We start from the raw sequence: 42,411 nt of genomic DNA, 5'->3' as shown, positions 1-42,411 counted from the left end.
GCTCCAAAGGCCCGCTTTCCGGCAAATCCAGTCACGGCAAAACACCGCTTCTGGATTCCAAATCAACGGCTTGGGAGTTCTTCACGGACGACTGATCAGTGCGCGTATTGCAGCTCGCGACGCCGCGGACGACGAGGATCTCGCCTGATGTGGTGCGTCGATCGACCAACTTTCGCTGCTGACGATTCGTTCGCCGCATGCATCAGTCGGGTCCACAACCGACCCTTAAAGCGTCGTCTAATGGCGATCGCGGATCAAGTTAAAACTGAATCTGATCTCTACGCCAGACGCGCTAGTAGCGCCGCGCTTCATCTCATCGCTCAAACTGATGGGGTCTCCGGTTTGGTAACAACAGACGAGATGGTCAAGGTCTACGATCAGCGTATGGCAGGTAAAAAGGGACCGGGCCGTCATATCTACGACGCGATCAAGCTTCTGCCGAAGCATGGGATCTGCCCGTTCTGCGATCATCGACCGGTGTCGACGCTTGACCACGTTTTACCTAAGCGGCTCTTCCCCACGTTGGCGGTTACCCCTGATAACCTCGTCGGTGCCTGCGCCGATTGCAACAAGACCAAGCTGTCATTCGCTCCATCTGCGCCAGAGGAAGTTTTTCTTCATCCTTACTTCGATGACGTCGAGGATCAGCAGTGGCTCGCGGCAAAAGTCGTTCAAGGCCCCGTAGCAGCGATCGTCTTCCGGACACAAGCAAACGCCTCCTGGTCCAATGATCTTAACGAACGAGTTCGGCGGCAATTTCGAACGCTGGGATTGGCCCAGCTATATGGAGCCCAGGCTGCACGCGAGATCAGCGATCAAGCGCATCTCCTCGGCGTCATTTACGACAGCCGCGGGTCGGATGGTGTCCGTGAGGAACTAACAAGGCAAGCCGAAACGCGCGAAGCGGTCCGGAGCAACAGCTGGCAGGCCGTCACTTACCGCACGCTGAGCGAGAACGATTGGTTTTGTGATGGGGGCTTCCGGGGCGTTTAAAGTGATTGCGGATGCGACACAATCCAGAATGAAAAGGAACGAATGCAAACAAACGGGCGCGATTCGCATTTTTGCCGCAAAATGCAAATCTGCAAGCCATTGATTTAATTACTATTTTTTGACTTATGTCTCAGACCGCTCATAACGGTCTGGTTGCAGGTTCGAGTCCTGCCGGGCCCACCACGCAGACACCACCAAGTTCTATTTTTTCGGATCTGCGACTGAGACTTATCAATAGCCGCCCGAGTTCCGTCCCGGCGATAAAACGTTCCCTCCCGACCCTCGCTTCGGCTCACCCATCCGGTGGGAACGTCGACAGCTGCGCGTTGTTGACCCGTGTTGAAACTGGAGGACCGAAATGAAATTTGTTCCAAGCATTGGCATGATTGCGGCGTCGCTTGTCGTAGCTGGGCTGGCGTCTCCGAGCTTTGCGCAAGGGTGGGGTCCCGGCCCCTGCACGGGCTCGAGCAGCAGCGCAGTTGGCGTGGAAGGCCCCGCGATGAATGGCGGTCAATTGATGGCGGGCGTCGGAAATTGTCGTCATCGCCACGCCAGGTGGCGCGACAGCTACGGCTATTACCGGGCGCCGGCCCGCGCCTATTATGATCGCGACTACTACGATCGAGGATATGGCGGCCCCGGTGTCACCATCGGCGTCGGCCCCGATCGCTGGTGAAGGTCGAACAGAGGCCGCCCGGAAGGCGGCCTCTTTCGTTGCACCGAACGGATTCTTCCCTCACCGCCGAAGGGCGCGCTGGCGCGTGCCGGCCGACATGCCCCCATATCCCCGATCACTTCCACAGGCCGACAAGCGGCCAGTAGGTGAACATGAACACCATGATGAGGCCGTACATGATCACCGCGAGCGGCAGGCCGAGCCGCATCATGTCCCGCGTCGTGAAGCCGCCGGCGCCGTAGGCGATCATCGCCGGGGCTGACGTCACCGGGATGATCGAAAGACATTGGGCGATGAGAGCCACCCCGAGCACGATCCCGACGATCGGCAGGTCCGGATTGTGCAGCGAGACCAGAAAGCCGATGATCGCCGGCGTGATCGCGGTCAGGCACGAGGTGATGCTGGTGAAGCAGAAGCGGACGAAGAACACGACGACGAAGATCATGATCGCCAGCGCCGTGATCGACAGGCCTCCCATCCCGGATTCGACGAACGCCACCTTCGACAGCCACGCCGCCCCGCCGGTCCTGGTCAGCATCTCAGCCATCGAAATTCCCGCGCCGAACAGCAGGATCGAGTTCCAGTCAATTCGCTTGTAGAGGTCGTTGCAGGTGATGACGCCGACACCCGGCAGAACGAGCAGCAGCACGCAAAGCACCGAAATGGCGGATGCCTCGACATGGTGGATCTTGTCGGTCGCCCAGAGCAAGATCGTCAGCGCCATGATGAGCGAGGCCCGCTTCTCCGCGGTCGACATCGGCCCTATCTCGGCGATCCGCGCGGCGATGTAGTCAGTGCCTCCGGGCAATTCGGCAAATTCAAACTTGAAGAGCCTTGTCGTCAGGAAGTACAGGCCGATTGAAAACACGACCGTGTAGGGAAAGAGGTCGATCAGCCAGTCGAGATAGCCGACCTGAGGCTGACCGGCCCCGGTCAGAAAGCTCACCATCACCGGATTGGGCGCGGCCCCGGTGAGCACGCCGACGCCGGTCACCGAGGGCAGGATGCCGGCGAGAAGGAGCATGGCCTTGCCGATCTGGCTGTTGCGAGGAAGACCAAATGCCTCGGTCAACCCGATCACGATCGGAACGAGCGTCGCCGCGCGTGCGATCACCGAGGGAATGAAGAAGGTGAGCGCAAAAGCGGTCAGGATGATCCCGAACATGATCGCATGGGTGTTTGCGCCGACCAGCTTGAGGATCAGATAGGCCACCCTTTTCTCCAGCCCGGTGCTGGTGATCGCCGCCGCCATGGCAAGACCGGCCGCGACGAACAGCCAGCCGCTGTTCGAAAAGCCGCTGAGTGCGAGCGGAATGGCCTTTGCCGTTCCGAGCATCGCACCGGTGCCGCCTGCCGGGGGAGAAAAGCCGAGTGCCAGGATCAGCAGGAATACGAGCGCGACCGCGCTGACCCCGTAGGGAATCGCCTCGGTGATCCACATCAGCACGACAAAGGCCATCACGGCGATAACGCGCTGTCCCGCTGGCGAGAGACCGGCCGGCGACGGCGTCATGATGATCGCCAGCATGATCGCGAGGCCGATCAGCACCGTCAGAAATTTCCTCGTGCCCGGTCCGGTCGTTTCGGACGCAGCATGAACCAGCGTCGACATGCGTTTCCTCCATCCCTGTTTTATTGTTTCGGCGACTTGCCGGTGACGTCAGGTTCGACCTGCAGTACCCAGCACAACGACGCCATCCGCAGCCCGCACACCCTGGCCCGCCGGCAGGACGAAGACGGGATTGATCTCGGCCTCGATCAGGCGCTCGCCGAGCTGAGCCGCCATCAGCGAAAACGCCACGATCGCAGACACCAAAGCCTCGACGTCCAGCTTTGGCCGCCCGCGAAATCCGTCGAGCAGCGGCCAGGTGATCAGCTCGTGCAGCATCGAGAGCGCTTCGTCACGGCTGAGGCCGCCCTGCGGCGGCAAGAGGCGCATGGTCGTGTCCTTGAAGAGCTCCGCGGTGACGCCGCCCATGCCGAGCAGAATCGCCGTGCCGAGCGCATCGCGGTGCATGCCCAAAATCAATTCAGCGCCGCCCGCAATCATCTCCTGAACAAGGAAGCGTTGCGGACGCTGACTGATCGCCTGCTCCACGTCGTTCGCCATCGCGATCAATCGTCCGCCGATCGTCTCCGGTGTCAGATTGATTGCGACGCCGCCGACCTCGCTCTTGTGCGTGATCTCGCTGGAGAGGATCTTCAGGACGACTTTTCCGCCAAGCTCGTGCGCCGCCGATTCCGCTTCGTTCGGCGTCTCGACGATCCGCTCATTCACCCCCGGGATGCCGAAGCGCGCGAACAGCGCCTTGGCCTCGGCCTCGTCGAGCGAGCCTTGCGAGAAATCGCTGATATCGACCCGCCGTTCGGGCGAGGCAGCAACCTCGCCTTGCGTGGACCCGGCCGCCAGCAGCAAGCCCGAGAATGCAGAGCCGCAGCTTTCGGCCGAGGTGTAAGCCGGCACGCCGCGGGCGGTGAGCACCGCGCCGACCTCGGGCGCGTGCGGGCTGACATAGGCGATGACCGGCTTGTCGGAGTCCGGCAGGCAGTCGTGGATAGCATCCGCCAGCAGCGCCGGACATCCGACGGCCGACGATCCCGCGATCACCACGAGGGCGTCATAGGACGGGCTCGCGAGCAGGGCGCGGATCGCACCCCGCAGGATATCCGGATGCAAGCCGGCCAGGGTCAGGTCGACCGGATTGCGGTCGAAATTGGCGTGGGAGCCTGATTGAAGCGAGGCGAGCCGCGCTGCGGTCTGCGCGTCAGGCGCGGGCGTTTCGAAGCCGGCGACACCGAGACTGTCGGAGACGACGGTTCCGGCGCCGCCGGTGGACGTGAGGATCGCCACGCGCTTGCCGCCGAGTTTCCGTCCCGCGGCGAGCGCCGCCGGAATATCGAGTAGTTCCTCGAACGTTTTCGCCCTGAGAACGCCGAGCTGCCTGAACAGCGCATCGTACATGCGATCCGAGCCGGCCAGCGCGCCGGTGTGCGACACCGCCGCCTTGGCTCCGGCCTCGGAGCGGCCGATCTTGAAAGCCACCACGGGCTTGCCGGCCTCGCGCGCCTTTCGCACCGCCTCGCGGAAACGGGCCGGATGCCTGATAGCCTCGACATACAGCGCGATCACTTGGGTGGCTTCATCCGCGGCAAGAAACTCGATGAAGTCCGAAAGTTCGAGATCCGCTTCGTTGCTGGTGGACACCAGCTTCGACAATCCGATGCCCCGTGCCGCCGCGCGAGAGAGCAGCGCCCCGAGAATGCCGCCGCTTTGCGACACCAGCCCGATCGGGCCGGCGGGGAAACGATCCATCGCCAGCGCACCCGAGGCGGACAGCACGACGTTGTCGGTCAGGTTGACGAGACCGATCGTGTTGGGGCCAAGGATGCGCATCGAGCCGGCGGCTTCCAGAAGCTCCTTCTGGCGCTGAGCCCCCTCCTCACCGGTCTCGGTGTAGCCGGCGGCAAGGACGATCGCTGCGGCCGCGCCTTTCCTGGCGAGCTCCCGCACGGCCATATGCGCGCGCTCTGTGCCCAACAGGACGATCCCGACGTCGGGTACAGCCGGGAGTGCCTCGACATCACGGTAGCAGGTGAGCTCCCCGATACGCTCGACCTTGGGGTTGACGGGGTAGATCGCGCCGGAAAAACCGTGCTTTTGCAGGAACGAGACCGGCCGTCCCGAGGTCTTGTTCGGATCGGCTGATGCGCCGATCACGGCCACGCTCCGCGGCCGAATGAGACGCGCGACGGCGTTCATGGCGTCACTCCTTCGAGGATGATTTTGCGAGGAACGCCAGCACCGCTTCGCGGTGCTCGGCGCTGGTGTAGCAGATGGCCTGGGCCTGGCTGCCGAGATCGAAGATCTCGTGCGCCGAACGCTCGAATGACTGGTTCAGGATCTTCTTGCTCAGCGCCAGCGCGGTCGGCGATCCCTGCGCGAGCTCGGCCGCCCATGCCTTCGCCGCGCTCAGGAGTTCGCGGGGAGCCACCTTGCGATCGAGAATGCCGAGCGCAAGGGCCTCTTCGGCCTCCACCATTCGCCCGGTGAAAATCAGCTCCTTGGCTCTGGGAAGCCCGACCCGTCGCGGCAAGAAATAGGATCCGCCGCCGTCGGGGATCAGCCCACGCTTGATGTAGGACCAGGTGAACTTCGCATGCTCCGAGCCGATCAGGAAATCGCACGCGAGCGCAGTATCGGCGCCGAGACCCGCCGCCGCGCCGTTGACAGCGGCGATGGTCGGCTTCGGCAGGTTGAGCAACATGGATTGCACCCGATGCACGCCCTGCTGCCGGCTCCAGCCGTTGAACGCGACTTCGCCCTGCGGAGCTTCCAGCCGGCGCTTCATGCCGCTGATGTCGCCGCCTGCGCAAAAGGCGGAGCCCCGCCCTGTCAAAACCAGAGCCCGGATCGCATTGTCGCTCGTGACCGCCTGGAGCGCGTCCACGAATTCCGCGCGCATGTCGTCGCTCATGGCGTTGCGGCGATCGGGCCTGTTCAGCGCGATCGTCGCGATGCCGGCATCGATCGAGAATTCGATGAGTTGATAGGTCATGTGCAGGCCTTCGATCGTTGTTGGATACCCAAACGGGGATATTCATCGTGGAGGACGCATCATTCCGGCCGTGCCGGCGGTGCCGACCAGGGTTTTGCGGCGCGCCTGCGCCGGCGATCAACGATGCATCGATTTCAAGCCGGCGTCCGTCGCGTCCAGATCGACGAACCGGGCCGGAGGTTATCCAGCAGGACGATGAGACATTGCGTTTCGTGCTCCCGAAATGCTTTGCGCTTGGTTTTATTGCTTGCGTCTATACCGAACCGCCATAGAAAGGTGCAGCCCTCGTTTCCACTAAGTGAAATTTACTCCGGAGAGGCCGGATGGCTCTGGCGCGGCAATATGCCGGCGGCGCAAATGGAAACCGGTCGCTGGAGCGCGGCATCGAGATCCTGCGCGCGTTCCGGCCCGGCGTCGATACGCTCGGCAATGGCGAGATCGCCGAGCGAACCGGCCTGCCCCGCTCCACGGTCAGCCGCCTGACCAAGACCCTGGTCGCATTCGGCATGCTCGACGAAGTCCGGACCGAGCGGACTTATCGATTGGCCGCGGCCGTTCTCAGTCTCGGCCACGCCGTTCGGATGGGATCTCCGGTGCTCAAGGTGCTGGGTCCCCTGATGCGAGCCGAATCCACGCGGCGCCGGCTCAACGTCGGCCTGGCGACGGCGGATCGTGCGATGATGGTCTATCTGGAATCCATCCGCTACAACCCGCGCCCGACGCTGCGCAGCATCGTGGCCGGTCAACAGGTGCCGATGGAATTGACCTCGCTCGGGCGCGCCTATCTCGCGGGGCTTTCGGACGGGGAGCGCGACAGGCTGCTCGTAAAGTTCAGGCGTCGCAATGCCGCCGCCACCAAAACCCTGATCGCCGAGGTGCAGAAGTCGATCCGCTCGGTCAGGCGCGACGGCTATTGTGCGGTCTCCTGGCAGCCCGGCGTACTCGCCGTCGCGACCCCGATCGTCATCCAAGGTCTGCCGGTTTACGCGCTCAACATGAGCGTGCAGGACATTGAACCGACAGAGGCCCTTGGTGCGGAGATCGGCAGCTATCTCGTGGCGTTCGCGGCGCGATGCAAGGGGGCACTTTCGGGGCCGTAACCCGATCCAACCTTCCACGCATTCCTGGCCGAGCGTTACTCGCACGGCCGACACCGCTGATTGCCGGCGGCCAAAAATGTCTGCAGTGCTGTCTTATGTTGCTCGATTGGCCCCAGCGGCGACGAACTCCAAGGCCGCCTTGGCCGTGATCCCGGCAACTCGCACCCGTGCACCTGATCCGCCGCAACCCCGCGCGCAGGTTTGAGCGAAATCAACCACCGCGTCCGGGTCGAAGACTACTCTTCGCGGCGACCGGAATGGTCGACCGCGAAGGAGAACATGATCATGGCAACCGAGACCAAATTACCTGTCAGCAAAACCTCGACCGCGCCTGCGACCGGCGAGGCGTGGCAGCCGTTCCAGGCGCTGAGAAACGAGATCGACCAGATCTTCGACGATTTCGGCAATGGCTTCTGGAAACGGCCGTTCCGCTCGCTCGCCAGGCTCGAGCGCGACCTGTCCAGGAACTTCAATGCGCCGGCCGTCGACATCGCCGAAAGCGAGAAGGCCTACGAGATCACGGCCGAGCTTCCCGGCCTCGACGAGAAGAACATCGACGTCAAGCTCGTCAACGGCGGTCTCACCATCCGCGGCGAGAAGAAGGAAGAGACCGAAGAAAAGAAGAAGGACTATTACGTGTCCGAGCGCCGCTATGGCTCCTTCGAGCGCTACTTCGCGCTGCCGGACGGTGTCAACTCCGACAAGATCGAGGCGACGTTCAAGAACGGCGTGCTGAAGGTCGTCCTGCCGAAGACCGAAGAAGCCCAAAAGCCCGCCAAGACCATCGATGTGAAGGCCGCCTGAGGCCCACCGACGCGAGGCTGCGGCGATCGCAGCCTCGCCTCATCCAAGAAACTCGCCCGCGAACTCGAGGACAGAACATGCGCGCACATCATATCATGACGAAAGACGTCGTTGCCGTAACTCCGCACACCACGATCGAGGAGGCGGCCAAGATCATGCTCCGGATGCACATCAGCGGTCTGCCGGTGATCGACGATGCGGGCAATCTCGTCGGCATGGTCTCGGAAAGCGACTTCCTCCGTCGCAGCGAGATCGGCACCGGCCGCAGGCACGCTGCATGGTTGAAATTCCTCATCGGACCGGGACGGGCGGCTGCCGAGTTCGTCCACGAGCGCGGCCGCAAGGTCGAGGATGTCATGACGAAGCAGGTGGTGTCGGTGCAGGAAAGTACCGGTCTGGCCGAACTGGTCGACCTGATGGAGAGGAACGACATCAAGCGCGTCCCCGTCCTGCGCGGCAAGACGCCGGTCGGGATCGTCACGAGAACGAACGTGCTGCAAACCGTGGCGAGCCTGGTGCATGAAATCCCCGATCCGACCGCCGATGACGAGCACGTCCGCGAACGCATCACGCGCGCCGTCAACGCCACCGACTGGCGCCCGATCGGCTTTGAAGTGAATGTCCGCGACGGCGTCGTGCATCTGCACGGCCTGATTACCACCGACGAGGCGCGTCAAGCCGCGATCGTCGCCGCCGAGAACACCTCCGGCGTCAAGAAGGTTCACGACCATCTCTGCCTCGTCGATACGTATTCCGGATTCTATGTGGAATCGCCCGAAGACCTGAAGGCCGCGAGCTGAACGCCCGCAGAACGAGGCCACAATGCTCGGCTGGATCGTTCGGATTCTCTTTGCCATAGCAGCGCCGATCACGGCGCTGTTCGTGGCGCGTGATGCGCTGAACTTCGGCTTGATCCAGACCATCGTGACCATGCTGCTGGTCACCGGCCTGGTCTGGCTGATGGCCGCCTATGCCGGACGAGACCGGCAGGCCCCCCGGTAACGGCTGGCGAGACGCGCGGCGTCGCAATCGCTGCTGCCTTTCCCGTGCAGCTAAGGACATCCCCTTAGGTGATGCTCCCAAATTTCGGCCGGAGGATTTAGGCCTTAGAAAGGATTCATCGGCACGCACCGGCAAGGGGCCTGCAATGAATCACTCGATGCACACGGCGGACAAGGCAACACATCTGAAGGTGATCGTAGCCGGGCTGATTGCCGGCATCGCGATCGTCACGACCGCGCTGGCCTTGCACCTGACCTATCCTGACTTGAACGCACAAAGGCGGACGACTGTGACGGTCCAACAGCCGCATCCCACCCACGTTATGACCAGGATCGCACAACGTTAGAAGGCCCTTTGGAGGATATCCAGATGACCAACGAAGCAATCAAGGCGCTGATGGTTCTCGCGATGTTTGGCGTCCTCGAATTCGCGCTCTATTTTTCCTCGATGGCCCGACCTGCCAAGCAGCCGGTCCGCTCGAAGAACGGCCCCGGGCGCGTAGGGCGCCGTCTCACCCCTCGCGCATCGGAAGACTAGGCGATCGCCTGCCCGCCCGGTCAAATCGGCGGGTTACAGCGGCTCATCATCCAGCGTGGACGGCTCCGCCTGCACCGAGACGAAGTCTCCGCCACCGTACTCGTCCTCCGGATCGGGACCGATCGACTGAAGGCACAGGCGGTCATCGACTTCGCGAACGCCGGACGCATTCTCGCAGGCCACGATCGCCGCCTGATGCGCATTCTCACCGCTCACGACGCCTCGCAGCGTCACCACGCCGTTCCTGACGCTGACGTTCAAGCCGACGGGCTGCCAGGACTTCCCTGCCATTGCCGCAAGGACCGTTCGGCGAATCTGGTTGTCGTCTTCCGAATAGCCAGGTGCGCCTGTCAGCGGACCGGCAACCGCGGACAGGAAGTCAGACCGGGTAATGATGCCGATGATGTGGTCGTCGCGCATCACCGGGACATGGTTGAGGTGTCGGCGCTCCATCAATTCGGCGATCTCCTCGAGGGAGGTATCCTCCCTGACCGTCGCCGGATCGCGCGTCATCACCTGCTCGACCTTGCGCCCATGCTCCTTCACGAACTCGCGCGCAATCCGGTCCGCTCCAAGCAGGACGCTAAGCAGCCGGTTGCGGCTGTGCTCCGTTTCCAGCTCCGCCCGCCTGAGGAAGTCGCTTTCGCAGATGATGCCGACCAGCTTTCCCGTCGAATCCGTCACCGGCAGACCACTGATGTGGTGGGCCAGCATGGTCTTGATCGCCTGAGCGATGGAGGCGTCAGGGCGAATAGCTATGACCCGCCGGGACATTATCTGGTGCGCGCGCATGTCTTCCACTCCGCAGAGACCTTACAGCTAGTTGCTGCCCGTGACAGGGTCTTGATTGAGATCAACTCGCGACCGGGGTCGACTGCCATGCTGTTGCGAGGTCTGGGGTTCCGGCATGCGCCTGCTCACATTGTTCATCGCTGCGACTTTAACGGTAATGGCCGCATCGAGCCCACAAGCGCCGGCTCAAACGACGTCCGTCGCCGGCTCCGCCGCGCTCTCCGACCTCATGACCCGGTTTCAGCTTCAGCATGCCAAACTGTGGTTTGCAGGCAAGCTCAGCAATTGGAGCCTGGCGAACTACGAGGTCCAGCAGCTGAACGATGGCCTTGAAAGGGCGAGCAAGCTCCTGTCCGATCCAGCACGGAGCGCTCCGGCCAAGCTTCAGCTGCAAGCCGTGCAACAAGCGATACAGCAGAAAGATGTGCCCGGGTTCACAAAAGCGTATTCGGCCCTGACGGACGAATGCAACAGCTGCCATCGGGCCAGCGGATTCGCCTCGATCACAATCCAGGTACCGCTTCGGCCGCCGGTCGCCAACCAATTGTTCGTCGATCAGGTCGCCGAGGGACGGGCCCAAGCCCATGCGTTGTGCGGAACGTGCCATGTCGTGGAGGATGCCGCCAGGGAATCGCCGGCGTACCGCCCCGCGCCGCCGAGCTTCCCCGAGATCGTCAACCGTCCCTCATTCTCCGCCGACGCCATCAGGCAATTCCTGACGTCGAGCCATCGCAGGCTCGGACCCGATCAAGCCATGCCCAACCCGCGACTTGCAGACTACCAGATCGACGCGATCGTGGCGTATCTCGAAACATTGAAAGCCCGCTTGCCGCGCTAGGCCGCGCCTTGCTCGTCGGCACTCAATTGCTCCGTTCCAAGGCCTCGACGCTCCTCCGATAGGAGGAGGCGAAACGCGAGCGATATGCTATCTTCCGTCCGGGGACGACAACGGAGAGACCCAATGGCCACCAGCGTCAAGCAAATGCTCGAAGCCGCGAATGCGGCAGTTCCCAAGATCACGTCGGAACAGGCGTCCGAGATGATCAAGAACGGCAATACGCTTGTCCTGGACGTTCGCGACGCGCCGGAAGTCGCGGCCAGCGGCAAGATCGCAGGCGCCGTGAACGTCTCGCGCGGGATGCTGGAGTTTCGCGCCGACCCCGAGTCGCCCTATCACGACAAGGCGTTCGACAAGAGCAAGACCGTGATTCTCTACTGCGCGTCCGGCGGCAGATCGGCGCTGGCCGGCAAGCTGCTCAAGGACATGGGCTACGAGAAGGTGTTCAACGTCGGCGGATTCAAGGACTGGACCGGGGCGGTCGAGAAATAGCGCAGCGCAGCGGCGCTTCCGACACCCGCGCGGGGGGCGTTGTGCGCCAGCCTCACACCAGCTTCGCACCAGAAACTACCTCAACGCCATGTCACCATCGCGCGCGGCAGCCCCGGAGCCGCGGCCGCACATGACCTGACGGACCGAGAACGCAAGTGCGACGAGCGCCTCATTTTGCGCGACCAAAAATCCCGCGACATCCTCCATTTTTCTGATCAGCCTATGAACCGTCAAGAGCGCCGGTCCGCGGCCAAGCCATCCCAGAACGTCCGGCCGCAAAATCTGGCCGTCGCGCAACAGAGTCTGGAAGCCGCGAAACAAGGCCAATCGCTATTCAATCTCGGCCGGTACGCGGAGGCGCTGGAATGCTTCAACGCATTCGATAGGCTCAATCCTGGCGTCGCGCCGCTGTATCAGACGCGCGGGCTATGCTTGCAGCGGCTGGGCCGGTTCGACGAGGCACAGGCCGACTTCGAGAGATCCATTGCGCTGAATCCCGCCGAGGCGGAGACGCACAAGAACCTCGGCACGCTTCACGCGAGATTGGAGCGGATGGAGCTGGCCTTCGCATGCTTCGACCGCGCGCTCGCGCTCCGTCCGAATTTCCCGGCGGCGCTCAACGAAAAGGCGCGGGCCTTGTGGAGCCTGCAATTGCTGGATGCGGCGTTCGCGACCTTTCACCAATCGCTGGCGATCGACCCTCGCAATGCCGACACGATCTGGAATCTGGCGCTGCTCCAGATGCTGACGGGAGATTTCGAGCGGGGCTGGCGCGGACGCGAGGCCCGCTGGACTGCATCGTCCCTCGGCCTCGTCGGCCGCGGCTTTTCCCAGCCGCTCTGGCTTGGTGACCAGTCGATCGAAGGCAAGACCATATTGCTCCATGCCGACGAGGCGCTGGGCGACTCGATCCAGTTTGCACGCTATGTGCCGATGGTAGCTGCGCTCGGCGCCCGGGTCATCCTGGAGGTCAGGCCTGCGGTCAGGTCGCTGCTGGCCGGGATGCCCGGCGTCTCAACTTGCATCGACCGGTCGTCGACGCCCTCGCTGGCGTTCGACCTGCACTGTCCTCTCGGCAGCCTGCCGCTGGCATTCGGAACGCGGCTCGATACGATCCCGTTGGCAGAGTCGTATGTCCCGGCGCCCCCGGCAGCGCGCGCGAAGGTGTGGGACGGCCGGCTCGGCCCCCACACGCGCTTGCGTGTCGGCCTGGTGTGGTCGGGGGATACGGGTCACAAGAACGACCACAACCGGTCGATGGCCCTGCGCACGCTTGCGCCTCTGCTGGATTGCGACGTCCAGTTCGTCTCCTTGCAGAAAGGCATCCGAGATCAGGACCGCGCCTTCCTCAGCGAACGACGTGACATCATCGACCTGACCGAGCAACTCACGGATTTCAGCGAGACGGCCGCGCTGGTGTCTTGCCTTGACCTCGTGATCTCGGTCGACACCAGCGTCGTCCACCTCTCGGGCGCGCTGGGCGCGCCGGTCTGGACGATGTTGCCCTTCAACCCGGACTGGCGCTGGCTGCTCAACCGCAACGACAGCCCGTGGTATCAGTCCATGCGGCTGTTCAGGCAACCCGAGCGAGGCGACTGGGCGAGCGTCGTGGACAGCATTCGCCTCGAACTCGAGGGGCTGGTGTCCGCATGGCGCTCAGGAGCACGGCAACACCTGAGCAAGTCCGCGACCAAACCCCAGGAGGCGGTCCTCTCGAATTGCCTCGGCAATCTGTTCTGGCAACGCAAGCGCATGGACGAGGCTGTGCCGCATTTCCGGCGGGCGCTGCAACTCCATCCGCACTATCCGGAAGCCGCGAACAGCTGCGGCTGCCTGCTGTTCAACCTCGGCCGCTATACGGAAGCCCTGGAATGCCTCGATGTCGCCGAAAAGCTGGGTCCGAATTCCGCAGCCCTGTATCAAATGCGCGGCGCCTGCCTGCAGGAAGCGAACCGGTTCGAGGAAGCAGAAGCCGATTACGAGACGTCCATTGCGCTGGACGCCCTTCTGCCGGAAACGCACAACAATCTCGGCCTGCTTCATTCGCGACTTGGCCGCTTCGAGCAAGCCATCGCGTGCTTCGATCGGTCGCTTGAACTTCGTCCGGACTTTTCTGCCGTGCTCAACAACAAGGCGCTGGCCTTGATGAATCTGCAATTGCTGGACGACGCTTTCGCGACCTTTCGCAGATCGCTGACGGTTGATCCGGGCAATGCGCCCGCGACTTACAATCTGGCGACGCTTCAACTCATGAGCGGAGACTTCGAGCGAGGCTGGCCTGGGCGCGAAGCGCGCTGGAAGCTTCCTGTCGGTTTGCCCGACCGTGGCTTTGCCCAACCCCTTTGGCGCGGCGACCAGCCGATCCTGGGCAAGACCCTGTTGCTCCACTCCGAAGAAGGCCTGGGCGATGCCATTCAGTTCGCGCGCTATGCGTCCATGGCCGCCGCGCTCGGGGCGCGCGTCATCCTGGAGGTTCAGGCGCCGATCCGGCAGCTCCTGGCCGGGGTGTCCGGCGTCGCCAGTTGCGTCAGTCGACCATCTGCAACGTCGCTGCCGTTCGATCTGCACTGCCCTCTCGGGAGCCTGCCATTGGTGTTCGGAACGCGGCTCGATACGATCCCATTCGCAAAGTCGTATGTCCCGGCGCCCCCGGCAGCGCAGGTGAAGGCGTGGGACAACCGGCTTGGCCCCCGCAATCGCCTCCGCGTCGGTCTCGTCTGGTCGGGAAACCCGGATCACAGGAACGATCACAACCGCTCGATCCCCCTGCGCACGCTTGCGCCTCTGCTCGATTGCGACGTCCAGTTCGTCTCCTTGCAAAAGAGCGTCCGGGATCAGGACAGGGCCGTCCTCGGCGAACGGACTGATATCATCGACCTGACCGAGCAGCTCATGGACTTCAGCGACACGGCAGCGCTGATCGGCTGCCTCGACCTGGTGATCTCGGTCGACACCAGCGTCGTGCACCTTGCCGGCGCGCTTGGCACGCCGGTCTGGACGATGTTGCCGTTCATCCCGGACTGGCGCTGGCTGCTCAACCGCAACGACAGCCCGTGGTATCAGTCCATGCGGCTGTTCAGGCAACCCGCGCGAGGCGACTGGGCCAGCGTCGTGGACAGTGTCCGGCGTAAACTCGAGGAGTTGGCGTCGGCGTGGCGCAGCCGCGAGCGAGCGAACGACGCGCGCGAGAGCCATCCAACGCTCCAAGGGCCGGCCGCCGTTGCCTCAGAAGCGGACCACGCTGCTTAGAACGAGCACCCATGCCCTTCAGCCCTCGACCCGATACAGCCGCCACCGCGTCGGCACGCCCTTGAGCTGGTGGCTGCCGTGATCCCTGAGACGAATCTGGGATTGCGCCGCGAGCAGATCCTTGACCGCGCTCGAGACCAGGACTTCGCCGGCGCGCGCCTTGGCGGCGACGCGGGTGCCGATGTGGAACGCGAGACCGACCATCTCGCCACCGCTGATCGTGTATTTGCCGGCGTGCAGGCCTACCCTGATATCGAGGCCCAGCGTGCGCACCGCCTTTTGGATCGCGGTCGCGCAATTGATCCCGGCGGCCGGCGCCTTGAAGGTCGCGAGCACGCCATCTCCGGTCGTGACGACCTCCTTGCCGCGCGACGACCTCAGCTCCTTACGGACCGCCGCGTAGTAGAGGCCCATCACCTTGGTCCAGCGCGCATCGCCGAGCTTTGCTGCTTTTGCGGTGGAGCCGACGATGTCGACGATCAGGATCGTGGCGAGCGCCTGCTTGAGATCGGCGCTGCCATTGGCGGATTTTCGCCGCGCCAGAATGGCGCCGGTGAGCGGCTCATAGTCATGGCTGCGCCGGCGCGCGATCGCGGATTTGGTGTAGTCCTGGGCGCGCTGCGCCGTGCCGCAACGGATCGTTTTCTCCTGCGGCAGACGCGTCCAATAGACCTTGCGCCCCTTGCCGGCGCCCTGGACCTCGACAGCGCCCCATTTCAGAAAAACCGCCGAGCCGACCCGCCGCACGCACCATGCCTTCGACGTGTATCCCGATACGTTCGACTGATGCAGGCCGATGCGAAGGAATTTGGGCATGAGTTTACGGCCAATCGCTGGACCATCTTGGCGGAGCTGAGACGAAACGTAGTTGGACGTTTGCGGCTTGGCAACAGCGCGCGATCAGGCACCCCGGTCGTCGAGCCCCGCGCCCGGCTGAAACGCGAACAGTTCGATCGGTTCGCTGAAACCGCGCACGGCGTGCTGACCGACCCGCTCGAGCTCGAACTCCGGCGCCACCAGTTCGGCAAAATCGCGCGACAGCAGCACCGGCTTGCCGATCTGCTTGGTGAGCGCCTCGAGGCGCGAGGCCATGTTGACGGCGGGGCCGATCACGGTGAAGTCTAGCCGGCTGCTCGAACCGATATTGCCGTACATGACGTCGCCGACATGGACGCCGATGCCATAATTCAGCGGCGCGCGGCCTGTAGCCCTGTTCCGCTCGTTCAGCGCGACCATGGCGTCGCCGGCCTCGCCGACGGCACGCAGCAGGTTGGCGCAGGCATGGGGCTGGCTCAGCGGGAAGATGGCGAGCAGCCCATCGCCGATGAATTTCAGGATCTCGCCGCCGTGCCGCGCGATCGGCTCGGACATCGCGTCGAAATAATCGTTGAGGAGATCGATGACGTCGTCGCGCGGCCAATTGTCGGAGATCTTGGTGAAATCTCTGAGGTCGCAGATCATGATCGCGGCACGCACCGTCGTTCCGGCACCGCGCCTGGTGGCGCCGGCGAGGATCAGTTCGCCGGCATGGGAGCCGACATAGGTCTCCAGCAGCGTCCGCGCCAGACGGTTCTTGACGCGGATCTCGCTGACCAGCGCCAGCACCGGCAACACCGTCTTCAGCGCCGCGATATGCGCATCGTCAAAACCGCCGCTTCGGTCAGTCGCGAAAGTGATGAGATGGCGCTTTCCGAGGGTGTGATAGAGCGGCCAGGCGACATAGTCGGTCAGGCCTTTGGCCCGCATCTCGTCATAGAGCGCGTGCTTGCGGCCAAGCGCGGGATCCCGTTCGAGGTTCTCGCGTACTTCAGTGGCACCGTCCTGCATCTCGTTGGCGGGACTGCCGATATATTCGGAGCGCCCCCTCACATCGAAGTCGACTCGCCCAATCTCGGCCTCGCGCATACCGTCGGACCACATGATGCGGGCCCCCAGCCACTGCGGATGCTGGATCTGGACGTGCAGCGTCGACCGCTTCAGCGGAATGCCGGCCTGCTGCAGGCGGATGCACATCTCGGCAAAGATGTTGTCGATGAAACGCTGGTCGCGCGTGCCGTTGGTCAGCCAATCGACGACGCCGTCGGACAACGTGGCGGTGGGAATCTTGTCTGGCGCGTTCATATCCTGGCCTTCAGCGGCGATCTTGATCTCCGCAGATATCGGGTTCCGGCAAGGCCGCGTCAACCTGACCAGTTGCCCGGATTGTGCGCATTCGCACGACCGGCCTTAGCCAACGAGCTGGATCGACCCCAGCACGGCCAGCCCCGAGACGAGCGCCAGCCTCGTCGCCCCGGTCAGCTCGATTTTCAACGTGCTGCCGCCGGGAACGACAAATGCCTCGCGATCGAGACGTATGCGGCAATCGCCGGATGCCGCATAGACCAGATGCGTACCCGCAGGCAACGGCTGTTCGCCGGGCTCCCTCAGCGCCAAAAGCGCAATCTCCGCCGTACCGCGCCGCGCCATCAAGTTGACGACCTCGACCGGCCCGGCTTCGAGCTCGGTCACGATCTCCATCTCGCCGGTGAAACGAACGGTCGTGAACGGCTCGCGCTCGTCGAATTCCTCCCCCGGCGCCTTGAGCACCAGTCCGCGGCCGCCGACCACCATCTGCAATCGATCGATACCGGGCATATGCGAGAACGGCCCCGGCGCCACGATCGGCGTTGAAGCGAAGCGCCACAGCAGGCTGTCCCAATCCTTCGTCGTCACGCCGGAACGATGAGCGTCCGCGATATCGGTAAAGATGCCGCCGCCGTTCTTCCAGGGCGCTCGGGTGTAGTCTTCGGACTTCAGCAGCGTGGTCTTCATGTGTTGGGGGTCCGGAGAAATGACCACCCATCATTAATCGCTCCGCGCTTTGGCGTCGAGCGCCGTCCAAAGGGCGTTATTTCGACGCCAATGCCGCCACGGGCTTCCAGGCAGCGTCGGGCGCGGATGCGGCGAGCCGGCGGCAGCGCTCGCACATCAGCTCGGCCGGGCGATCCTGGCCGCGCTGCTTCAACACGGCATCGAAATCGGCGAGCGCTGCGGAAAACCGGCGTGCGCGATAATTGGCGAGGCCGCGCTCGTAGTCCGCGATCCAGTCGGCCGCGACCGCGCCTTCGTCCTCGATTCCGATCAGCTCATGGACGGCGAGGCCTTCCTCGCGCCCGTAAACGGCGATGCTGTCGATCTCGCGCGTGACGATGGCGCCGCGCGCCAGGCGTTCGGTCGTCTCCCCGATCAGGATCTGCGTGCCATAGGATTTGTTGGCGCCCTCGAGCCGACTGGCGACGTTCACGGCATCGCCGATCACGGTGTAGTTGAGCCGCAGTTCCGAGCCGATGTTGCCGACCAGCATGCGTCCGGAATTGATGCCGATCCTGATCTGAAGGGGCTGGCCGAGATCGTCGGTGAGGCCGCACTCCCTGATCGCCCTGCGGCATGCAAGCGCCGCGCGGCAGCATCGCACAGCATGATCCTCTTGCGGCTGCGGCGCGCCCCAGAACGCCATGACGGCATCGCCGATGAACTTGTCGATGGTGCCGCCATTGGCAACGATGATCTCCGAGGTGAGGTCCAGATAGCGCGACAGCAGCGGCACGACACGATCGCCGAGCCGCTCGGACAGCCCGGTGAAGCCCGCAACGTCGATGAACATCACGCTGAGCTCCTGAATGCTTCCGCCGGGACTTGCCTCCACGCCCTGGCGCAGGAGCGCGCGGACGAGATCGGCGGGAATGAACTTGCGGAACGCGGAGAGGCCGGCCGCCATTTCGGCAATCGCTCCGGACAGGCTCGCGATCTCCTTCAGGCGCGACGGATGGCGGCGAACCTGCTCCAGAGCGAAGGCTTCGACATGGCGAAGCTCGCCGACGACGCGCGAGAGCGGCGCAGCAATCACGGAACGCGCAAGCACGGCCGACGCCAGTGCCGCGAGCACAGCGCCGATGGTCAGGCCAAGAATCAGGTGCCGCAGCGTCGTCTCGACCGGGCCGAGGAACTCGGCCTCCGGGATCACGGTTGCCAACGACCAGCCGGGAAACGGCAACGGCGTGAGCGCGACTTCATAGGCGGCGCCGTGCGAGGTGAGCTGGCTGCGCCAGGCCTCGTGGGTGCCGGCTTCACCCGCTTTTGCGAGCGCCGTCCGCGCAAGTGGTAACAACGTGGTGTCGCCCTTTGCCGAATGCAGCTCGTCGGCGTCCCTGTCCGGAGCGGCAACAAGTACGCCGCTGTCGTCGATGATGAAGGCCGTTCCGGTGTGCCCGACCTCGAGCTGCGACAGGAAACGCGCAAGCCTTGTGTACTCGATGATGACGGCAAGCACGCCTTGCCGCTCCTGATAGACGTCGATCGGGCCCGCAAAAGCGATCGACGGACGCTGCCCCGTCGCATGATTCATGACCCTGAACCATTGCGGCTCGTCAGCTGCGATCCCGGCCTTGAACCAGGCCTGATCGGCGACGCGAAACCCGGTCGGCTCGAAGCGGCGATTGGCGAACTCGATATCGCCGGGCACCACGTCATATTCATCGATGCGGCGCTGGCCCGGATGATCGGTCAGCGAAATCTCCATCATCTCCAGCCGACGGTCGCCGAGCTTGTGCGCGGCGAAGAACGAGCCGTCGGGCCAGCCGAAGGCAACCCATGAGATCGTGGCCTGCGACTGCAATTGCGACAGGAAGACGAATTCGCGCTTGTCGGCTTCGCGGGTGTCGAGCACGTTCTGGAGGAACAGCGTACGGATTGCGGTGTGCGCGGCGCGCGCCTCATCCACGATGGCAGAAACCTCCTTACGCACTGCCGCAACGATCTGCTCGTTGATGGTCGAAGCCAGTTGCCGGCTGGTCGCCTCCGCCGTGCGCCACCACACCAGGCTCGACAGCGCCGCCGTCAGCAGGATCGCGGCGAGCACCAGCGCGGAGACGGCGAGGCGAATGCTGACCGTCAGCCTGGCGATCTCACGAAACTGCCGTCCGGGATCAACGTTCATGACTGTCCTCGGCCTCGCAGGCTGCACCATCTCCTGACACCGCTCTACGTCGCCGGCCGTCATTCGTTACGTCTGACAGGCGCGCAGCCCTCTCGCCAATGCCCTGCGGCTAACGTCTCGATAGAGCCAAGGCATTGGATTTGCTCCGCCTGCTGCCCACCAATGCCGGCCCAAGCGCACCAGTCGTGCGCCCGATCCAATCGGTCTCACGGATTCGTGAGCATATCCGCGGTAACGCACCTGCGTACGAAACGAACGAGACCATGCGCTTGTCGCCCGCCAGGCGATGCATCTCGAAAGGAGAACTTCCGATGTCTGCCAAATACGCCGTCACCACGCTCGCGCTTGCCGGCGCCATCTCGACCGCGCTTGCGACCCTCGCTGCCGCCGGTCCGCTGACCAAGGCCGAGGCCGACGCGGCCATCGCCGCCAAGAAAGAGAAGTGCTTCGGCGTCGCGCTGAAAGGCCAGAACGATTGCGCCGCCGGACCTGGCACGACCTGCCAGGGCACCTCGACCGCCGACTTCCAGGGCAATGCGTGGAAATTCGTGCAGGGCGGCACCTGCACCAGCATCGACCTGCCGAACGGCAAGAAGGGCTCACTCAAGCCGGTCTGACGCACGGCATCGCGACCAGCACAACAGGGAACGGCGGAGAGGTATCATGACGACGGCAATCGCGCCCATCGCATCTGTGGTGCCGCTCCGCTATTCCAACCCGATCGGTGGCATCGCCGGCACCAGCTTCAAGCCTGAACATCTTCCGGCGATTCTGCGTGCCGGCCCGCAACGCGGCTTCTTCGAGGTTCACGCCGAGAACTACATGGGCGCGGGCGGACCGCCGCATCGCGCGCTGGAAACGATCCGCCACGATCACCCGCTCTCGCTGCATGGCGTGTGCATGTCGATCGGCGGACCACAGCCGCTGGACAAGGCGCATCTCGCCCGCTTCCGCGGCCTCGTCGCACGCTACCAGCCATCAATCGTCTCAGAGCATCTCGCCTGGTCGACGCATGAGACGAGCTTCTTCAATGACCTGCTGCCGCTGCCCTATACGGAGACGACGCTGCGGCACGTCTGCGATCACATCGACCAGATGCAGGAGGCGATCCGGCGCCCGATCCTCCTGGAAAACCCGTCGACTTATCTTGCTTTCGCCGAATCGACGATGAGCGAGACGGATTTCATCCGCAGCGTCGCCGCGCGGACCGGATGCGGCCTGCTGCTCGACATCAATAACGTGTTCGTTTCGGCAACCAACCATGGGTTTTCCGCGCTGGAGTATCTTGCCGAATTTCCACTCGCGCGTGTCGGGGAAATCCATCTCGCCGGTCACGCCGAGCAGGTCGACGACGAGGGCGACCTGCTCCTGATCGACAGCCATGACGGCCCTGTCGCAGACGCCGTGTGGAAGCTTTACGAGATCGTCATCGCACGCTGCGGCGGCGTGCCGACGCTGATCGAGTGGGACGGCAAGATTCCGGACTGGCCGGTGCTGCGGGCGGAGGCTGCCGCCGCGCAGGCGATCCTCGATCGCTACGGTCCGGCTGCGGAGACGGGAGAACGCCGTGCCGCGTGAGCAGAGCCTGTCCTTTGCCGCGGCCTTCGCATCGGCGCTGCTGGACCCGGCGCAGACCACACCTGCGATCGTGACCGGACCGCAGGGCAAGGCCGCCGGCAAACGCTACGATGTCTACCGCAACAACGTCACGGTGAGCCTGATCGACGCGCTCGTCGCGATCTATCCGGCGGTGCAGCGCATCACCGGCCCGGATTTTTTCCGCGCCATGGCGCGCCTTCATGCTCGCAGCACGCCGCCGACCTCGCCGCTGCTGTTCGACTATGGCCGCGGCTTTCCCGGCTTCATAGCGCAGTACGAGCATGCGCAGGTCATGCCCTGGCTCGCCGACGTCGCTCGCATCGAGCGGGCCTGGCTCGACGCCTACCACGCGCGCGACGCGGCGGCGCTGGCCCCGGCGGAGCTCGCTGCCGTCGAGCCGGAACGGTTGGCCGACCTCGTGTTCACGCCGCACCCGGCAGCGCAAATCGTGCGCTCGGACTTCTCGGCGGTGACGATCTTTGCTGCCAACCGCGATGGCGCGCCGGTGGGCCGCATCGACGCCTCAACGCCGGAAGACGCCCTGATCACGCGCCCGGAGTTCGATGTGACCGTGCGGCATTTGCCGCCCGGCGGCGCAATCTTCGCGACCTCTCTGATGCAGGGCCGGCCGCTGGTCGAGGCCGCGACGGCCGCGGTCGAGGCCTCCGCCGGGTTCGACATCGCAGCCAACATTGCCGGCCTGATCGAGGCCGGCGCATTCACTTCAGTTGATTTTGGAGACGCACGATGATCGCGGAACAACGCATGTCGGCCGATGGAATCCTGCCGCAGCTCGGGCTTCTGGTCGACAAGGCCAGTCATCTGGTGCAGATGATCGCCGTCCCCTCGCTGGTTCAGCTCGTGTTGCGCGTGGCACTGGCGATTCCGTTCTGGCGCTCCGGCATCCTGAAATGGGGCGGCTTTCTCAAGCTCAACGACACCGCCGTGACGCTGTTCACCGATGAGTTCATGCTGCATCTGCCCGGAGGCCCCTATCACTACCCCGTGCCGGCGGTGATGGCCTTCCTGTCGGGCTGCGGCGAGATCATGTTTCCGATCCTGCTCATTCTGGGCCTCGGCACGCGGTTCGCGGCGCTTGGGCTGCTGTTCATGACTGTCATCGTCGAGCTCACGGTGCCCGACGGCTGGCCGGTGCATATCACCTGGGCGGCGATGGCCCTTGGCATCATGGCCTTCGGACCGGGGCGCATCTCGCTCGACCAGCTGATCGGCAGAGCGCTCCCAAGGGTGCCCTAAGTGCGTACGGCGGGCGCACAAAGGATGCTCATCGCACGGCCGTTGGACTTGGCGGACGGACGCAGCGTTCCGGCTTGCTCTCGTTCAATCTCAGCCGCCTACTTCTTGCCGCCCTCATAGACCTTCATGCCGGCTGCGGGATCGAGATCGGTTTCCGTCGCTTCGGTGACGCGCGCCATCATCATGTAGAAGCCGAGTGCGACGATGGATTCGACGATCTCCTGGTCGCAGAAATATTTTCGCGCGGCGGCGAAAATCGCCTCGGGAACGCGAACGTTCTCGACGACCTCGCGGCCGAATTTGAGGAGCGCGCGCTCGGCTTCGTTGAAGCTGGAGGAGTCGTAATCGCTGCGCTCGACCGCATCCACCTGGGCTTGAGTGCATCCGACGCCGAGCGCGATGGGGACATGCTGGCGCCATTCATAGGCCCCGCCTTCGAGCTGAGCCGCCTGCAAGATCAATAGCTCACGGTTGACCGCGCTGAGCTTCTGCTTGTGCAGGATCGAATTGCCGAGCCGCATCGCCGGGATCATGTTGGCCTGCGCATGGGCCATCATGCGGAAGATGTTGAGCTTGACCGGCATTCGGTCGAACGAGGCGCGGATGTCACCGCTCGTCGTCTCCGGATCAATCAGGGGCAGCCTTGCCACGGTTCTCTCCCTTGGGTTTTCGCTTCTTGTTGTCGTCCGTCCTGCCATCCGCCGCGATCAGCGACAGGAAGAAGGCAAGATAACGGTCGATCGCCTCGATCACCTTCGACCGCGGCGAAGGTGCCGCGCCCATCACGTAATGTTCGAGGCGGATGTAGATGAGGCCGGCGGCGAACAGCCGCGCGGTCTCGCGCGCATCAGGCGTCGCAACAAGGCCGGCGAGCGCAAAGCCGCGAAAATAGTCCGCCATCAGGCGCTGCTCGCGCGCATAGAACTGATCGGCGAACTTGGCGCGAAGGCCGGGCACGCGATTACGCTCGGCGGTGATGACCTTCTGGAACTGGTGCTCGCGCGGATCGGACCATTGCTCGACGAGATCGAGCGCGAATTGCCGGCAGAATGCGGCGGGCTGGCGCGCGAGCTGCCTGTAGCACGGCTCCTCCAGCCGGCTCGCCGAGCTTGCAGGACCGTGCTCGCTGACGATCGCCTCCAGGATCGCCGCCTTGCCGGAAAAATGATTGTAGAGGCTGCTCTCGCGGATGCCGACGCGGCGCGCCAGCTCGCGCATCGAGGCGCCGCCATAGCCGCTTTGCGCAAACAGGTTGAGCGCTTCATCGAGAATGCGCTGGCGGGTCGTGGGCGCGGCCGCTTCCGCCGCACCTGTGGTGTGGACAGCCATGCTGCCTTGACTAACGAACGACCGTTCGTTAGTCAATTCGACGGACGACATTCGCCCTGCAGGGCAAGCGCTGGTCGCAGTAGCAATGGAGCGCGGGCATGAGCCGCATCTTCGGCGCGGTGCGCCAGAACGGATATGTGGTGCGCGACATCCAGGCCGCGATGAAGCACTGGATCGAGATGATGGGCGTCGGCCCCTGGTACTACATGGACCGCGTCACAACCGACTGGTTCCGCCATCGCGGTCAGGATTCCGCGGTGGAGATGAGCATTGCACTGGCCAATTCCGGCGACCTCCAGATCGAGCTGATCCAGCAGCGCAACGACGCCCCCTCGCTATACAAGGAATTTCTGGACGCCGGCCACGAAGGCCTCCAGCACATGTCCTACTGGAGCCACGACTACCAGGCGCTCTACGACCGGGCGATCGGGCTCGGCTACAGGATCGGCCACGAAGGCCAGATCGGGGGCGAGAAGGGGCGCTTCGCCTATTTCGACACGCAGGCGCATCCGGGCACGATTGTCGAGATCTCTGACATCAGCGGCACCAAGGGGCCCTTCTTCGAGAAGGTCAGGCTGGCGGCTTTGAGCTGGGACGGCACGCGGCCGATCCGCGAGGTCGGTCGCGCGAAGTCGTAGCCTCGTTTGCTTCGCCGGTGCCGGGACGGGTCACGCCGTTGCCGACGGGGCGATCCGTGGTAGCATAACGCCTTCCGACCCAGGGTTCAGCGAGGCAAGCATGTCTGCGACTGACAAGGTTTTCGCCGGCTCGGTCCCGAAGCTCTACGACGAATATCTGGTCCCGCTGATCTTCTCCGCCTATGCCCACGACCTTGCGAGTCGGATCGCTGCGCTGTCGCCCTCGGACCTGCTCGAGATCGCCGCCGGCACCGGTGCCGTCACCAGAGCCGTGGCGACGCTGTTGCCTGCTGACGCCCGCTATGTCGCGACCGATCTCAACGAGCCGATGCTCGCGGTCGCCAGGCAGCGTCAGGGCGAAGATCCCCGCATGACCTGGCGTCAGGCGGATGCGCTGACGCTGCCGTTCGGCGATTCCACCTTCGACGTCGTCTGCTGCCAGTTCGGCGCGATGTTCTTTCCGGATCGCAGCAAAGGCTACGCCGAGGCGAAGCGGGTGTTGAAACGCGATGGCACGTACCTGTTCAGCGTCTGGGACCGTATCGAGGACAATGTGTTCGCGGATGATGCGACGGTCACGCTCGGCAAGATGTTTCCCGACAATCCGCCGCTCTTCATGGCACGAACGCCGCACGGCTATCACGACAAAGCCGTCATCAAAGCCGACCTCGAACGCGCAGGTTTCAGGGATATCTCGATCGAGACACTGACAAGCATGAGCCGCGGGCCCTCGGCCGAGTACGTGGCGATCGCCTACTGCCAGGGAACGCCGCTACGCGGCGAGATCGAAGCCAGGGATGCGAGCAAGCTCGAGGCAGCGACCGACGCCGTCGCCGAAGCGATCCGGAAACGCCACGGCGCCGGACCAGTCGAGGCCAAGATTCAGGCCTTGGTGATCACGGCGAGGCCGTAGTTGTAGAGCCGCTATGCTCCCTACCAAAGGCTCCGCTGCATCGGCTGCACCGACTGGTAGTACTGGTACTGTCCGCCGCGCCGACGCGGATTGACCGGCTGCACATAGGGATCGCGCTGCTGGAAGAAGAAGCCGAAGCCGTTGCCGCCATTATCCCAGCCGTCGTCGCTGGCAATCGCCATCGGAGCGGTCGGCTTGCGGGTGATGAAGCCGCCCTGAGGCTGGTTGCTCAGGACCGCGACGAACTCGGTGCGGTAGTTGGTCTCGGCGCTCAAGGGCTCGTCCGACACGATGATCGACGAGCGCGGCAGGGCGGTCGGCGCGATGCGATCCCACACCTCCTGCGGGATGGTGATGCGATCGAGCGCATCCTTGGCGTCGTCGCCCTCGTCGATGCTGACCACGCTCCAGCGCAGGCCCGTGTCGGTCTTCGCCATCGCCGTGAAGACGTGTGTGCCGAGCGGCTGGTCGGGATTGCGGATGGTGACGGGAACCTCGATGCTGGTGTCGAACACCTCCCCGCCGCCGTCCGGCGCCGGCTTGTGCGTATTGCGGCGCACGTAGAGCTTTTGCGTCGCGCGGCTGATGTAGACCGAGACAGGTTCGAGCGCGAGCTTGGCATCGGTCGCAGCCTTCACCGCCTCGGCCTTCTTGGCGGCGGCGACCTTGGCCGCCTCCTTTGTGGTGGCGGCCGCATCGCGCTTGGGCTGCGCCGCGGCCTTGGCGGCGTCGAGCTGGGTTGCCGCATCAGCGGCCTTGGTCGCAGCCTTCTGCTTCAGATCGTCGGCCTTTGCCTTGGCCTGGTCGTTCTTGGCATTCGCAACCAGCTTGTCCGCATAAGCGTTCTCGGCATCGGCGCGGGCCTTCTGCTGCTCGAGCTTGCGCAGCAAGGCCGGGATCGATTGTGCCTCTTTCGCCGCCGCCGTTGCGGCCTTCTTGGCTTCATCGGCGGCCTGGGTGGCCTCCTCCGCCTCTGCCGACAGCTTGTCGGCCCGCGCGGGCGCCGCCGCAAGGGCCTCCCTGCTCGGCACGAACAGCGAGGGATGTGAGAAATCGACCGGAGCAGCGTCGTTCGGCGAGATGATCACCCGCATGCCGATGCTGGTCTTGTCGAACAGGCTCTCGGCGAAACCGAACGGCATGCGCACGCAGCCATGCGAGGCCGCATAACCCGGCAGCGGCCCGCCATGCAGCGCGATGCCGTTCCAGGTGATGCGCTGCATGTTCGGCATCCACGCATCGTCATACATCGTGGAATGGTGGTCCTTGTCCTTCTCGACGACGGCGAAGACACCGGCGGGCGTCTCGCGACCGGTCGTGCCGGTCGAGACCGGCGCCCGCAGGATCCAGCCCTCGGAATCGTAGAACGTGACCTTTTGGCTCTTGATCGAGACGATCGCCATGATCGGTTCGCCGGCCTCGCGCGGCGCCACCGCCTCGGCGGTCTGGCGCGGCTGCTTCGCCGCCATGGCGCCCGGGGTCAGTGTGGCCAGGGCAAGCGCCGCCACGAACATCACGATTCCGGGAGGCCCCCGACGCCGCATCGCTCCATTGGATTGCGCCGTCGTCATCAGGTCTTTCATGCCATTCCCCGATTGCCTGTCCGCACGTTCGTTCATCGGTCAGATTGCGACCTTTGGATTAAGAATTCGCAGCCACCATCTGTTCCGTTTCCGGCGATATTGGGTCCGTTCCGCCGAGGAAACTCTCATATACGAGGGGCCGCGCAGGCGGAAGGGCGGCCCCCGGCGAGGCTGGCCCGGAGCTGGCGGGCGAGCTGCGGCAGAATGCCCGCCCTCAAGAAGGCGGCAAGGGTGTGACCCGAATCACAGAGAGTTGGTTCAGCGACGCGCCGATGCGCTGGTCAGCGCTCAGACTTCGAGCCATTCCTGCCGCACGGCGGCATTGGCCTTGAGATCGTCCGGCGTGCCCTCGAACACGACGCGGCCATGACCCATGATGTAGACGCGCTTGGAGATGCGCATTGCGATCGACAGCTTCTGCTCGACGAGGAGAATGGCGACGCCGGCCTGCGCAATCCGGGCGATGAGATCGCCGACCTGCTGCACGATCAGCGGCGCGAGGCCTTCGGTTGGCTCGTCGATCATGATCAGATCAGGATCGCCCATCAGCGTCCGGCAGGTCGTGAGCATCTGCTTCTCGCCGCCCGACAGCACGCCGGCGGGCGTGTCGGCGCGCGCGGCGAGATTGGGGAACATGTCGAGCATGTCCTGGAGCCGCCACTTGCCGGGACGACGCGTGTCCTTGATGCCGAGCAGCAGATTCTGCCGCACCGTCAGGCTCGGGAAGATATCGCGGTGTTCAGGCACATAGCCGAGGCCGAGGCGCGCGATCTTGTAGCTGGGCAGACCCGCGATGTCCTTGCCCTTGAAGCGGATCGTGCCTTGCGGGGCGACCTCGCCCATGATCGCCTTGACCGTGGTGGACCGCCCGACACCGTTGCGGCCGAGCAGGCTCACGACCTCGCCGGCGGCAACGTCGAGATCGACGCCCTGGAGGATGTGGCTCTTGCCATAATAGGCGTGGAGATCCCTGACCTCGAGCATTAGTGCGCTTCCTCGCCGAGATAGGCTTCCTTGACCTTGGGATCGCGCCGGATCTCTTCCGGCGTGCCCGAGGCGATGATGTGGCCGTAGACCAGGACCGAGATGCGGTCGGCGAGGCCGAACACGACGCTCATGTCGTGCTCGACGATGACGAGCGTCTTGCCCTCGGTCAGCCGGCGGATCAACGCCACCGCACGGTCGGTCTCGGCATGGCTCATGCCTGCGGTCGGCTCGTCCAGCATGACGACGGTGGCGCCGCTTGCGATGGTGATGCCGATCTCGAGCTCGCGCTGTTCGGCGTAGGTCAAGAGGCCCGCCGGCACGTCGCGCCGATGCGTCAGATGAATGTCGTCGAGGATCTGCGCGGTGCGCTCGCGCACCTCGGGCAGGCTGTCGACGTTCTTCCAGAAGGCGTAGCGCTGGCCGGTGGCCCATAACACGGCGCAGCGCACGTTCTCCCAGACCGTCATGCGCGCGAATACGTTGGTGACCTGGAACGAGCGCGACAAGCCGCGACGATTGATCTCGAAGGGCCGCAGACCCGAGATCACATCGCCGTTCAGCTTCACCTCGCCCGAGGTCGGCTTGATGTGACCGCTGATCAGGTTGAATGTCGTGGACTTGCCGGCGCCGTTCGGCCCGATGATGGCGTGACGCTCACCCTTGACGACGGTGAGATTGAGATCGCGGATGATGCCGACATTGCCGAAGCGCTTTTCGACGGCGCGGACTTCGATGGCGGCGGTCATTCCAGTTACCGCTTCGCTCATGCCAGATACCCCCGGTCACGGGCGACCGTCGCGGCGCGGTCCCATGCCTCCGCAATCCGCCGCCAGCTCAGCCGCGCGACGAACGCACCACCGATCACGAGAACGACGGCAGCGACCCACGTGACCGGCGAGGTCGGCTTGAAGCCGATGCCGAACAGGTCGATGGGTTCTCCGCCCGAATAGCGCGCGACGGTCTCGATGCTGAGGATGACGCCGCAGGCGAGCGCCAGGGTCGGGACAACAGCGACGAGATAGGACGGAATCACCGTCCACAGTGTTCCCGCACGAACCAGCGGCCGATGCATCATCACCAGACCGGCGATGCCGCCCGGGGAGAACATCACGATGCCGATGAAGATAATGCCGAAATAGAGCTGCCAGGCGCTGGTGAGGTTGGCGAGCCCAAGCTGGAGGTAAGTCACCAGGATGGCGCCGAGGATCGGGCCGAAGAAATAGGCGGTGCCGCCGATAAAGGTCGAGAACAGCACGAATCCGGACTGAATCGCGCCGAGATAGGCGGAGTTCGCGATCTCGAAATTGATCGCGGCGAGACCGCCGGCGACGCCGGCGAAGAACCCGGCAAAACAGAAGGCGAGATAGCGTACGACGTGCGGATCGTAGCCGATGAACTGGACGCGCTCCGGATTGTCGCGGACCGCATTGCAGATTCGCCCGAGCGGCGTCCGGGTCAGCGCGTACATCGCGATCGCCGACAGCACCAGCCAGAAGGCAATGAGATAGTAGACCTGGAGCTGCGGCCCGAACGACCAGCCGAACATCTTCGGGAGCGCGGTGCGGTCCGTGGTGATACCGGACTCGCCGCCGAAAACCGAGCGCAGGATCAGCGAGGAGGACGCCACCAATTCGCCGATGCCGAGCGAGATCATCGCAAACACCGTTCCGGCGCGTTTCGTCATCACCCAGCCGATGATGACAGCGAAGACGAGGCCGCCGAGCCCGCCGAACAGCGGGATGAACGGCAGCGGGATCGGCCAGCCATGCGACACCACCGCATTCATCATGTGGCAGGCGGCGAAGCCGCCGAGACCGTAATGCACGGCATGGCCGAACGACAACAGGCCGGTCTGGCCGAGCAGGATGTTGTAGGACAGCGCGAACACGATCGCGATGCCGATCAGGCTGAAGGAGGTGAGCGAGCCACCGGAGGAGAAGATCATCGGCAGCACGATCAGCGCGACGATGCCGATCAGCCAGACGCCGTAGAAGCGCAGGCTTCCGCTGGACGTATCTGCCCCCGCCTTGGAGGTCGAATTCGTGGCCTTGGTCATGATTCGCGCGTCCCCATCAGGCCCATGGGGCGTACGATCAGAATGATGACCAGCAGAACATAGGGAACGATCGGCGCGACCTGCGCGATCGTGACGTTCCAGATGTCGGTGAGGACCGATGGTCCCGCCGACGGATCGAGCGGCCCGAAGGCGCTCGCCAGCGAGCCGTCCAGCGCCACGGCGAATGTCTGCACCAGGCCAATCACCAGCGAGGCGATGAAGGCCCCCGGCAAGGAGCCGAGGCCGCCGAACACGATGACCACGAACAGGATCGGCCCCAGCGAGGCGGCCATGTCGGACTGCGTCACCAGGGCGGGGCCTGCAATGACGCCGGCAAGACCGGCCAGCGCGCTGCCGACCCCGAACACGGCCATGAAGACGCGCCCGACATTATGGCCGAGATGCCCGACCATGTGGGGATGCGTCAGCGCCGCCTGCACGATCAACCCGACGCGGGTGCGCTTGAGCACGATCAGAAGCGCCACGAAAATGATGACCGAGACGGCCAGCATGAAGATCTTGTAGGCCGGATAATTGGTCGAGAAGATCGTGAAGGCCGGGAAATCCAGCAATGCCGGCACGCGGTAGTCGAGCGGGCTCTTGCCCCAGATCATCGAGACGATCTCTTCGATCGCGAACGCGAGCCCGAACGTCAGCAGCAACTCGGCGACATGACCGTGCTTGTGGGTGTTACGCAGGCCGTAGCGCTCCACAGCCATGCCGATCGCGCCGACCAGAAGCGGCGCCAGCACCAGCGCCGGCCAGAAGCCGATCCATTTGGTGAGCTGGAAGCCGAAGAATGCGCCGAGCATGTAGAAGCTGGCGTGGGCAAAATTGAGCACGCCCATCATGCTGAAGATGACGGTGAGCCCGCTCGATAGCAGGAAGAGCAGCATGCCGAACAGCACACCGTTCAGGGTCGAAATGACAACGAGTTCAAGCACGGCTCACTCATGAATGTCCGGGGCCGCATGGCCCCGGCGAACATCGTCCAGGCGATCAAATACATTCCGCCCGCCGCCCTCCCGCAACCGTTCGTGGCCGCGGGGGGCGACGCACGCGATGATTACGGGCGCACCATCTTGCAGGTCGTGGAGACCATGGCCTGCGGCGTATCGACCCTGGAAACCAGATGCCAGCCCCAGCCGGTGTTTTCCTCGTCGAATGGCTCGTTCGCGGCGAGCTTGCCGAACGAGGAGATGTAGATGGGCTGGAAGAACTGATGGTCGTCCTTGCGCATGAAGCCCTGGCCGCCGTCGAGGACATCGAACTTCATGTCCTCGAGCGCTGCCGCCACCTTCACGGGATCGATCGAGTTGGCCTTCTCGGCCGCCGCCTTGAACATGCGCATCTCGTTGACGGCACGCGGATACCACAGCGACAGGTTCACCTTGGCGCGGAACGCCTTCTCGAAATCCATTGCGACCTGGTTGCCGGAGTTGGGGAAGCCTTCGGTGATCTGGAAGACCTGGTGATCGAGACCGGTCTGCTTGATCGCGGTCGGACCGCCGGCGCCGCCGGCATAATAGGTGTACCAGTTGACCTTCAGGCCGGCATCGGCGGCAGCCTTGAGCAGCAGCGCGAAGTCCTGCCCCCAATTGCCTGTCACGACGCTGTCGGCGCCCGACGCCTTGATCTTGGCGATGTAGGGCGAGAAGTCCGTGACCTTGAGCAGCGGGTGCAGTTCGTCGCCGACGATCTGGACGTCAGGCCGCTTCGCGCCCAGCATCTTGCGCGCATCGGAGCGCACGGACTGACCGAACGAATAGTCCTGGTTGATCAGATAGACCTTTTTGATCGCCGGGACGTCCTTCATGTAGTTGGTGAGCGCCTCCATCTTGATGTCAGAGCTGGCATCCCAGCGGAAATGCCAGAAGCTGCACTTCTCGTTGGTCAGGCTCGGATCGACGGCGGCGTAGTTGAAGTACAGGACTTCCTTGCCGGGATTGCGCGTGTTGTGCTTGGTGACGAAATCTTCCAGCGCCGCGGCGACGGAGGAGCCGTTGCCTTGCGTGATGTAGTGCGCCCCGGCGTCGATCGCCTTCTGGGCCTGCACCAGGCTTTCCTGCGGATTGGTCTTGTTGTCCAGCGGCAGGATCTCGATCTTGTGGCCGAGAATACCGCCCTTGGCATTGAGCTCGTCGGCCAGATACTGGAACGTCTTGAGACCGCCCTCGCCGACGCTGGCACCGCCGCCGGAGAGCGGATCGATATAGCCGATCTTGATGGTATCCTCGGCCGACGCTGCATGACCGAGCATCGGGGCGATGACGGCAATGGCCAAAGTGAGCTTGCGCATTATTTCGTTTCCTCGCTGGCTATCGACTTTAGTCGATGGGCTTTTTGCGCATGATGCAGCGCAATTTCGAAGCCCTAATGAGCAGAACGAAACCTGCTTTTCAAGCGCAACAGAGCATGGCTCGGCGCGCCCGCCATGAAATCTGACGCGGCTGTCCTGCTCGTTCGCGACATTCCGCGACAAGGAATAGAGCGCAAGAGGAAATTCGTGCGCGGCAGGCGTCGCTTTGGACCGGGCGCATCGTCCAGCGGTCAGACGCCCAACGCCTTGCGATTGAATGTCCTGAGGAAGCGCAGCGACAACGTCCGCACGTTGGCGACATTGATCAGCCACGCAGCGGTGACGTACGCGAGACCGCCTGCAACGCTCACGATGATCAGCGCCACAATACCGCTGCCGCTGACCTGCGACCTCGCGACGCAGATCGCTCCCGTCATGGCCGCGGCCGATGCCGCAACGCCGGCGAGCCTGACGACATCGAACGGCACGGGATGGGCACGATGCATCAGCGCGACTGCGACGACGAGGCCGATCGCCTCGGTCGCGAGCGTCGCCACCGCCGCGCCGTAAATGCCGTAGCCTGCGACCAGCGCGAACATCAACGCCACGCTCACGAGCAGCGTGAGGAACGACTGCGCCGCCAGCATGAACGGCCGCTCGGCGAGCTGGAAGCTGATCTGCACGTAGAACTGATTGGCGATACCGAAGAAACGGGCGAGCACCAGGGTCGGCAGCAGCGCCGACACGCCGGCGCGGAAATCGACACCGACGAGCGTGCCGGCGACCTGGTCCGCCGCGAGCGCAAGCCACACGGCCACGGGCGCGACGACGACGAGCAGCAGTTCGAGGCTCTCGGTGAGCCGCTCCCGCGTCGCCTCATGGTTCTTCTCCGACAGCGAGCGAAACACCAGCGGCACCGTGGCGGCGGCGACGCTGGAGGCGATCATGACCATGAACTGGCGCGGCAGGTCGGCGGCGACGCCGAAAATACCGGCGGCATCCTTGCCCAGCAGATAGGCGACGATGAGCCGGTCGCTGGCCGAGTAGATCGCGACCGAAAGCCCGGCCAGCGTCAGCGGCAGACCGTAGCGCGCCAGCTGCATGAACTGGCTGCGCTGAAAGGCCGCAATCTTGGTACGATCGCCGGCGAGATTGAGAACGATGCCGGTGAGCGAGCCCAGGCCGAACGCGGCGAGCAGGCCCATGCCGCCGAAGCCGAGCCAGATCCCGAGCAGGCCGAAGCCGACGCTCGACACGCTGCGCACGATCGAGATCGCCGCAAAGCGGTAGGGGCGCAGCTTGGCGCGCTCGAACTCCTGGCCGACATCGACCGCATTGGACATGATCGCGACGAACATGCTGGCGAGCACCAACTCGACACTGACGTCGCTGCGGAACAGGAACACCAGCGGGGTCGCGGCGCACATGGCGACAACAGTCAGAGCGAAGGCGACCATCGCCGTGCCGCGAAAATCGACCTCCGCCGACATCGCCTGATAGCGCGACACCGACAGCTTGATCCAGGCAAAGAAGATCGCGCCGAGGATGCCGGCAATGCTGATGCCGACGATATAGACGCCATACTCCGCCGGCGTCAGCAGCCGCGTGTAGGCGGTGACGGCGAAGAAGCCCACCGCCGCGGGGAGGATGTAGGCGACGAGATAAATGGAGAAATGGCGATTCAGCATGCGTGCACTGGCGGCCTTGAAATCGAGCGGCCGTTAATCAGTTGGACCTTGGCTTGACGATCAGAGGCTCGCCGATCGAAGGCTTGGCGACCGGACTGCGCCGCAACATCTCCCAAGATAGTCATTTAAGTCTGCAAATCGGCCGCCGAATGGGGCGGTCGCGCGGCTTTCGCGCGTTAGCGTTAAATTTGCCCTGTCCTTGAACGGGCCGCCGCGATCACCGAAAAGAAACCATGATTTCAGGACGTCGCCCGACCTCCAGACAATGCATGGACGACTAAGATGGACGTTGCCGAGCGTATCAGGGCAAACCCGGCCGCCCTGCCCCATGGTGGGACAGATGCGTCCATGGTCCCGGCGGCTCCCGGGGGCGAGCGGATGACGCTCAATTTGTTCTTCGAGGAGCGGGACGATCGCTGGTTTCCGGGCGATCGTCATGTCCGGCCGCTGCTGCGGCGGATGCTGCTCGGCACGTCCTGGATCAGCGGCCAGCGGCGCGTATTCCTCAATCTCTGTGCGGGGCTCGACCGGGTCGGCATCCGCTATCGCGTCAACGATTACGGCTATATCCGCAAGCACCCCGATGAGCTCGCCTGCATCATCGGACGCCCCTTCGTGCTCGACTGGTTCGCCTGGCAAAACCCGTTGCTGCTCGGGGTCGCCATGTACAACCACCCGGTGGATGCACCGGAGCATCTGGAAGACCTGCACATCAACACCATCCTGGTGCCCTGCGACTGGTACGCGGAGATGTGCCGGCCGTACTGGCCGCATGTCGAGGTCTGGCCGGTGGGCATCGAGACCGATCTGTGGACCCCAGCACCAACGGAGCAGAAGAGCGTCGACGTGCTGCTCTATGACAAGGTGCGCTGGGACCACGCGCGCTATGAGAGCGAGCTGATCGATCCGATCCGCAGGCATCTCGAAGCGAGCGGCCGCTCGGTCGAGGTGATCCGCTACGGCCGCTACAAGGAAGACGACTACAAGGCGGCGCTGGCGCGCAGCCACAGCATGGTCTTCCTCTGCGAGCACGAGAGCCAGGGCATTGCCTGCCAGCAGGCGCTGTCGAGCGGCGTGCCCGTGTTCGCCTGGGACCGCGGCGGCCCGTGGCAGGACCCGGAATACTTTCCGGACAAGGTGCGATACGAAGGCGGCGTGTCCTCGGTGCCCTATTTCGACGCACGCTGCGGCAGCACATTCATCGACGCCGCCGGCTTCACCGCCAGCTGGAGCGACTTCTGGTCGCAGGTGACCGCGGGCGACTTCGCGCCTCGCGACTATGTGATGGACCATCTCACACTCGAAATGGGTGCGCTTCACTATTACGGGATCGCTGAAGCGGTGATGCAGCGTCAGACACGCTGACCGGACTATTCGCGAAAGTTAACCCAACAACGGGAAACCGCGGCGTCGGAAGGCGCCGCTTGGTACGATGGCGCGTTGGTTCCGAAAAGGAAAGCAACCACGTGACCAAGCTCGACAGACGCGAATTTCTCCTCGGCAGCGCCGCCACGATCGCGGCCGGCGCATCGGCATCGGCACTGCCGGCGTCGAAACTCGTCCAGCGACATCAGGGCTATGGGGCCGCGGCCACGCTCTGGGATTTGCAGGCCGATCCGCGGCTCGGCGAAGCCATCAGCACCTATTGCACGCAGGTGGTGCCGGTGCTCGAGCTGAAATGGCCGATGCTGCGGCCGGACGCGCACACTTTCGCCTTCGAGCGCGCCGACGCGATCTATGATTTCGCCCGGAAGAACGACCTGACCATGCGCGGCCACACGCTCGCCTGGTATCACGACATTCCTGACTGGACCAAGCAGATCAAGGATTCGAAGGCCGTCGAGCGCGCCTATGTCGATCACATCAATACCGTCGTGTCTTATTACAAGGACAAGCTGACCTCGTGGGACGTCGTCAACGAGCCCATCCCCGACAATCCCAAGGGCGTCACCGACCGGCGCGATACGTTCTGGACGCAGCATCTCGGCAATCGCTGGATTCCGCTGGCCTTCCGCACCGCGGCCGCGGCCGATCCCTACGTCAAGCTCGCGATCAACGAATACGACATCGAGTCGGCGAAGGACTCGTTCATCGCCAAGCGCGCGGCCTACCGCAACCTCATCATGGAGCTGCTGGATCAAGGCGTACCGCTGCACGCTGTCGGGCTGCAGTCGCATCTGCATGCCGAGCTCGAGATCGACACCCACGGGCTCGCGGAGTTCGTCACCGAGCTGCGGTCATGGGGCCTCGAAGTCTTCGTCACCGAGCTCGATGTCGACGATCAGAAGCTGACGGGAAGTCCGGCCGAGCGCGATGCCATCGTCGCCAAGCGCGTCGACGACCTGCTGACGGCGATCTCGACCAGCGGCCCGGTGCGCTCAATCCTGACCTGGGGCATCTCGGATCGTTACAGCTGGATCAACGGCACTTTTGCCCGCAGGGACAAGCAGCCCAACCGTCCCTTGCCGCTCGACGGCGAGTTCAAGCCGAAGCCGCTCATGGATGTGATCAGCAAGTTCACGAAAGACGCGTGAATCCCGACACCCAAGTCTAGCGCGTCTTGGGCGTCTCGAATGCGGTGATGTCGCTGATGTGATCGGGAGACAAGCTCGGACCGCGACGGTCGCGCGAATTCAGGCGGAAGACGTCGCGGATGTCGTCGATCGAGGTCGACGAATAGGATTGGATACAGAGCGCGACCTGCTCTGGCGATGCGGCGGCCATCATGGCTTCGATCGCCGCACGGTCGAGGCGGGTATCGTCCCAATGCGAGACGGCAATGCTGTCTTCCGTCACGCGGTGCGCCGCCAGATGTTCCGGCGAGTTCGCGACGAAATTTCCGTAAAGCAGATATTCGGAGAACTTCTTCTTCCGGCACAGCGCCAGGGCCCAGCCGAGACCGGTCGCCGACCTGATGGCATCTGTCATCGCACGCGCCGCGTCCTTGTCCCAGACCAGCGCATTGCCGACGTAGTCGTCGGCCGGGAACGATCGATCCTTGATGCCCAGAAGCTGATCGACGGTGCGGAGCCAAAGAACATGCAGCGGATGATCCGCATCGATGCCCTTGCGCGTGACGAACAGCGGCGTCTTCTCCGTGCCGGCATACTGGCCGACGTCGAACTCGCGGAAGAACAGATTGTCCGAATCCAGAATACAGACGCGCTGCTCGGGCGCATTCAGCACGCCGGCGATCTTGAGGATCTGCTGGATGTGCCAGCCATGGACGGGCGATGACAGCAGCGACAGCCAGACGCGGCGATTGCTGATGAACTGCAGCGCCGGCGGCAGCGCCCACAGCCATTTGGGCAGATAGCGCGAAGCCGGAACGATCACGCGCTTGTCGGACGCGAACCGCTCGAACAGCGCCACGTCCTCATCGTTAACAAGAACATAATGCCGCGTATATCCCGAGAGCCAGGTGTCGATGCTCTCGCTGAGCAGCGAGAAGCGCTCGATATCCTTGGCGTAGCTGGCGGTCAGCAGGGCAACGGAATGCATGATGCGTGTTCAAATAGCCATCGAACCGCACTCATACAAGCGACGGGAGATGTTGGAAACTTCGATTCGCAATCAAGGTAAAATGAAACGAATTATTAGCCATCCGAGGGCAGCCCCTGCGCGATGCTGCGAAAACGCAGCGGCGTCAGCGACGCTGCCCGCTGCCACCAATCCGCGACGCGATCATCGAGCGCCGTCACGCCACGGCCATGACCTGGAAAGATCCGGATCTGCTGCACCGCCTCGGCCTCGAACCCCTTTCCCTTGCGCGTGATCTTGAGGGCGGCCCCTTCGCGGTCCCGCTGCGTCAGCGGCACCAGCAGGCGACCGCGCGGGCGGAGCGCATCAAGCCAGCGCGGATGCGGATGCGAGAAGCCGGCATGCACGATGATGATGTCGGCCGCATCGCCGATGTCCCGACAGCCGTCTCCATGGACGACCTCGACATTGTGATAAGCGCGAAGGCAGGACGTGGCGCGCGAGGCGAGCCGCTCATCGCATTCAATGGCGTGCACCTTGCCCTTGGGGCCCACGATCTCCGACAGGATCGCCGAGAAATAGCCGAGCCCGCAGCCGATCTGGACCACGCGATCCCGCTCATTGACACCGAGCAGATCGATGAAATGTGCCCAAAGGCTCGGCAGGCCGGTGTCGAGCTTGCGGCGCGCATCGATGGCGACCAGCACATTGTGATAGAGGTGAATCGGGTCGGCGTCCGGCGTCAGCCGATAGCTGTGGGCAGCCTCGCTCTTGGTCCGCCAGGGCCCTTTCGCGAGAAAATCTTCGCGCGGCACCGTCGCAAGGGCTGCAAGCAGGCGCGGCGAGGCAATCCGCCCCCGCCTTGCGATCAGCGCGGCGTAGCGGGCACGCGCGGCGGACAGATCGCTCATCTCGCGGGATTTGCCTGCGGCCGAACGGGCGCGTCGCCACCGAGCTCGTGCACGAGCTGCATGGCCAGCTTCAGGTCCGGCGTCAAAAACCCCTCGTTGAACTTGCCGACGACCGGCAGGAGCAAAAGACTCGCATGTTCGCGCTTGCCGGCCTCAAGCGACAGCCGCGCCAGGCTGACGGCGGTCCTGAGCTCCCAGGACAATGCGCCCTGCCTGCGTGCCGTCTCCAGCGACAGGCCGAACAGGTCTTCGGCCTCCTGCACCGAGACCGGATTGCCGTCCGACAGCGTGATCTCGCCCTGCAGGCGATAGACCTCGGCGAGGTAGGAGTGATCGCCGGTCCGCCTTGCGGTCGCAAGCGCACCGTCCAGCGCGCGCAAGGCGGCATCGCGCATGCCGACCTTGGCATAGGCTTCCGCGAGCAGGCAGCGGAACCAGCAGCCAGCGAGCCAGGAATCCATCGCCTCGTATTCATCGAGGCCGGAGCGCATCTGGGTGATGCCTTCTTCGGCCTCGCCGAGCTGCGCCAGCGCCCAGCCGCGCAGGATCGCGGCCTGCTGCTTCCAGTGCAGGAAATTGTGCTCGGTGGCGATGATCATGGCGCGATTGGCATGGTCGCGCGTGCCCTCGATATCGCGCAGATGCTGGCAGAGATAGGCGCCGAACACCAATGCGAAGGCGAGCGAGAAAGGATGGCGGATCTTCTCGGCAAGCTGGATCGCCTGCTCGCTGTGCTGGCGCGCCGCATCAGGCTGGCCGAGGAACCACAGGAGATAGCCGAGATAAGACAGCGAGACGACGCCGGGATCGGTGCCGTGACGCTCCATCAAATCGGAGTGCAGGTCGGGGCTGTAGAGATCGATGCAGCGATGCAGATGATGCTGCGCGGCGGCGAAGCGTCCGCGATAAAGCATCGTCATCGCGATCGAGCGGTGCGCCTCGATCAGATAGCCGGTCTGCTGCGCCGGCTCCGCCCGCTCGTTCAGCCGCTCGCGCTTGGCGAATTTCAACAGCTCGACGCTGAGGTCATGCGCGCGAGTGAGATCGGCGCGGATGAAATGGCAGACCCAGAGCCCGCGCGTGGCGGCAAAGGCTTTTTCCTCGTCGTCAAGCTGCTGGCCGAGCTCGAGCGCGCGGATGTAGTTCTCCTCGACCTCCTGCACCGCATAGCCCTTGGCCGCGATCAACGCGTTGCCGAGCGCAATGCGAAGCTCGAGCTCCATCTCGTCGGCGCCCTGCATGCGCGCATTGGCCTGCACGACGCTCAGGCCCCGGCGCAGATGTCCGATCGCCTCCAGGTTGGCCCCGCTCCTTGCGGCCTGCTTGCCGGCCTTGAGCCAGAAGCTCGCCGCGCCTTCGCTCTGGCCGGACTCAGTGAGATGATGGGCGAGCAGTTCCGGCTCGCGCTCAGTCTTCTCCGGATACATTTCGACGAGCACCTGGGCGATGCTCGCATGGAGCTTGCGCCGCTCGCTGTGCAACAGGCTCGCATGCGCCGCGTTCTGGATCATCACATGCTTGAAGGAGTAGAGCGCATCGGGCGGATGACCGCGCCGCATGATCAAGCCGGCTTCCTCCAGATGCGTCAGCGCCGCCTCGATCTGCTCCGCCGGCGTGCTGGCGACCGCATGCAGCGTCTCGTAGGAGAACTCGCGGCCGATCGTGGCGCCGATCTGCGCGATCCGCTTGAACGGACCCATCCGGTCGAGACGCGCCATCAGCGAGTCCGTCAGCGTCGCCGGGATCGCGAGCTGCCGCCACGGGCCGGACAGCACATAGCGCCCGTGCCGCTCGGTCAGGAGATTGGATTCGAGCACCGTCTTGGTCAGCTCCTCCAGGAACAGCGGCACGCCGTCGGTCTTGACGATGATCTCCTCGACGACCTCCTTGGGAAGTTCGCGCCCCGCGACGCGCTCGACCAGGGTCGTGCGCAATGGCCGGCTCAGCCTGTTCAGCACCAGCGTGGTGATATGCGAATGCGCGTTCCAGCTCGGCTGGAATTCGGAGCGCGCGGTGATGATGGCGAGGATCGGCCGGTTCTGCACCCGGTCGACCAGGAGATCGACCACCTCGCGGGAGGTCGGATCGATCCAATGCAGATCTTCAAAGACCATCACCAGCGGCATCTCGCGCGCGAGGCCGAGGAAGTGGTTGACCAGGGCCGCGACGGTCGCGTCCTTCTGCTGCTGCGGCGACAGCTCTAGCGGCGGATAGCGCTCCCCGGTCGGGATCGACAGCAGCGCGGCGAACAGCGGCGCCACCTGCTCGATATCGCCATGGGCGGCAGCGATCGCCGTCTCCAGGCTCGCCAGCGACAGCGCGGACGCATCCTCGCGGTCGAGGCCGAGCGAGAATTTGAGCTGCTCGACGAATGGATAGAACGCGGTGGAGGTGTAATAGGGCGAGCACTGGAACGAGACCTGCCCGTGCCGGTCGCCCGATATCCGCTCGAAAATCTCCTGGATGATGCGCGACTTGCCGATGCCTGGCTCGCCGAACTTGACGACGACCTGGCCGTCGCCCTCCTTGACCTGCTGCCAGCGCCCCATCAGCAGCGCGATTTCCTCCTCGCGATTGACGAGCGGGGTCAGCCGCGAGCCCATTGCTGCAGCAAAGCGGGTCTCCACGCGCGTGGCGCGCACGACATGCCAGGCTTGCGTCCTTTCCGCGATGCCCTTCAGCGCATGGGTGCCGAGATTGCGGTAGTCGAATTTCCCCTTCAGCAGCGATTGCGTCGAGGCGGAGATCACCACGCCATTGGGCGGCGCCAGCGCCTGCAGGCGTGCCGCAAGATTGACGGTCTCGCCGACCGCGGAGTCGCGCTCTTCGGTGCCCTGGCCAACGAGGTCGCCGACCACGACGAGACCGGTCGCGATGCCGATGCGAACGGCGGGCGCATGGCTAAGTGCGCCACGCGGCTCGATCGCGCGCGCCGTCGAGAGCACCCGCACGATCTCGAGCCCGGCGCGCACGGCGCGCTCGGCATCGTCTTCATGCGCGGTAGGATAGCCGAAATAGACCAGAATTCCGTCGCCAACGAAACGGGCGGCAAAGCCTTCATAATGCTTGACGACGCGCACACAGGTCTCGCGGAAGCTCGCGATCATGTCGCGGACGTCTTCCGGATCGAATTGGGCGGAGAGCGCGGTGGAATCCACCATGTCACAGAACATGGTGGTGAGCTGACGCCGCTCGGCGCCGACCTCGGCACGAACCGGCGGGTGCGCTGCCACAACTGGTGCCTCCGCGGTCTCGGCCTGGAACAGCGCGGCCATCGCACGCTGCAACCGCTTGCGATCGCCGAGGGGTAGCCCGAGTTCAGCGAGGTCGGCCTCGGTCAGGTCCCCCATGACGTCGAGATCGAGGCGGTGCTGCGCGAACAGGTCGGTGTAGTGACCAAGACCGGCGCCTTCGAGCCAGCGCCTCAACCCGGCCTCCGTCTGCGGCTCTTTCTCCAGCATGGTGATTCCGCCCGACCTTCCCTCCGCCGAAGGGCTTAAGACCCCTCAACCACAGATTTTGGGGCCCAAACTTCACCTCAGACTGGACGCGTTCCCTAACTCCAGGAAAGAATAGCCCAATCAGATCAAAAGGGAATGGCATTGTCGGCAATTGCATCCGGGACAGGAGGCGGGTCGGGCGGCGCGGGCGTCGGAG

General features: G+C 64.1%; 40 protein-coding genes and 1 pseudogene (1 of these 41 cut by a window edge). 21 read left to right on the top strand and 20 right to left on the bottom strand.

Annotated elements, in window-relative coordinates; all coding sequences use genetic code 11:
* Window positions 1–240 precede the first annotated feature (240 nt).
* Together XH88_RS08495 and XH88_RS08490 are read left to right on the top strand one after the other, a co-directional pair.
* Window positions 241–993 (top strand): HNH endonuclease, encoded by a 753-nt coding sequence (locus XH88_RS08495; RefSeq protein WP_271614961.1) that lies wholly within the window; start codon window positions 241–243, stop codon window positions 991–993.
* 358 nt (window positions 994–1,351) lie between these two features.
* Window positions 1,352–1,669, top strand: a complete 318-nt coding sequence (locus XH88_RS08490; protein ID WP_271614960.1) for a hypothetical protein — start codon at window positions 1,352–1,354, stop codon at window positions 1,667–1,669.
* A gap of 115 nt (window positions 1,670–1,784) precedes the next feature.
* Here the strand turns inward: XH88_RS08490 and XH88_RS08485 are convergent, their stop codons facing one another.
* The 3 genes from XH88_RS08485 to XH88_RS08475 are packed head-to-tail and all read right to left on the bottom strand — an operon-like array spanning window position 1,785 to window position 6,225.
* Window positions 1,785–3,281 (bottom strand): SLC13 family permease, encoded by a 1,497-nt coding sequence (locus XH88_RS08485; protein ID WP_271614959.1) that lies wholly within the window; start codon window positions 3,279–3,281, stop codon window positions 1,785–1,787.
* 48 nt (window positions 3,282–3,329) lie between these two features.
* Entirely contained in the window at window positions 3,330–5,429 is a 2,100-nt protein-coding gene (locus tag XH88_RS08480; RefSeq protein WP_271614958.1) for an acetate--CoA ligase family protein, read from the bottom strand.
* A 4-nt stretch (window positions 5,430–5,433) separates the two neighbouring features.
* Window positions 5,434–6,225, bottom strand: a complete 792-nt coding sequence (locus XH88_RS08475; protein WP_271614957.1) for an enoyl-CoA hydratase/isomerase family protein — start codon at window positions 6,223–6,225, stop codon at window positions 5,434–5,436.
* Between the two features lie 323 nt (window positions 6,226–6,548).
* Here XH88_RS08475 and XH88_RS08470 point away from each other — a divergent pair, with 323 nt between their 5' ends.
* The 6 genes from XH88_RS08470 (at window position 6,549) to XH88_RS08445 (ending at window position 9,668) form a co-directional block, all read left to right on the top strand.
* Complete coding sequence (locus XH88_RS08470) at window positions 6,549–7,325, top strand: IclR family transcriptional regulator (protein WP_271614956.1); 777 nt, start codon at window positions 6,549–6,551, stop codon at window positions 7,323–7,325.
* A gap of 285 nt (window positions 7,326–7,610) precedes the next feature.
* The gene (locus tag XH88_RS08465) at window positions 7,611–8,129 is read left to right on the top strand and encodes an Hsp20/alpha crystallin family protein (protein WP_271614955.1); all 519 of its coding nucleotides are present in this window, start codon (window positions 7,611–7,613) and stop codon (window positions 8,127–8,129) included.
* Between the two features lie 77 nt (window positions 8,130–8,206).
* On the top strand, window positions 8,207–8,929 hold the full coding sequence (locus tag XH88_RS08460; protein WP_271614954.1) for a CBS domain-containing protein: 723 nt from the start codon (window positions 8,207–8,209) through the stop codon (window positions 8,927–8,929).
* Between the two features lie 22 nt (window positions 8,930–8,951).
* Window positions 8,952–9,131, top strand: a complete 180-nt coding sequence (locus tag XH88_RS08455) for a hypothetical protein (RefSeq protein ID WP_271614953.1) — start codon at window positions 8,952–8,954, stop codon at window positions 9,129–9,131.
* 145 nt (window positions 9,132–9,276) lie between these two features.
* Window positions 9,277–9,477, top strand: coding sequence for a hypothetical protein (locus XH88_RS08450; protein ID WP_271614952.1), 201 nt, complete (start codon window positions 9,277–9,279; stop codon window positions 9,475–9,477).
* A 23-nt stretch (window positions 9,478–9,500) separates the two neighbouring features.
* Entirely contained in the window at window positions 9,501–9,668 is a 168-nt protein-coding gene (locus XH88_RS08445) for a hypothetical protein (protein WP_271614951.1), read from the top strand.
* Between the two features lie 33 nt (window positions 9,669–9,701).
* Here XH88_RS08445 and XH88_RS08440 read toward each other — a convergent pair whose 3' ends face one another.
* Window positions 9,702–10,460, bottom strand: a complete 759-nt coding sequence (locus XH88_RS08440; protein WP_271614950.1) for a CBS domain-containing protein — start codon at window positions 10,458–10,460, stop codon at window positions 9,702–9,704.
* Window positions 10,461–10,575: 115 nt separating this feature from the next.
* Here XH88_RS08440 and XH88_RS08435 point away from each other — a divergent pair, with 115 nt between their 5' ends.
* From XH88_RS08435 to XH88_RS08420, 4 genes and pseudogenes are all read left to right on the top strand, one after another.
* Window positions 10,576–11,298 (top strand): c-type cytochrome, encoded by a 723-nt coding sequence (locus XH88_RS08435; protein ID WP_271614949.1) that lies wholly within the window; start codon window positions 10,576–10,578, stop codon window positions 11,296–11,298.
* 123 nt (window positions 11,299–11,421) lie between these two features.
* Window positions 11,422–11,790 (top strand): rhodanese-like domain-containing protein, encoded by a 369-nt coding sequence (locus XH88_RS08430; RefSeq protein ID WP_128968054.1) that lies wholly within the window; start codon window positions 11,422–11,424, stop codon window positions 11,788–11,790.
* A 222-nt stretch (window positions 11,791–12,012) separates the two neighbouring features.
* Window positions 12,013–12,438: pseudogene (locus XH88_RS39180) on the top strand (tetratricopeptide repeat protein); the annotation flags it as partial.
* A gap of 228 nt (window positions 12,439–12,666) precedes the next feature.
* Entirely contained in the window at window positions 12,667–15,039 is a 2,373-nt protein-coding gene (locus XH88_RS08420; RefSeq protein ID WP_271614947.1) for a tetratricopeptide repeat protein, read from the top strand.
* Between the two features lie 18 nt (window positions 15,040–15,057).
* Here XH88_RS08420 and XH88_RS08415 read toward each other — a convergent pair whose 3' ends face one another.
* From XH88_RS08415 to XH88_RS08400, 4 genes are all read right to left on the bottom strand, one after another.
* Window positions 15,058–15,855 (bottom strand): adenylate/guanylate cyclase domain-containing protein, encoded by a 798-nt coding sequence (locus XH88_RS08415; protein ID WP_271614946.1) that lies wholly within the window; start codon window positions 15,853–15,855, stop codon window positions 15,058–15,060.
* An 84-nt stretch (window positions 15,856–15,939) separates the two neighbouring features.
* Window positions 15,940–17,160 (bottom strand): adenylate/guanylate cyclase domain-containing protein, encoded by a 1,221-nt coding sequence (locus tag XH88_RS08410; RefSeq protein WP_271614945.1) that lies wholly within the window; start codon window positions 17,158–17,160, stop codon window positions 15,940–15,942.
* 105 nt (window positions 17,161–17,265) lie between these two features.
* Window positions 17,266–17,850 (bottom strand): HutD/Ves family protein, encoded by a 585-nt coding sequence (locus XH88_RS08405; protein WP_271614944.1) that lies wholly within the window; start codon window positions 17,848–17,850, stop codon window positions 17,266–17,268.
* A 76-nt stretch (window positions 17,851–17,926) separates the two neighbouring features.
* Window positions 17,927–20,014 carry an adenylate/guanylate cyclase domain-containing protein gene (locus tag XH88_RS08400; protein WP_271614943.1) on the bottom strand — a complete coding sequence of 696 codons (2,088 nt, stop codon included), beginning with the start codon at window positions 20,012–20,014 and terminating at the stop codon, window positions 17,927–17,929.
* Window positions 20,015–20,325: 311 nt separating this feature from the next.
* On the opposite strand from XH88_RS08400, the gene XH88_RS08395 reads away from it, so the two are divergent.
* Genes XH88_RS08395 through XH88_RS08380 form a run of 4 tightly spaced genes read left to right on the top strand, consistent with a single transcriptional unit; the run spans window position 20,326 to window position 22,870 of the window.
* Complete coding sequence (locus tag XH88_RS08395; protein ID WP_271614942.1) at window positions 20,326–20,631, top strand: BufA1 family periplasmic bufferin-type metallophore; 306 nt, start codon at window positions 20,326–20,328, stop codon at window positions 20,629–20,631.
* Between the two features lie 46 nt (window positions 20,632–20,677).
* A complete protein-coding gene (bufB, locus tag XH88_RS08390) occupies window positions 20,678–21,592 on the top strand; it encodes an MNIO family bufferin maturase (RefSeq protein WP_271614941.1) in 915 nt (304 codons plus the stop codon).
* A complete protein-coding gene (locus tag XH88_RS08385) occupies window positions 21,582–22,364 on the top strand; it encodes an HvfC/BufC N-terminal domain-containing protein (protein ID WP_271614940.1) in 783 nt (260 codons plus the stop codon). Before bufB ends, XH88_RS08385 begins: the two co-directional genes overlap by 11 nt.
* On the top strand, window positions 22,361–22,870 hold the full coding sequence (locus tag XH88_RS08380; RefSeq protein WP_271614939.1) for a DoxX family protein: 510 nt from the start codon (window positions 22,361–22,363) through the stop codon (window positions 22,868–22,870). Before XH88_RS08385 ends, XH88_RS08380 begins: the two co-directional genes overlap by 4 nt.
* Window positions 22,871–22,968: 98 nt before the next feature.
* On the opposite strand, the gene XH88_RS08375 is transcribed toward XH88_RS08380, so the two are convergent.
* Entirely contained in the window at window positions 22,969–23,520 is a 552-nt protein-coding gene (locus tag XH88_RS08375; RefSeq protein WP_271614938.1) for a carboxymuconolactone decarboxylase family protein, read from the bottom strand.
* Entirely contained in the window at window positions 23,498–24,199 is a 702-nt protein-coding gene (locus tag XH88_RS08370; protein ID WP_271614937.1) for a TetR/AcrR family transcriptional regulator, read from the bottom strand. Before XH88_RS08370 ends, XH88_RS08375 begins: the two co-directional genes overlap by 23 nt.
* A 98-nt stretch (window positions 24,200–24,297) precedes the next feature.
* Here XH88_RS08370 and XH88_RS08365 point away from each other — a divergent pair, with 98 nt between their 5' ends.
* Window positions 24,298–24,837 (top strand): VOC family protein, encoded by a 540-nt coding sequence (locus XH88_RS08365; protein ID WP_271614936.1) that lies wholly within the window; start codon window positions 24,298–24,300, stop codon window positions 24,835–24,837.
* A gap of 100 nt (window positions 24,838–24,937) precedes the next feature.
* The gene (locus XH88_RS08360) at window positions 24,938–25,750 is read left to right on the top strand and encodes a class I SAM-dependent methyltransferase (protein WP_271614935.1); all 813 of its coding nucleotides are present in this window, start codon (window positions 24,938–24,940) and stop codon (window positions 25,748–25,750) included.
* A gap of 20 nt (window positions 25,751–25,770) precedes the next feature.
* Here the strand turns inward: XH88_RS08360 and XH88_RS08355 are convergent, their stop codons facing one another.
* From XH88_RS08355 to XH88_RS08325, 7 genes are all read right to left on the bottom strand, one after another.
* A complete protein-coding gene (locus tag XH88_RS08355) occupies window positions 25,771–27,333 on the bottom strand; it encodes a L,D-transpeptidase (protein ID WP_271614934.1) in 1,563 nt (520 codons plus the stop codon).
* A gap of 288 nt (window positions 27,334–27,621) precedes the next feature.
* Window positions 27,622–28,317 carry an ABC transporter ATP-binding protein gene (locus XH88_RS08350; RefSeq protein WP_271614933.1) on the bottom strand — a complete coding sequence of 232 codons (696 nt, stop codon included), beginning with the start codon at window positions 28,315–28,317 and terminating at the stop codon, window positions 27,622–27,624.
* Window positions 28,317–29,066, bottom strand: a complete 750-nt coding sequence (locus tag XH88_RS08345) for an ABC transporter ATP-binding protein (protein ID WP_271614962.1) — start codon at window positions 29,064–29,066, stop codon at window positions 28,317–28,319. Before XH88_RS08345 ends, XH88_RS08350 begins: the two co-directional genes overlap by 1 nt.
* A 17-nt stretch (window positions 29,067–29,083) precedes the next feature.
* The gene (locus tag XH88_RS08340) at window positions 29,084–30,376 is read right to left on the bottom strand and encodes a branched-chain amino acid ABC transporter permease (protein WP_271614932.1); all 1,293 of its coding nucleotides are present in this window, start codon (window positions 30,374–30,376) and stop codon (window positions 29,084–29,086) included.
* Window positions 30,373–31,320 carry a branched-chain amino acid ABC transporter permease gene (locus tag XH88_RS08335; RefSeq protein ID WP_271614931.1) on the bottom strand — a complete coding sequence of 316 codons (948 nt, stop codon included), beginning with the start codon at window positions 31,318–31,320 and terminating at the stop codon, window positions 30,373–30,375. Before XH88_RS08335 ends, XH88_RS08340 begins: the two co-directional genes overlap by 4 nt.
* A gap of 122 nt (window positions 31,321–31,442) precedes the next feature.
* Window positions 31,443–32,675 carry a branched-chain amino acid ABC transporter substrate-binding protein gene (locus XH88_RS08330; RefSeq protein ID WP_271614930.1) on the bottom strand — a complete coding sequence of 411 codons (1,233 nt, stop codon included), beginning with the start codon at window positions 32,673–32,675 and terminating at the stop codon, window positions 31,443–31,445.
* Window positions 32,676–32,926: 251 nt separating this feature from the next.
* Window positions 32,927–34,363: a lipopolysaccharide biosynthesis protein gene (locus XH88_RS08325; protein WP_271614929.1), complete on the bottom strand. Its 1,437-nt coding sequence runs from the start codon at window positions 34,361–34,363 to the stop codon at window positions 32,927–32,929.
* A gap of 282 nt (window positions 34,364–34,645) precedes the next feature.
* Between XH88_RS08325 and XH88_RS08320 the strand changes: the two genes are divergently transcribed.
* Together XH88_RS08320 and XH88_RS08315 are read left to right on the top strand one after the other, a co-directional pair.
* On the top strand, window positions 34,646–35,728 hold the full coding sequence (locus XH88_RS08320) for a glycosyltransferase (RefSeq protein WP_271614928.1): 1,083 nt from the start codon (window positions 34,646–34,648) through the stop codon (window positions 35,726–35,728).
* A 101-nt stretch (window positions 35,729–35,829) separates the two neighbouring features.
* Window positions 35,830–36,897: an endo-1,4-beta-xylanase gene (locus XH88_RS08315; protein ID WP_271614927.1), complete on the top strand. Its 1,068-nt coding sequence runs from the start codon at window positions 35,830–35,832 to the stop codon at window positions 36,895–36,897.
* Window positions 36,898–36,913: 16 nt separating this feature from the next.
* Here the strand turns inward: XH88_RS08315 and XH88_RS08310 are convergent, their stop codons facing one another.
* The 3 genes from XH88_RS08310 to XH88_RS08300 all read right to left on the bottom strand — a co-directional run bounded on the left by XH88_RS08310 (window position 36,914) and on the right by XH88_RS08300 (window position 42,215).
* Entirely contained in the window at window positions 36,914–37,864 is a 951-nt protein-coding gene (locus XH88_RS08310) for a DUF6492 family protein (RefSeq protein ID WP_271614926.1), read from the bottom strand.
* 95 nt (window positions 37,865–37,959) lie between these two features.
* On the bottom strand, window positions 37,960–38,754 hold the full coding sequence (locus XH88_RS08305) for a protein-L-isoaspartate O-methyltransferase family protein (RefSeq protein ID WP_271614925.1): 795 nt from the start codon (window positions 38,752–38,754) through the stop codon (window positions 37,960–37,962).
* Window positions 38,751–42,215, bottom strand: coding sequence for an ATP-binding protein (locus tag XH88_RS08300; RefSeq protein ID WP_271614924.1), 3,465 nt, complete (start codon window positions 42,213–42,215; stop codon window positions 38,751–38,753). Before XH88_RS08300 ends, XH88_RS08305 begins: the two co-directional genes overlap by 4 nt.
* Window positions 42,216–42,350: 135 nt before the next feature.
* Here XH88_RS08300 and XH88_RS08295 point away from each other — a divergent pair, with 135 nt between their 5' ends.
* Window positions 42,351–42,411: the start of a non-ribosomal peptide synthetase gene (locus tag XH88_RS08295; protein ID WP_271614923.1), read on the top strand. The gene runs 6,368 nt beyond the window's last position; 61 of the gene's 6,429 nt are visible here — the first part of the coding sequence; the start codon lies at window positions 42,351–42,353; its stop codon lies beyond the right edge, outside the window.

The organism is Bradyrhizobium sp. CCBAU 51627, from assembly GCF_028128765.1.
In the GTDB taxonomy this organism is placed as follows: domain Bacteria; phylum Pseudomonadota; class Alphaproteobacteria; order Rhizobiales; family Xanthobacteraceae; genus Bradyrhizobium.
This window is presented reverse-complemented; position numbering and strand designations above follow the sequence as displayed.

Coding starts and splice junctions, on each gene's coding strand:
- XH88_RS08495 (WP_271614961.1), top strand. CDS start 241: ATGGCGATCGCGGATCAAGTTAAAACTGAATCTGATCTCTACGCCAGA.
- XH88_RS08490 (WP_271614960.1), top strand. CDS start 1,352: ATGAAATTTGTTCCAAGCATTGGCATGATTGCGGCGTCGCTTGTCGTA.
- XH88_RS08485 (WP_271614959.1), bottom strand. CDS start 3,281: ATGTCGACGCTGGTTCATGCTGCGTCCGAAACGACCGGACCGGGCACG.
- XH88_RS08480 (WP_271614958.1), bottom strand. CDS start 5,429: ATGAACGCCGTCGCGCGTCTCATTCGGCCGCGGAGCGTGGCCGTGATC.
- XH88_RS08475 (WP_271614957.1), bottom strand. CDS start 6,225: ATGACCTATCAACTCATCGAATTCTCGATCGATGCCGGCATCGCGACG.
- XH88_RS08470 (WP_271614956.1), top strand. CDS start 6,549: ATGGCTCTGGCGCGGCAATATGCCGGCGGCGCAAATGGAAACCGGTCG.
- XH88_RS08465 (WP_271614955.1), top strand. CDS start 7,611: ATGGCAACCGAGACCAAATTACCTGTCAGCAAAACCTCGACCGCGCCT.
- XH88_RS08460 (WP_271614954.1), top strand. CDS start 8,207: ATGCGCGCACATCATATCATGACGAAAGACGTCGTTGCCGTAACTCCG.
- XH88_RS08455 (WP_271614953.1), top strand. CDS start 8,952: ATGCTCGGCTGGATCGTTCGGATTCTCTTTGCCATAGCAGCGCCGATC.
- XH88_RS08450 (WP_271614952.1), top strand. CDS start 9,277: ATGAATCACTCGATGCACACGGCGGACAAGGCAACACATCTGAAGGTG.
- XH88_RS08445 (WP_271614951.1), top strand. CDS start 9,501: ATGACCAACGAAGCAATCAAGGCGCTGATGGTTCTCGCGATGTTTGGC.
- XH88_RS08440 (WP_271614950.1), bottom strand. CDS start 10,460: ATGCGCGCGCACCAGATAATGTCCCGGCGGGTCATAGCTATTCGCCCT.
- XH88_RS08435 (WP_271614949.1), top strand. CDS start 10,576: ATGCGCCTGCTCACATTGTTCATCGCTGCGACTTTAACGGTAATGGCC.
- XH88_RS08430 (WP_128968054.1), top strand. CDS start 11,422: ATGGCCACCAGCGTCAAGCAAATGCTCGAAGCCGCGAATGCGGCAGTT.
- XH88_RS08415 (WP_271614946.1), bottom strand. CDS start 15,855: ATGCCCAAATTCCTTCGCATCGGCCTGCATCAGTCGAACGTATCGGGA.
- XH88_RS08410 (WP_271614945.1), bottom strand. CDS start 17,160: ATGAACGCGCCAGACAAGATTCCCACCGCCACGTTGTCCGACGGCGTC.
- XH88_RS08405 (WP_271614944.1), bottom strand. CDS start 17,850: ATGAAGACCACGCTGCTGAAGTCCGAAGACTACACCCGAGCGCCCTGG.
- XH88_RS08400 (WP_271614943.1), bottom strand. CDS start 20,014: ATGAACGTTGATCCCGGACGGCAGTTTCGTGAGATCGCCAGGCTGACG.
- XH88_RS08395 (WP_271614942.1), top strand. CDS start 20,326: ATGTCTGCCAAATACGCCGTCACCACGCTCGCGCTTGCCGGCGCCATC.
- bufB (WP_271614941.1), top strand. CDS start 20,678: ATGACGACGGCAATCGCGCCCATCGCATCTGTGGTGCCGCTCCGCTAT.
- XH88_RS08380 (WP_271614939.1), top strand. CDS start 22,361: ATGATCGCGGAACAACGCATGTCGGCCGATGGAATCCTGCCGCAGCTC.
- XH88_RS08370 (WP_271614937.1), bottom strand. CDS start 24,199: ATGGCTGTCCACACCACAGGTGCGGCGGAAGCGGCCGCGCCCACGACC.
- XH88_RS08365 (WP_271614936.1), top strand. CDS start 24,298: ATGAGCCGCATCTTCGGCGCGGTGCGCCAGAACGGATATGTGGTGCGC.
- XH88_RS08360 (WP_271614935.1), top strand. CDS start 24,938: ATGTCTGCGACTGACAAGGTTTTCGCCGGCTCGGTCCCGAAGCTCTAC.
- XH88_RS08355 (WP_271614934.1), bottom strand. CDS start 27,333: ATGAAAGACCTGATGACGACGGCGCAATCCAATGGAGCGATGCGGCGT.
- XH88_RS08350 (WP_271614933.1), bottom strand. CDS start 28,317: ATGCTCGAGGTCAGGGATCTCCACGCCTATTATGGCAAGAGCCACATC.
- XH88_RS08345 (WP_271614962.1), bottom strand. CDS start 29,066: ATGACCGCCGCCATCGAAGTCCGCGCCGTCGAAAAGCGCTTCGGCAAT.
- XH88_RS08340 (WP_271614932.1), bottom strand. CDS start 30,376: ATGACCAAGGCCACGAATTCGACCTCCAAGGCGGGGGCAGATACGTCC.
- XH88_RS08330 (WP_271614930.1), bottom strand. CDS start 32,675: ATGCGCAAGCTCACTTTGGCCATTGCCGTCATCGCCCCGATGCTCGGT.
- XH88_RS08325 (WP_271614929.1), bottom strand. CDS start 34,363: ATGCTGAATCGCCATTTCTCCATTTATCTCGTCGCCTACATCCTCCCC.
- XH88_RS08320 (WP_271614928.1), top strand. CDS start 34,646: ATGGACGTTGCCGAGCGTATCAGGGCAAACCCGGCCGCCCTGCCCCAT.
- XH88_RS08310 (WP_271614926.1), bottom strand. CDS start 37,864: ATGCATTCCGTTGCCCTGCTGACCGCCAGCTACGCCAAGGATATCGAG.
- XH88_RS08305 (WP_271614925.1), bottom strand. CDS start 38,754: ATGAGCGATCTGTCCGCCGCGCGTGCCCGCTACGCCGCGCTGATCGCA.
- XH88_RS08300 (WP_271614924.1), bottom strand. CDS start 42,215: ATGCTGGAGAAAGAGCCGCAGACGGAGGCCGGGTTGAGGCGCTGGCTC.